We start from the raw sequence: 57,671 nt of genomic DNA, 5'->3' as shown, positions 1-57,671 counted from the left end.
CACTTGGCTGCCTGGAACTACTTCATGAGCGTCGATAACGATGACAACTACGACTTTATCGATGCCTGGATTGAGTACACCGGCGACGATATGGCCGTGACCAACGACCCAATGGAAGCGCATTACATCGGCTTCAATATGTGGGCCGAAGCGGTTCGCAAAGCGGGCACGACAGACGTCGATACGGTGAAAGACGCCATTATCGGTGTGACCGTACCTAACCTCTCCGGCGGTTATGCGGCGATGATGCCCAACCACCACATCACCAAGCCGGTGTTGATCGGTGAGATTCAGGACAACGGCCAGTTCGATATCGTTTGGCAGACACCGTCTACCGTGGCGGGCGACGCCTGGTCTGACTACCTGCCTGGCTCCCGTGACCTGATTGCCGATTGGCGCAAGCCGATGGAGTGCGGCAACTTCAACGTCGTGAACGGCTCGTGCGGTGGCAGCACCGCAGCAGAAGAAGCCGAAGCGGCGCTCGCTGAGTAAAAGCTCCTGTAGTGAGTAATACTGATCCCTCGTCCCTAGGCTGAAGCCCAAGTGGCGAGGGAGCACGCTAACTCCCCCTCTTTAGATAACCAAAGGAAGAACCCCATGAGGCGTTTCCTTTCCTTAGGGCTGCTGTGCCTACTGTTGTTAAGCATCACAGTGACCGCCCAAGCACAAACGAGCTCCACGAATACTGCCGACGATGACGCCGCGCTCGAGTTGTTAGAGGCGCTGGACGTTGAATCTTACGCTGACAAAGGCGACGCAATCACCGCCATTTTGCAAAGCGATGACGAACGCGCCCGAGACTGGCTGCAGGCCTTGCTGGATGGCCGCTTGCAGCGTACCGAAGATGGCCGCTTTGTGCTGGTGCTCGAGAACCGTGGCCGCGACTGGCCGGTGGCCGATGTACTGACCGGCGAAGCGCTGGGCGAGATGTCCCGCCGTGATCTGGAGCGTATCGGCATCAACAACAACCTACGTAATCAGCTGCGCAGCGCCATTGCGGTGGTTGACCTCTACTCGCCTAATGTGGAACGCCGCCGCACCTCGGCCGAGCGCCTGTTAGGTGAAGTAGATGGTGAGCTGGTGCCCACTCTCGACGACTTGATCGAACAGGAAGAGGACGAGCAGGTGCGTTACCGGCTGACCCAGGCCGTGGCGATCTACCGCGCCGAAGCGGGCGAAATGGCTGGGGTCGAAGCGCTGGACGGCAGCCTACACCCCCGTTCCCGCGTGGCATTGAGCCGGGCAGCCAATAGCGATGATCCCGTCGTCGCCAACGCCGCTGCCGCTTCCCTGGCGGGCATTGAGCAGCAGCTCAAAATCAATCGCGGTCTGGAAACGCTCTATTTCGGCTTGAGCCTCGGCTCAGTGCTGGTGCTAGCGGCCATTGGCCTGGCGATCACCTTCGGGGTCATGGGTGTGATCAACATGGCCCACGGCGAGCTGATGATGCTGGGCGCCTACACCACCTGGGCGATGCAGCAGTTGCTGCCCGGCCAGCCTGGGCTGGCGTTGATTCTATCGATTCCCGCGGGCTTTATGGTCGCCGCTTTGGCTGGTGTGGCGATCGAACGCGGTGTTATCCAGTTCCTCAAAGGCCGTCCGCTGGAGACGCTGCTAGCCACCTTCGGTATCAGCCTGATTCTGCAGCAGCTGGTGCGCACGGTGATTTCACCGCTTAACCGTACCGTCATCACTCCCGAGTGGATGAGCGGTTCGCTGGTGGTTAACGATGCGCTCTCATTAACCCTCAACCGCATGTACGTGCTCGGCTTTGCGCTGGTGGTGTTTGCCGGGCTGATGCTGATTATGCGTCGCACGCGGCTGGGGCTTGAGGTGCGCGCCGTGACCCAAAACCGCGCCATGGCACGCTCCATGGGCATTCGTGCTACTCGTGTGGATATCATGACTTTTGCGCTAGGTTCGGGTGTGGCCGGGCTTGCCGGGGTCGCGCTCTCCCAGCTCACCAACGTCGGCCCCAACCTGGGGCAGAACTACATCATCGACTCCTTCATGGTGGTGGTGTTCGGTGGCGTGGGTAACCTGTGGGGCACGCTGGTGGCCGGGCTATCGCTGGGGGTCATTAACCAGGTGCTGGAACCCTGGGCAGGCGCGGTGTTGGCCAAAATTATCGTGTTGGTCTTTATTATCCTATTCATTCAGAAACGCCCGCGTGGACTCTTCCCGCAGAAGGGCCGGGCTGCGGAGGGCTAAACGATGTCTTTAACGACCGAATCATCGACGAATTTTTGGCTAACACGCCCATTCAGCGAGCGCTCTACGCAGATTTTTCTCGGCGTGCTACTGGCCGCGCTGGCGCTGGTCACCATCCTGCACGTGGCAGTGCCGCCGGATAACCCACTGCATGTGGGTGCCTATACGGTCAACCTGTTCGGTAAGTACCTAAGCTACGCGTTGCTGGCCGTGGCGGTGGATCTGGTGTGGGGCTATCTGGGCATTTTGAGCCTCGGCCACGGCGCCTTTTTCGCCATTGGCGGTTACGCCATGGGCATGTACCTGATGCGCCAGATTGGCGATCGCGGTACCTACGGCCACCCGGTGCTGCCCGACTTTATGGTGTTCCTGAACTGGGACAGTCTGCCGTGGTTCTGGCACGGTTTCGATATGGCTTGGTTCGCCTTTGCCATGGTTCTGCTGGCGCCGGGGCTGCTGGCGTTAGTGTTCGGCTTCTTGGCGTTTCGCTCACGGGTCACCGGGGTATATCTGTCGATTATCACCCAGGCACTGACCTTTGCCTTGATGCTGGCTTTCTTCCGCAACGAGATGGGCTTCGGCGGTAATAACGGCCTGACTGACTTCCGCGAAATCGTCGGTTTTGACCTGCGCAGCGATGCCACGCGCCTAGGGTTGTTCCTGGTCACCGGCGTTGCGCTGGCGCTGGGGTATATCCTGTGCCGTGCGATTGTGACCAGCAAGCTGGGGCGGGTCAGCGTGGCCACTCGGGATGCCGAAGCGCGTACGCGCTTTCTCGGTTATCGGGTCGAGCGCTTTCAGCTGTTTGTGTTTGTGGTCTCGGCGATGCTCGCAGGCCTGGCGGGGGCGCTCTACGTGCCGCAAGTGGGGATTATCAACCCCAGCGAGTTCTCGCCGATTTTCTCCATCGAGATTGTGCTGTGGGTCGCACTGGGCGGTCGCGCCACACTCTATGGCGCAGTGATTGGTGCCATTTTGGTTAACTATGCCAAAACCATCTTTACCGGCGTCATGCCTGATGCCTGGCTGTTTGCATTAGGTGCGATGTTTGTACTGGTCACAGTGTTTCTGCCCAAGGGGGTAGCGGGGCTGTTTCGCTACCTCAAGCGTCGCAAGCGCGACGATTCGGCTAACCCTGATCATCAACAGACATCCAAGGAGGCCTCCGCATGAGTTTGCTGCAATCGCTGTCCCAGCGTGATCGGGTGTTCGATTTTATGGCGCCCCAAGCCTCGCCGGTGGACGTTCGCCACGGGCCGATCCTTTACATGGAAGATGTCACCGTGAGCTTCGATGGCTTTAAAGCCATCAATAACCTCAACCTAACCATCAACGACGGTGAGCTGCGCTGCATTATCGGCCCCAACGGGGCGGGTAAAACCACCATGATGGATATCATCACCGGCAAAACCCGCCCCACCAGCGGCAGCGTATGGTTTGGCAGCCGCCATAACCTGCTGCACATGAACGAGCCTGATATTGCCAGCCTGGGCATTGGCCGCAAGTTTCAAAAGCCCACGGTTTTCGAAGCGTTGTCGGTATTTGAAAACCTGGAGCTGGCCATGGCCGCCGACAAGCGGATTTTTCCTACCCTGACCGCCCGCATGACCGGCGAGATCAAAGACCGCATCGATGACGTACTGGAAACCATTGGCCTGACAGCACTGCGCCATCAACCTGCGGGCATTCTTTCCCACGGCCAGAAGCAGTGGCTGGAGATCGGCATGCTGCTGATGCAGCGCCCGCGTCTACTGCTGGTGGATGAACCGGTGGCGGGCATGACCGAGCAGGAGATGGAGCGCACTGCCGAGTTGCTCACCGGGCTGGCCGGTAAACAGTCCGTGGTGGTGGTGGAGCATGATATGGGCTTTGTGCGTTCGATTGCCCGCCAGGTGACGGTCTTGCATCAGGGCAGCGTGCTGGCGGAAGGCACCATGGATCAAGTCTCCAGCGACCCCAAAGTAATCGAGGTCTACCTGGGTGCCGATGACGAGGAGGCCGCCTGATGCTAGCGATCGAAAAGCTCAACCAGTTTTACGGCGAAAGCCACACCCTCTGGGATCTTGACCTTGAGGTGCCTGCTGGCCAGTGCACCTGCGTGATGGGACGCAATGGCGTGGGCAAAACCACGCTGCTAAAAGCCGTGATGGGCGAAGTGGCCATCAAAAGTGGCGAGCTGCGCTATACCGCCGAGGCAGGCGAGATCGAGCTGACTAAAAAAGCCGTTGAGGCGCGCTCGCGGTTGGGAATTGGCTACGTGCCTCAAGGGCGACAGATATTTCCGCTGCTGACCGTAGAGGAGAACCTGCGCACCGGCCTTGCCGCCCGCAGTGACGGGCTAAAAAAGATTCCCGAGCGGGTCTATGAGCTGTTCCCAGTGCTTAAAGAGATGAAACACCGCCGTGGCGGCGACCTTTCCGGTGGGCAACAGCAGCAGCTGGCGATTGGCCGCGCACTGGTCATCGAACCCAAACTGCTGATTTTGGACGAGCCAGGTGAGGGCATTCAGCCCAATATCGTCGCCCAAATTGGTCAGGTGATTCGTCAGTTGATCAACGAGGATGGCCTTACGGTACTACTGGTGGAGCAGAAGCTGCCCTTTGCCCGTAAATACGCCGACCGCTTTGTGATTATGGATCGCGGCCGACCGGTGGCCAAAGGGGAGATCAGCGAGCTCTCCAATGAGCTGATCAAGCAGCATCTGACGGTTTAAGTTATCCACACCCGGTTACCGCCTGCCCGGCCAAGCGGTTGTCGAAAGGCGGTCGCTTTTTTGCGCGCGGATGAGCGGTGTTTCCAAAAGCTGGGCTTCAAACGCTGGGCGGAGGCTCCACCGGCGCCTGGCGTGCCCGTTGGCGTTTGACCAGTTGGGTAATCACGCCGTAGCGTGGCCCTGCTAGAAAGGCGAGCATCAGGAATACGCCAGTCATGACGGCCATCATGCCGCCAATGGAGACGTTGAGATACACTGCGAGGTAGTAGCCAGAAATACTCGAGGCGATAGAAATTAGCGCACCGATGATAAACATCATCCACAGCCGGTCAGTCAGCAAATAGGCGGCGGAGGCGGGAACAATGGCAAAGGCGATAAACAACACCGCGCCTACCGCATCAAAGGCCGCCACAGCAGTGGAACTAGTTAGCATTAGCAGCACATAGAAAAGAATCGAGGGCATAAAGCCGAACGTTTTGGCCAGCGCCGGATCGAAGGTGGCCAGCTTCAGCTCCTTATAAAAGAGTCCGATAAACGCGTAGTTGAGCACCGTCATCACACTCATCGATACCAGCGCCTGAGGGATGGGCAGGCCGAAGATGTCGAGTGTATCCAGCCAGACAAAACCGATCTCCCCGAGCAGCACGGTATGCGTGTCGATATGCACATCATTGGCATAAATATTCAACAGCAGCACGCCGATAGAGAACAGAGCCGGGAAGACCAGGCCGATAGCGGTATCCTGCTTGACCCGTTTGGTGCTCGCTAAGGCTTCGGTGAGCAAGACGGTTAACAGCCCAGTGAGGGCGGCCCCGATCAGTTGTACCGGCCCGCTCTGTTGCTTGGTCAGCAGCCAGACGATGACGATGCCAAACACAATCGAATGGCTGATTGCGTCGGATAACATGCTGTTGCCGCGGAGCACTAAAAAGGTGCCCACCGCCGAGGAGGCGATGCCTACCATCGCGCCCACTAGCATAATGGGCAGGGCAGTTGTGGTCAGTAGCTCTGCCATCATGATGCTAATTCCTCAAAAGCCGCGATCACTCTTCTAGCCTCCGCCTGGCCCTGTGCCGTTAGCCCCCAGCCGCCGTCGCTTGGGGTGGCACCGCGTGGAGAGCGGGTTAGGTAGCCTTGCTGCTTAAGCTTGTTGAGCATCCTGCGTGAACCGAGTGTTGAGGGGGCGCATGAGGGATCGGCCGAGTGTTTATATAGCGCATAAAGTAGCTGCTGTTTCTGCAGCGCTGACTTCTGGCGATAGTGCTTTATCACACCCCACAGCAGGCCACGGCCGGGCGCCAATGCCAACGATATAAGCACGATGGCGGTTGCGGTAAGGACAATCAGCGGGCCGGTTGCCAGGCCACGCGATAGGGTGCTGATGGTTGCCCCTGAAACACCACTGACAATACCGACGCCTGCGGCGATGGTGAGCATGCCGCCTAGGTGGCGGCTCCACTGTCGGGCGGCGGCCGCGGGTGCCACGATCATGGCGGCCATCAAAATCACACCGACCATCTGCAGGCCGACGACGACTGCTAGCGCAACCATAGCGGTGAGCGATGCTTCAATCACGGTGATAGGCATGCCGAGCGTGCGGGCGTACTCCGCATCAAAGGTGACCAGCTTGGCCTGTTTCCAGAAGACGGCAAGCAGCAGCAGCGTAACCAGCGTAATGCTGCCCATCACCCATAAATCGGAGCGCAGCGTCGCGGCGGCCTGACCGAACAGAAAGGCCTCAAGACCGCCCTGGGAGGCGTTATTGGTACTCTGTATATAGGTGAGCAGAACGATACCCACGGCAAAAAAGATACTCAGGCAGGCGCCCAGGGCTGCGTCAGTTTTCAGGCGGCTTAAGCGCGTTAGCATCAGCATAATCAGCGCGGCGGCGGAGCCGGTGATCAGTGAACCAATAATAATCCCGCCAATATCCCGGCTGCCGGTGATGATAAAGCTTAAACAGATGCCGGGAAGGGCTGCGTGGGAAATTGCGTCTCCCAGCAGGCTTTGGCGACGCAGCACCGCAAAACAGCCCAGCGGGCCGCTGATCAGCCCCAGCAGCGAGGCGCCAATGACTACATTCTGAAAGGTGTAGTCAGATAAAAGCTCAAGCCACACCATGGGTTACTTCACCTTTGAGGCGGAAAACATTAACGATTCATTGTCGTTAAGTAGCGCGATTTGGCCGCCGTAAGCCTGGCGCAGGTGATCGATCTTGAACACCTCCTCGGCCTTGCCGCTGGCGATGACTCGCACGTTGAGTAGCAGTAGCCAGTCAAAGTAGGTGCGAACCGTTTGCAGATCGTGGTGTACCACAATTAGCGTTTTGCCCGCGTCGCGCAGGCGGCGCAGGATATCGATAATGGCCCGCTCGGTGGTGGCATCGACGCCCGCCATGGGTTCATCAAGAAAATACACATCGGCTTGCTGCACCAGCGCACGGGCCAAAAATACGCGCTGCTGCTGGCCACCTGAGAGCTGGCTAATCTGGCGCTCAGCCAAGGCACTCATACCGACCATCTCAAGTGCTTCCTGCGCCTCGTGGCGCTCTTTTCGCCCCGGTCTTTTGAGCCAACCTAAACGCCCGTAAAGCCCCATGGTGACCACATCCAGTGCAGTGGTGGGAAAATCCCAGTCAACGCTTGAGCGCTGGGGCACGTAGCCCACCCGTTTACGCTGCGTGGCGTAAGGCCGCCCATGCACCATCACCTCGCCTGACAGCGACGGCACCAGCCCCAGGAGGCTTTTGATCAACGTGCTCTTGCCCGCCCCGTTAGGGCCGACAATGCCCGCCATGACACCGGCGGGGATATCCAGATCGATATCCCATAGCACGGGCTGGTTATGGTAGCTCACCGTCAGGTTTTTAATGCTCAGTGCGGTGTCTGTAGGGTTGAATATCGCCATGGATGCACTGCCTTATCGAATGCTTATTGAGCGAGTTGCCACTCGCTGGCCCAGTCATCCAGTGCCTTTGGCAGCGGGGCCAGCGAACCGCCTAGCGCCTCGACAATGTGCTGGGTGTTACGGTAGATCATGCCCATATAGGTACCATCTACCGTGCCTTCATCGCCCATGGCGTCGGAATAAAGCTGGCCGCCGATGGTCACATCATGGCCTTGCTGCCTTGCGGCATCGATCACTGCCTGAATGGTGCGCGGGTTGATGGTGCTCTCGACAAATATGGCGGGCACGTTACGGGCAACAACGCTATCCGCCATGCTGCGAATATCGGCGATCCCAGTTTCGGTTTCGGTACTGATGCCCTGAATCCCTTCCACCTCAATGTCATAGGCACGACCAAAGTAGCTGAAAGCGTCGTGGGCGGTGACAAGAATACGCTGCTCTTCGGGGATGCTGGCAATGCTCTCTTTAACCCACTCATGCAAGGCTAGCAACTGAGCCTGATAACGCTCGGTATTGGTTTCAATCGTCGTGGCGCACTCAGGGCGTGCTTCGCTCAATGCATCGCTTAGGGTGGGCAGTGTTTGGGCCCATAAAGAGACATCCATCCACAGGTGAGGGTCGACTCCGTAGACATCCTGAGCGGTGATCAACGACGCCGGATCAATGGAAGCGGGCGCCACGGCAAGCGTGGGTGTTCGTGCCGAGAAATTCTCCAGCACACTCCCCAGCTGTCCTTCCAATGAGTAGCCTGAATAGAGAATGTGTTCGGCGCCCCGCAGCAAGGCCACGTCGCTAGCGCTTGCCTGATACAGGTGGGGGTCTACGCCGGGGCCCATCATGGCTTCCACATTAACGCATTCGCCGCCTACTTCCTGCGCTACATCTGCAATCATCCCAATCGTTGCCACCACGTTTAAGGGCGTTTCATCGGCAGTTGCCAACGCACTAAAAGGCAGCGTTCCCAATAGAATCACGGCATATTTTGTTGCCATTATTTAGCTCCAGACTCGTCATGAGGTAGATGGGCTGAAATTGCTTTGTGTAAACTGATTGTCCCGAGGAAAGAAGTATAGCCTTGGCTAAGTTTGTGGCGCTATTCATGAAATGTCAAGCGGATAAAAGGCGCTGAGGTGGGCTGAAAAGGGGAGCCTGAGTTATGGCGGGAGTAAGCGCAAGGTGTGCTACTCACGTACCTCTACGCCAGGTAAGGCATCAACAGGCCTTGGTTATGTTTTGGAGCGTCACTCGCTTACCGATTGGCCCTATAGTATGGCGAAGCACCGCTGCCGCGCCGCCATGCGAGCCGCTTGTGGGTTTATTCGCTAAAACCCTGCTCTGTGTTCGGTTGACGAAAATGCTTGGCGTGTAATATTGGCTGTTGATCAATAAGAAGCAGGTGGGGTATGCGCTATAAAGATAAACATCAGCTCGCCGCCGAGTGGCAAGCGCTTCTGGAGCGCACGCCCAAACCGTTGCGGCAAGCAGTCGAGACGTTGGTAGAGCACCACGGCCAAAACTTTGCTGACCACTTTTACCGGGTGATGCTGGAAGACCCGCATGCTTCGCTGTTTCTCTCCAACGCTCAAGTGGAGCAGCGTTTACACCCCTCAATGCAGCGCTGGCTGAAGGCCATGTTTGCCGTCGATCACGCCGATTTTGAGTCCCTGGTTGAGCAGCAGGAAAAAGTGGGGCAGGTGCATGCCCGCATCGATATTCCGGTCAACCTGGTGCTAAGCGGAGCGCGGCAGCTTAAGCAGGCGTTTTATGAGCAGATCAACGCCACGTTCAAAAGCCCGCTATCGCCGGGGGATGCCTCGGTGTACGTCTCCGACCATATTGATATGGCCATGGAAATCATGAGCCACGCCTACTCGGTGGCCAGTGACCGTAATGCGCGCACCGAAGAGGCGTACAAGCTGTTTTCACTCACCCAGAGCATTGGCGACGAGCGTGAACGCCAGCGTTCGGCGCTGTTGAATTGGGAGAATGCGCTGATGTTTGCCATCGCCGCCCAGCAGGATATAGCCACGCTGCCGCGGTTATCCAATTCCGATTTTGGTCTGTGGTACTTCCATAAAGCGTGCCATGCGTTCGAGGGCGTGCCGGAGATTGCCACTATTTCACGCCATATTCAGCAAGTGGATTGTGAGTGGCTGGAAGTGCTGCTACATGACGATGCTAGCCAGCGACTTAAGGCGCTGGGCGAGATTCGTGATGCCGCCCGTACGGTGTTGATGCTGCTCGACAATGTGTTAGAGCGCGCCTCCGGTTTGGATGCGGGGCGCGACAGCTTGACCCGGTTGCTCAACCGCAAGTTTTTGTCAGTGGTGCTTAGCCGTGAAATAGACATTGCCCGCCACTCGGAGCACTGCTTTGCGCTGTTAATGGTAGATATCGACCACTTCAAATCGATCAACGATACTCATGGGCACGACGCCGGCGACAACGTGCTGCAGCAGGTGGCGAGCATCCTTGATCGCTCCACCCGTGGGGGTGATTACGTGTTTCGCATGGGCGGCGAGGAGTTTTTGATTGTGCTGGTCAATACTGACCATGACGGCAGCCGGTTATTTGCTGAGCGTTTACGCCAATCGGTGGCTAAAGAGCTAATGCTCGCTGGCGCCGATACGCTGCTGAACGTGACGATTAGCGTGGGTGTAACGCTTCACGATGGCCACCCGGACTATCACCACTCCTTGCAGCGGGCTGATCAAGCCCTTTATGAAGCGAAGCGCGGCGGTCGTGACCGGGTCGTTGTGCAGTAATGGTGTGAAGAGTGAGTGCATTTATTTGGTGCATGTTGGGTCTGATATCGTTCTGTTTTGGTGCGCCTGGATGCGTAGCACTGCAAGCCACCGCCGTTCATCCCTACCATTGACCGCACAGCAGGGCTTTTCACCATTTTGGCGCATTAATTGCTTACCTATGTCAAAGGCTTAGTGAAAAGGAAGCGGTAGCAACCCATGATCCTGTGCGAACTCGCCAAACCACACATTGCCTCTGGCCACCGCTTCGATGCAGGCCGCCATTGGGCGGCTTCGTTAGCACTCACCTTCGCTCATCGGGGCAGTGCTACTCGCATGGTGCAGGCGCGTCATCAGGGACCACTGCGGGTGCAGCGCCCTTTCTATCCCGAAGGGCGTAGTGAGGCTTGTCATGTTTATGTGCTTCACCCGCCGGGCGGGTTAGTCAGCGGCGATGCGCTTACCATTAGTGCCCATGTAGAGAGCGGTGCCCATGCGCTGCTGACGACTCCGGCTGCCAATAAACTCTATAAAGCCGACAGCCAGGGCGTGGCATGGACGCAGCATACCCGGTTGAGCGTTGAAGATGGCGCGACTCTGGAGTGGCTGCCCCAGGAGACCATCGCCTTTGATGGTTCCAAGGGTGAACAGCGCACCCAAATTGACCTTCACGGCAGCGCCCGTTGCCTGGGCTGGGAAGTGATGGCACTGGGCCGCCCGGCCAGCGACTTACCCTATGTTTCCGGGCGTATTGAGCAGCACTTCCGCTTAACCCTGGATGGCAAACCGCTGTGGCTAGAGCGCCAACCGCTAGACCCACTACACCCACGCTTTGCCGGGCGCTGGGGGCAGGGCGGTGCCACGGTGCAGGCCACGCTCTGGGCAGTGGGGATTGCCGACGCGCCTGCTGCCATTGAAGCCTTGCGTGAAGCGCTGCCGGATAACCCGCGCTGGGCGGTCACCGTCCGCCACGGTGTTCTGCTGCTGCGCTATTTAGGCAACTCGCGTAACGAAGCCTGGGCGTTATGCGAACAGGCTTGGCAACTGCTTCGCCCCCGCTGGATCGAGCGTGAAGCACATACACCACGAATTTGGCTAACCTAATTAGCATCACTGCGATGCACTGCTGGAGACACATTCCATGGAATTAACCCCAAGAGACAAAGACAAGCTGCTGCTGTTCTCAGCCGCCCAATTGGCGGAGCGCCGCAAGGCGCGTGGTTTAAAACTCAATTACCCGGAAGCGGTGGCGCTGATCAGCTTCGAGATTATGGAAGGCGCCCGGGATGGCCGCAGCGTAGCGGACTTAATGAGCTATGGTCGCGAAATCCTTAGCCGTGAGGATGTGATGGACGGTGTCGCCGAGATGGTCGACGAGGTTCAGGTCGAAGCCACCTTCCCTGACGGTACCAAGCTGGTCACTGTCCATACGCCAATTGTGTGAGGGGTTAATTGTGAGGAGTGAGGGGTGGATTGTGAGGGGTGAGGAGTGAATAGTTAGGGGTGAGTAGTAGTGGGTTACGCACCCCTCATACCTCTCTCTTTACACCTCACACCTCTCGCCTAACACCTCACAAAAAAACAAAGGAGCAACCAAATGATTCCCGGTGAGTACAAGTTAAAAGAAGGTGATATCGAGCTGTGCGCGGGGCGTGAGCGGATTAGCGTCGAGGTGGCCAATACCGGCGACCGCCCGATCCAGATCGGCTCCCACTACCACTTTGCCGAAGCCAACCCGGCGCTGGTGTTTGATCGCGACAAAACCCGAGGCTTTCGCCTGGACGTGGCCGCAGGCACGGCGATTCGCTTTGAGCCTGGCCAGACCCGCGAAGTCACGTTGATTCCCTATGTCGGCAATCGGGAAATTTACGGTTTTCGCGGCGATGTCATGGGTACGCTCGACGGAGGTAAGCAATGAAACCGGTTAATAAGATCAGTCGGCAAGCCTACGCCGATATGTATGGCCCCACGGTGGGCGACCGCGTGCGTCTGGGCGATACCGAGCTTTGGATTGAAGTCGAACAGGACGCCACCCACTACGGTGACGAAGTGAAATTCGGTGGCGGCAAAGTCATCCGGGATGGCATGGGCCAAAGCCAGCGTGCTGACGACACGGTAATGGATACCGTGATTACCAACGCGCTGATTCTGGATTGGTGGGGTATCGTCAAAGCCGACGTGGGCATTCAAAATGGCCGCATCGCGGCGATTGGCAAGGCAGGCAATCCAGACGTACAGCCTGATGTTGAAATCGTCATTGGCCCCGGCACCGAAATCATCTCCGGCGAAGGCAAGATCCTGACCGCAGGCGGTATCGACTCTCATATCCACTTTATCTGCCCCCAGCAGGTCGAAGAAGCGCTGATGAGCGGTATCACCACCATGCTGGGCGGTGGCACCGGTCCGGCGACTGGTACCAACGCAACCACCTGTACCCCCGGCGCTTGGCACATCGGTAAGATGCTGCAAGCGGTGGACGATATGCCCATGAATATCGGCTTTCTGGGCAAAGGCAACGCCAGCCTGCCTGAGTCCCTAGAGCTCCAGCTCCAAGCAGGCGCCATGGGCCTCAAATTGCACGAAGATTGGGGCACCACGCCTGCCTCGATCAATAACTGCCTTAACGTCGCTGATGCCTATGATGTGCAGGTGGCGATCCACACCGACACCCTGAATGAGTCGGGCTTTGTGGAAGACACCCTGGCCGCGTTTAAAGAGCGCTGTATCCATACTTACCACACCGAAGGCGCTGGCGGCGGCCACGCCCCGGATATTCTCACTGCCTGCTCGAAAGCCTACGTGCTGCCCTCTTCTACCAACCCAACGCGGCCCTACACCGTCAACACCATCGACGAACATCTCGATATGCTGATGGTGTGCCACCACCTGGATCCCAATATCCCTGAGGACGTGGCCTTTGCCGACTCGCGCATTCGCCGGGAAACCATCGCCGCTGAGGATATCCTCCACGATTTGGGCGTGATCTCGATGATTGCCTCGGATTCCCAAGCCATGGGGCGGGTCGGTGAGGTGGTCTGCCGCACCTGGCAAACCGCCCATAAAATGAAGGTGCAGCGCGGCCTGTTGCCGGAAGACGAAGCCCTGGGTGCCGATAACCTACGCGCCAAGCGCTATATCGCCAAGTACACCATTAACCCGGCGATCACTCACGGCATCGCTCACGAAGTAGGTTCCATCGAAGTCGGTAAGCTGGCGGATCTGGTGCTTTGGAAACCGGCCTTCTTTGGCGTCAAGCCAGCGATGATGATCAAAGGCGGCATGATTGCGGCGGCGCCCATGGGTGATCCTAATGCCTCGATTCCCACCCCGCAGCCGGTGCATTACCGCTATATGTTCGGCGCTTTTGGCCGTGCGGCCAGCCAAACCCGGCTCAGCTTTGTCAGCCAGGTCGCGCTGGATGCGGGCATCAAAGAGACACTGGGGCTAAATAGCGAACTGGCGGCGTGCAAAAACGTGCGCCAAGTGCGCAAAAAGGATATGAAGCTAAACGATGCCTGCCCAGAACTAACCGTCGACCCGCAAACCTACGAAGTGCGCTGCGATGGCGAAATTTTAACCTGCGAGCCCGCCACCGAACTGCCGCTGGCTCAGCGTTATCATTTATTTTGAATAGCGCACTATGACCGCCAGCAAGTGCAGTGCCGGGGGTAGGTCTACGTGAGGGCGCTGTAAATACATCCCTGTACGCTACTTTTGCCATCCATGGCAAAAGACCCTCACTACGACCTACCCCCGGCTCGGCTACTGGGTGCTTAACTGCAGGTTCTGAACAGGATGATACCAATGCTTAAACTCATAGAACGCTTAGGGCCGATAGAGGAAAGCGCGGCGAGCGATACGCTCACGCTACCCTTTGAGCTACGTATTCGCGGGCGCTTAAAAGCCCAAAGCGATAGCGGCCGCGAACTGGGTCTGTTTCTGGATCGCGGCCCGGTGCTGCGCAGCGGCGAAGGTCTAAAAGCCGAAAGCGGCGAAGTGGTGCGTGTCTGCGCCACGGTAGAACCGGTGGTTACCGCGCGAGTGAGTACTGGCTTACCGCTGGCGCGGCTGGCCTACCACCTGGGCAATCGCCACGTGCAGCTGGCGCTGGGTGAAGATGAAAAGGGCGGCTGGGTGCGCTTCCCGCCGGATCATGTGTTGGAAGAGCTCGCCGAGCTGTTAGGTGCCGAACTAGAGCACCACAACGCAACGTTCGACCCGGAGCCGGGTGCTTATAACCAAGTAGGTGGCGGACATTCACATGGTCATTCGCACGGTCATTCACACGACCACGATCATGACCACTCGCATGAGCACCACCATGCCCACTGAACTCACTGCGCTAGAAAGCCAAAGTGATGAGCTAGCGCTGCTAGGGCTGATGCAGTTGGTGAGCCCAGCGTTGCCCATCGGCGCCTTTGTCTTTTCCCAAGGTCTGGAAAGCGCCTTTGAGCTGGACTGGGTGCGCGATGAAGCCAGCCTCGCCGAGTGGCTAAACGGTGTGCTGGAAGATGGCTTAACCCGCTGCGAACTGCCAGTGCTGGCGCGGTTGCATGATGCGTTTGGTCAGGCGTTTGGCCAGGCGGACATGGCAGAAGGTCGTAAATCAATTGCCGCGTGGGATGAGTGGCTGGCTGCTACCCGGGAAACCGCCGAGCTCGCCGCCGAAGATAGCAGGCTGGGCGCCTCGCTAAAACGCCTACTGGGCAGCTTGAACTTGTTGCCGAGAGAGCAGCAGTTGCAAAGTGAGGGATTACTCCCACCCTTGCTTCCGCCCCAAGCAGGTTATGTAACGCTGTTTGCCTACACGGCCCACGTCCGTGGCGTGTCTGTTCGCCAAACGCTGCTGGGGTTTGCCTGGGCGTGGATGGAGAACCAGCTAGCGGTGGCCTGTAAAGCCTTGCCGCTTGGCCACACCGCTGCCCAGCGAGTAATTGAACAACTGCGCCCCGCGCTAGTGAATGCCGTTAATCAGGCACTTACGCTGGATGATGAAGAGCTGGGCCCGGTGCTGCCCGGTCTGGCACTGGCTAGCGCCTTGCACGAAACCCAATATTCGCGCCTGTTTCGAAGTTAGATGGCCTAGAAGTTAACGAGGAGAGAACAATGACTCACTGTTTACGCGTTGGTGTGGGTGGCCCGGTTGGTTCCGGCAAAACTGCACTGCTCAAGCAACTCTGTTTAGCGCTGCGTGATTACTACGATATCGCCGTAGTCACTAACGATATCTACACCCGCGAAGACGCCGACTTCCTGCTCAAGCACGATGCCCTTCCAGCGGACCGTATTCTGGGCGTGGAAACCGGCGGCTGCCCGCACACTGCCATTCGTGAAGACGCCTCGATGAACTTGGCGGCCATTGATGAGCTCCAGGCGCGTCACCCGAAGCTGGAACTGGTCATGGTCGAGTCGGGCGGCGACAACCTCTCGGCGACCTTCAGCCCCGAGCTTTCCGACCTAACGCTCTACGTCATCGACGTCTCGGCAGGCGACAAAATCCCCCGCAAGGGTGGGCCGGGCATTACCAAATCGGATCTACTGATTATCAATAAAATCGATATCGCCGAGCAGGTGCACGCCTCACTAGAGGTAATGGAGCGCGACTCCAAGAAAATGCGCGGCGAGCGGCCCTTCGTGTTCACCAATCTTTATGACGGAGTAGGGCTTGAGGAGATTATCCGCTTTATTCTCGATAAAGGGATGCTTGATGAGCGGCGTCCGCAGGCCGAAGTGACCGCTAGCTAACGTCAATCGACCCGCGTAATTGGTTGGCGATTGGGGTCGACGTGCCATGGCAAGCCAAGGCGGGTATTGCGCTCTAATTCGGCAATCACCTGGGCGCCCAGCAGTAAAATGATGGCGCCCACTTCCAGGCTAATCAGTACGACCACCAGCGCTGCCAGCGAACCGTAGACGGCGTTAACGAACGAGAGATTGGCGAAATAGTAAACCAGCAACAGCCGAACCCCCTCCCACAGCAGTGCTGCCACAAAGCCCCCAACGATTGCCCGACGTAAGGCGATGCGCACCACCGGCAGCACTTTGTAGATAGCGCTGAACAGCAGGAACACCCCAGTGAAACTGGCCAGGTTAAGCACCGGCTCGGAAAATCCCGCCAGCGGCAGTTCCCGTTCAAATAGCAGCATCACCAGCGTATTAAGCGAACTGGCCAGGGTGACTACCAGCGTGAGAACCATAAGCGCCGCCCCCAGTACCACCATAAAGGCGTAGGGCAACATTACCGAAACCCAAATGCTGCGTTTGATATGCGGGCTATCCGGTGCATGGAAAATGATCGCCAGGGCGTCTTCCAGCATACGAAAGGCGAATGAGCTGAACAGGAGCAGAATGGGAAAGCTCAGAATGCCAATCACATCTCGCGATTCCAGCAGGCTGCGAACGGCCTCCAGCAACACTTCCGCGTGGGCAGGCGCCATATGGCGTGCCTGTACGGCCAGCACATTGAGTAAGTGCTGCTGATCGACGACTTGGGTTAACAGCACAACGAGCACGGCAAAAAGCGGCACGATAGAGAGCAGGATGTTGTAGCCCACTCCGCCGGCCAGCAGGACACCGTGATTTTTCAGGAAATTGCATAATACGCGCCAAGCAAAGTGAACCAACCTAGGGAGCAGGAGCAAGACAGCGCTAACAAATGGGTGGTTTCGAACCATGCTTGCTATTCTCCTTGGACATTAGGCCCTATCGCCATGATACGCTGATGGCAATGGCAAATAACAAGGGCAAATATCAAGGAAGTCCCGAATTGCCTGATCTGGCTTCAGGAGAGAGTAGTAAGAGGCAGAAGCTAACTTACCGCCCTACAAACAAAAAGGTCGCCCTGACCAGGCGGTAGGGAGGTCAGGGCAACCGAAGATTGTGGTTAAGCGACTTGCTTAAAACGGGCCATCCCTGGCCACCACATCCTCACAGTGAACCTTTACTTTATGAATAACCTTAACTTAGGTTATGAACCTAACTATTAGTTGCTAATTATTTGAATCTTAAGTAAAAAAAATAAAAAACTGGTAAAGTTCGTGCACTTTAGGTCGATAAGGCTCCTATAACTACTAAAAACTCTTCACTCAAGACTGACTCTGGAGCTTGCTCACATATGTCCACTCCTTCTGCTCCCAAACGAGCCCTTGGTTTACAAACCAAGGTGCTGATGCTTGTACTGCTCCCTCTTCTGTTAGTGACGGTTGTGCTGGTCGGGTTTAAAGCCTACAGCAGCGCCCAAGACACCCGCGATACGTTGGCAAACCAGCGTGAAATGCTGATTGAAGAGCGCCGCCATGCGGTGCGCGATATCGTCCAGATGGCGACTTCTGCCATCGAGCCCATTTACGAACAAGCCGGTGCCAACGATGAGGCAGCCAAGCAGCAGGTAGCCGAGCTGGTGCGTTCCATGCGCTTTGAAGATAACAACTACATTTTTATCTACGACTATGACGGTAACAATATCGTCACGGCGCCTGCACCGGAGCGTGAAGGTACCAACATGATCGACGCGCAAACCCCCGATGGCACTTATCTGATTCGCGAGATCATTCAGCTTGCTCAGAGTGGCGGGGGCTTCTACAGCTATATGTGGGATTACCCAGGTACCGACAGAATTGAACCCAAGCACTCCTTCGTTGACCGCCTTGAAAAATGGGACTGGCTCATTGGTGCAGGCGTTTATGTCACCGATGCTGACGATGCTATTGCCGAACTTGAAGCCGCGGCCGCCGCCGATTTGCGCCAGGGCATTATATTTGCCTCCTTGTTGGGTCTGGGTCTATTTATTGTGATTGCACTGATAGCGTATGGCTTGGTGCGTCGCACGCTGGGGCCGATCAAGCGCACTACTGCGGCTATGCACGATATTGCCCAGGGGCGCGGTGATTTAACCCGTCGCTTAGCAGTTGAAAGCGGTGACGAAATTGGCGAGCTTAGCGTTCAATTCAACGCCTTTGTAGCGCGGATGCAGAACACACTTCGTGATGTACGCAGCAGTACGCTCAGCGTGCACCAGGCCGCGGGGGAGATATCACAAAGCTCTGATGAGCTTGCCACCCGTACCGAGCAGGCGGCCGCGAACCTGCAACAAACCTCAGCTTCCATGGAAGAGATCACCTCGACCGTTAATCACAGCGCCGACAATGCCCAGCAGGCCAATACGCTGGTGCAGTCTACTGCTGATGTAGCCCGCGAAGGTGAGACCTCGATGGGGCAGGTGGAAAGCACCATGAGCGATATTAACGACTCCGCATCGCGCATCAGTGACATCATCAGCATGATCGATTCGATTGCCTTCCAAACCAATATTTTGGCGCTTAATGCCTCGGTGGAAGCCGCAAGGGCAGGTGAGCATGGCCGCGGCTTTGCCGTGGTGGCACAAGAAGTTAGGGTTCTGGCCAGTCGTTCCAGCGATGCTTCCAAAGAGATTCGTGCGCTTATTGATGCATCGGTTCAGCACACTAACTCCGGTGCGAAGCTGGTACGCAGCGCCGGTGATACCATGCGTGAGATTGTCTCCAGCGTGGCGAAAGTCACCGATGTAATCGGTGAGATCACCGCTGGCGCTAAAGAGCAGAGCAGCGGTATTGGCCAGATCAACACTGCCGTGGCTGAAATGGACACCATGACCCAGCAGAACGCCGCCATGGTGCAGGAGTCCACCACCGCTGCCGCCAATATGCGCCGCCATGCGGAGCACCTGAATCAGTTAATCAACTCCTTCGTACTTGGTGACGATGAGCCCACGCCGCGGCACGAAGCGCTAGCGTCTCCGACCCCTCAGCAACGTGGCAGTGATAGCGCCATGAAGCGCCCTGCGCTTTCATCGCACTCCTCATCACAGCCATCATCAAAGCCCTCACCGGCAAAGCATGCTGCAGATGAGTGGGAAGAGTTCTAACGTTCACTACCAGTGCTTGTGATATCAGCGCTTGGGAAAGATGGGTATAAAAACGGGGCTTGCCATTTGGCAAGCCCCGTTGCGTTAACGACGGTGATGCTTATCCGGCATGCCGCCTGGCCAGTCCTTCAGCCAGCAAGATGACGGCCCGCTTTGCCAGCGGTGAAAGCGGGGCATCCTCGCGCTCCAGTGTGGCGACCAGGCGATGCTTCATGGAGCGTGCCCAGAAGGTTTCCAGGTGGCGGCAGGTGGCCGCTGCCGCCGTTTCTTCATCGCGACCGCCGCCCAGGTTAGCGGCGATCTGGTTGGTCATGTGAATCAGCTGGTTATCGTGGTGCGACGACATGGTGTCTCTCCTAAGCCGTGGCCATTGCCGCCGTAGCGGGTCGATGGTAGATCAAATGGCGGCCGGGCCGTGCAAAGCCTGCCAACAGCAGCCCCGACGCCTGGGCTTGCTCCACAGCCAGGGCGGTGGCCGCCGAGACAGCCACCAGTGCGCCAATGCCGGCACTGGCGCACTTGTGAACCATCTCGTAGCTGGCGCGACTGGTGACGAGCGCGAACCCCTCACCTAGCGGGCTGGCCTCGTGGGCGAGCGCACCGATCAGTTTGTCCAGGGCGTTGTGCCGACCGACATCCTCGCGCAGTTGTCTAATGTTCCCCCAAACATCGCACCAGGCGGCACCGTGGCTGGCGCCAGTGGCCGCCTGCAGCGGTTGGTGGGCGGACAGCTCCCGCAGGGAACGCTGGATGGCGGCATCACTCAACGGCGGCGCCATGACATGGGGAATCGGCCGTATGGCCTGCTCCAGGGCTTCGGTGCCGCATAGCCCGCAGCCAGTGCGTCCTGTCAGGCTTCGCCGCCGCTGTTTGAGCTCGGCCATTCGCTGGCTGGCAATAGTGAGATGAATGGTGAGGCCTTGAGGCTGTTCGTGGATGTCTAGATCGTAGCACTCGTCAACGTTTGCCAGGATACCTTCGGAAAGGCTGAAGCCCAGGGCAAACTCCTCAAGATTCGTCGGGCTGGCCATCATCACTGCGTGGGAGATGCCGTTGTAGACCAGTGCCACTGGCCTTTCCAATGCCAGTAGATCCTCCTGGGCATCGGCGTACCAGCCGTTGGTACCCCGGTGCACTTCCACCCGCTGGCGCATCAGGGCTGCTTGCGGCGCTGGCGCCGTGCCGTTCATAGGTGAACTCATGGAACCTCCTGCTGGGCCTTGGCCAGGTAATCACGCTGGGCCAGGTCGAAGGCGCTAAAGCGTTGCTGCCAGGCCGAAGGTTGGCTGACCTTCTCCACCTGCACTGCCGTGACCTTGTACTCCGGGCAGTTGGTGGCCCAGTCCGAGTTGTCCGTGGTGATGACGTTGGCGCCACTGCCGGGGTGGTGGAAAGTGGTGTAAACCACGCCTGGCTGCATACGTTCGCTGAGCCGGGCACGCAGCACCGTCTGGCCGGCACGGCTGGTGATGCCCAGCCAGTCGCCGTCGCGGATGCCGCGTAGCTCGGCGTCAGAAGGGTGTAGCTCCAATACGTCCTCGTCGTGCCAGCGCTGGTTGTCGGTGCGCCGGGTCTGGGCTCCCACGTTGTACTGGCTAAGGATCCGGCCGGTGGTGAGCAGTAGCGGGAAGCGGCGGTTGGCCCGCTCCTCGGTGGCCACGTACTCGGTAATCGCAAAGCGGCCCAGCCCGATGGGGAACTCAACCTCGTGCATGGTCGGCATGCCCAGCGGGTACTCGGCGTTGCAGGGCCACTGCAGGCTGCCGTGTTCCTCCAGCTTGGCGTAGCTGACGCCCGCGAAGCTTGGCGTCAACTGAGCGATCTCGTCCATGATTTCGGAAGGGTGGGTATAGTGCATCGGGTAGCCCAGCGCATTGGCCAGATCCTGGGTGACTTGCCAGTCTTCCTTGCCTGCCAGCGCCGGCATCACCTTGCGCACCCGGTTGATGCGCCGCTCGGCGTTGGTGAAGGTGCCATTCTTCTCCAGAAAGCTTGAACCCGGCAGCAGTACGTGGGCGAACTTGGCCGTTTCATTGAGGAAGATATCCTGCACGATCAGGCAGTCCAGCGACGTGAGCGCCGCCTCGACGTGCTGAGTGTTGGGATCGGACTGGGCAATATCCTCGCCCTGAACATAAAGCGCCTTAAAGGTGCCTTCGATGGCAGCATCGAACATGTTGGGAATGCGCAGCCCCGGCTCGTCGTCCAGTTTCACGCCCCACACGGCCTCAAAGCGGCCGCGGGCGATAGGGTCGGCCACGTGCTGGTAGCCAGGCAGCTCATGGGGGAAGGAGCCCATGTCACACGAACCTTGGACGTTGTTCTGGCCACGCAGCGGGTTGACACCCACGCCTTCGCGACCAATGTTGCCGGTGGCCAAGGCCAGGTTGGCAATGCCCATCACCATGGTCGAACCCTGGCTGTGTTCGGTGACGCCCAGCCCGTAGTAGATGGCACCGTTGCCTGCCATGGCGTAGGTACGCGCGGCTTGGCGCACGGCCTCGGCGGGTACGCCGGTAATCGCTTCGGTGGCCTCCGGGGAGTGGCGCGGTTCAGCAATAAACTCACGCCAGCTGTTATAGGCATCGGTGTCGCAGCGCTTGGCCACGAACGCCTTGTCTTCCAGACCTTCCGTCACCACCACGTGACCCAGCGCGTTGACCAGCGCCACGTTGGTGCCCGGGCGCAGCGGCAGATGTTGGGCCTCGCTCATGTGCGGGGTCTTTAAAAGGTCGATACGGCGAGGGTCGGCGACGATCAGCTTCGCCCCCTGGCGCAGGCGTTTGCGCATCAGCGAGCCAAACACCGGGTGGGCATCGGTGGGGTTGGCGCCGATCACGATAATGGCGTCCGCCTTCATCACCGAATCAAAGGTCTGGGTACCAGCGGATTCGCCCAGCGTGGTCTTCAGGCCGTAGCCGGTGGGCGAGTGGCAGACCCGTGCGCAGGTGTCGGTATTGTTGTTGCCGAATGCAGCGCGAATCAGCTTCTGCACCAGATAGGTCTCTTCGTTGGTACAGCGCGACGAGGTGATGCCGCCGATGCTCTCGCGGCCGTGCTCGGCCTGAATCGCCTTGAGACGGGTTGCGGCAAAGCCGATCGCCTCTTCCCAGCTTACTTCGCGCCATGGCTGGTCGATGCTGTCGCGGATCATCGGTGTGGTCAGGCGATCCGGGTGGGTGGCGTAGCCAAAGGCGAAGCGCCCCTTCACGCAGGAGTGGCCGTGGTTGGCGTCGCCGCCCTTGTAGGGCACCATGCGAACCAACTGATCGCCCTTCATCTGGGCTTCGAACGAGCAGCCCACCCCGCAGTAGGCGCAGGTGGTCACCACGCTTCTATCCGGCACGCCGTGATCGATCACGCTTTTTTCCATCAGCGTGGCCGTGGGGCAGGCCTGCACGCAAGCCCCGCAGGAGACGCAGTCCGAGTCCATGAAGGCGTCGTTCTGGCCCGCCGACACCTTGGAGTCGAACCCGCGGCTATCGATGGTTAGCGCGAAAGTACCCTGGACTTCGTCGCAGGCGCGCACGCAGCGCGAACAGAGGATGCACTTGCTGGGATCGAAGGTGAAGTAGGGGTTGGATTCGTCCTTGACGACGTCCAGATGGCTCTCGCCCGTAAAGCCGTAGCGCACCTCACGAAGCCCCACGCTGCCCGCCATGTCTTGCAACTCACAGTCGCCATTGGCGGGGCAGGTCAGGCAGTCCAGCGGGTGGTCGGAGATGTACAGTTCCATCACGTTGCGACGCAGCTTGGCCAGCCGTTCGTTCTGGGTGGTCACCTTCATACCCTGCACCACCGGCGTGGTGCAGGAGGCGGGAAAGCCCCGACGCCCCTCTATCTGCACGGCGCACAGTCGACAGGAACCAAAGGCTTCCAGGCTATCGGTGGCGCAGAGTTTGGGAATGTTGATATCCGCCAGCGCCGCAGCGCGCAGCACCGAAGTGCCTTCCGGCACGCTGATCGTCACGCCGTCGATATCAAGGCTCACCGAGGCAGTGCCGACGGCCTGAGCAGGGAAGGGCGTGCCTAGGTCTTTTCTGTGCCCGGCGTTGCTGGCATGCTGGCTGGGGTCGAAGTGCTGAATCATGATCTGTCTCCGTTTGCCGTCCGCTGGAAATCCTCAGAAAAGTGTTTCAGGGCGCTCTGCACCGGGAAGGGGGTCATGCCGCCCATGGCGCAGAGCGAGCCGTCTACCATCGTTTCGCAAAGATCACTCAGCAGGGCGAGGTTGGCCTCGCGATTGTCGTTGGCGCGAATGCGATCGATTACCTCCACGCCACGGGTCGAGCCGATACGACAGGGCGTACACTTGCCGCAGGACTCCACCTTGCAGAACTCCATGGAGAAACGCGCCTGCTCGGCCATATCGACGCTGTCATCGAACATCACCACACCGCCGTGACCGACGCCTGCACCGACTTCGGCGAAGGTTTCGTAATCCAGCGGCATATCCCACTGGCTTTCGGGCAGGTAGGCACACAGCGGGCCGCCGACCTGCACGGCGCGCAGCGTTCGGCCGCTTGCCGTGCCGCCGCCGAACGCTTCCATCAGGGTGCGCAGGGTGGTACCGAACGCCAGCTCCACCAAGCCGCCGCGCCGAACGTTGCCCGCCAGTTGCAGTGCCAGGGTGCCCCGGGAGCGGCCCATTCCATGGGATGCGTAGGCCTCGGCACCTTCGGCGAGGATAAACGGCACTGCAGCTAAAGAGAGCACGTTGTTGACCACGGTAGGGCGGCCGAACAGGCCCTCGATGGCGGGCAGCGGTGGCTTGAAGCGCACCAGCCCGCGCTTGCCCTCCAGGCTTTCCAGAAGCGATGTCTCTTCGCCGCAAATGTATGCCCCGGCGCCCAGACGTACTTCCAGATGGAAGGCGCGGCCGCTGTCGCGGAGGTCGTCGCCGAGATACCCGGCCTGTTCGGCGCGGCGAATGGCCTCGTCGAGGATCTCTTTCGCCAGCGGATACTCCGAGCGCAGGTAGATATAGCCTTGGGTGGCGCCCACCGCGAGGCCGGCAATCGCCATGCCCTCGATCAGCATGTAGGGGTCGCACTCCATCACCAGACGGTCGGCGAAGGTGCCGGAGTCGCCTTCATCGGCATTGCAGACGATGTACTTCTGATCGGCTGGCGTATCGAGCACCGTCTGCCACTTGATGCCGGTGGGGAATGCCGCCCCGCCGCGTCCGCGAAGCCCCGAGGCTTTGACTTCCTCGACGATATCCTGGGGCTCGCGTTGCAGCGCAGCCTCCAGGCCGCAAAAACCGTTATGGGCGCGATAATCCTCAATCGATAACGGGTCAGTAATACCGATACGCGCGAAGGTCAGCCGCTGCTGGCGGGCGAGGTAGTCGATTTCTTCCGTGGGGCCCTGCGCCAGTGGGTGGCTGACGCTGCCTTCCAGCAGGCCGCTATCGAGCAGCGCGGTGACATCGCCGGGGGCTACCGGGCCGTAGGCGAACCGGCCGATGGGGGTGTCGACTTCCACCAGTGGCTCAAGCCAGCTCAGCCCGCGGGAGCCATTGCGCACCAGCGTGATGGGTTGGCCGCGTGCGGTTGCCTCCCTCTCCAGTCGGCTGGCGATCGTATCGGCGCCCAGCGAAAGCGCGGTGGTATCGCGGGGTACATAAACGCGGACGCTCATCCCATCACCTCCAGCGGCCGGGTTTGTAGCTCATCTATCAATTCATCGAAGGCTTCCGGCGTGACGCGGCCGCGTACGCTGTCGTCCACGCGGATCGACGGGCCGCAGGCGCAGTTGCCCAGGCAGTACACGGCCTCGAGAGTAATTTCGCGATCCGCCGTGGTCTGGTGGTAATCGACCCCCAATCGCGCTTTGGCGTGGGCCTCGAGCTGGCGCGCCCCTACCGATTGACAGGCCTCAGCGCGGCAGATCTGCACTACGTGGCGCCCCGGCGGCGTGGTGCGAAAGTGGTGGTAGAAGCTGATGACGCCGTGCACTTCGGCACGTGTCTGGTGCAGGGCATCGGCGATGATCGGCACCGCTGCCTCAGGAATAAAGCCGATGCGATCCTGAAGGGCGTGGAGGATCGGCAGTAGGGCGCCGGGCTTGTGCTTCAGGGCGTCGACCTCGGCCTGAATAGCCTGCGGCGCCCACTCCTGGGAATGGTTCATGGTGCCTTCCTCACTACTGTTTATTATGTTTTAAATATGCACTGTTTTTCATATTTAAAAAGGCGTGCATCACGGTTGATCTAACGCTAGCATCAAGTTAATGACTGCAAAATATGAAATTGTTTGCCTATGAAACGGATCAAGGTAACGCCCACCTGGTGCTTTAGCGATGAAGATGGGCACCGTCTCGATACCAACCTTCTGCGCCTGCTGGGGGCGGTGCATCGTCATGGCAAGTTGACCCATGCTGCCGAAGAGGCGGGTATTTCCTACCGCCATGCGTGGAATTTACTGCGCCAGGGCGGAGAGTTTTTTGGTGTCACCTTGGTAGAAATGGCGCGTGGGCGAGGGGCGCGGTTATCGCCGCTGGGTGAAAAGCTGCTATGGGCCGAACAACGCGCCACCGCTCGGTTAAGCCCGCAGCTTGATAGCCTGAGCTCAGAGCTTAACCTTGCCATCCAGCAGCACCAGGAAGGTGTGCACCCCGTACTGCGTCTCCACGCCAGCCACGGTTTTGCGATAGAGCTGCTGCCGCAGCATTTGGGGGATCTGCAGCTTGACCTGCAGTACTGCAGCCCTCTGGAAGCGTTGGCGGCGCTTAACCGCAATAGCTGCGATCTGGCGGGTTGCCATCTTCCCAGAGGCGCGGTGGGCGAGAGCATGCGGCGCAAATACCGCCGACTGCTCAAGCCTCGCTATCATCGGCTGGTAGGTTTTATCGCCCGCCAACAGGGGCTAATGGTGGCGCCGGGTAACCCGTTGGGGATTGATGGCGTTGCAGCGCTGGCCGACAGGTCGGCCACGTTTATAAACCGGCAGGCGTCGTCGGGAACCCGGGAGCTTTTGGATGGCCTGCTGGCCGAGGCGGGTATTGCTGCAGCCAAAGTGAACGGTTATGAGATTGAGGAGTACACCCACTCGGCGGTGGCGGCCTATGTAGCGGCGGGAATGGCGGATGCAGGCTTTGGTGTCGAGGCCGCCGCGCAGCGGTTTGGACTTGATTTTGTGCCGCTGGCCACCGAAGACTACTTGCTGGCCTGCCACAATCGCTCCCTGAAAGAGCCTAAATTTGACGATTTTTTGCAAGCGTTGCGCAGCGCTTCCTTCCAGGAGGCGGTGCAGCGCCTGCCAGGTTATAGCCCGAGCCAGTGTGGCTGCGTGATCGAGCTTGCCAGCTTTTTATAAGGTCGCTCTGGTTGGAAGAGTGTCAGAGGTAGCTACGTTGGTGTAAGTATCATGAGTATCGCATTTAAACTATAGGCTCTCTCTTTAGCTAGAGAGGGCCTATAGTTCAGCAATATCATTTAGTGGATTGCGGTTATTCTAAAAGGTAGTGACCCACAAAATGATGTTAGGAAATAGTGTAAATACGCCTATAGCGCCAAGTAAAATAAGCCAGTAAGGCAAGGAGGCCTTTGCAGCAGATGTTAAATTAACTTCATTTTTAGAAATGGATGATAGGACAAAGAGATTGAGTCCTACGGGCGGCGTTATCATACCGATCTCTATAAGTAGCGTGACAATAATACCGAACCAGATGGGGTCGAACCCTAAGCTTGTGATCATCGGGAAGGTGATGGGGAGAGTCATGAGAAGCAGTGATATGCCATCAAAGAAACAACCTAGCACGATATAGACGATGACGATCATCAGAAGTATGCCATATGGGCCTAGCCCAAAGTTGCCAATCGTTTCGACTGCAGTACGAGGAATGCCTAGTAGGCTGACAGCTTGAGAAAGGATCACTGTACCAATCAAAATCATACCGATAGCGGTAAACATGATCGAGGCGTGCTTAAACGCCTGCCATAGTCTTTTGAAGGTTAAATCACCCCATGTTAAACCTAAAACGATACTGGCCACTACGCCCAAAGCCGCCGACTCCGTAGGCGTCGCGATCCCCAGGTAAATAGTTCCCAGCACGAAGAAAATAAGTACGGGAAGAGGCCATATCTCCTTGAGTCCAGTTATTACGTGCTTGAAGGTCACTTTCTCTTTAAACGTAGGGGTTACTGGCTCGCCAATTTTAGAGCGGATCATGATCCATGTGGAAAAGGCGGCAGCAATGAGCAAGCCTGGCAGCATACCAGCGATAAAGAGCTGGCCGATAGAGACGTTTTGAGTTGCTCCGTAGATGATCAATGCCAAGCTGGGGGGAATGAGAAGCCCAAGGGTGCCCCCTGCAGCTAACGTGCCCACCACTACACTTGGTTTATACCCACGTTTTGTCAGTTCAGGATAGCCAACTGCGCCTATGGCGGCTGCGGTAGAGGTGCTTGACCCGCTAACCGCACCAAACAGCGTGCAGACGGCAATGTTGGTATGGAGTAATTGCCCTGGAACACGCGCGAACAGAGGGGTTAGGCCGTTATAGACGCGTTTTGACACGCCGCTTGCGAGAAGTATTTCACCTAAAAATATGAATAGAGGAACTGCGCTTAGCGTAAAATCCGTTAGCATGTTCCAAGTTGCGTTAATCGCCAAGGGGGTGGCGCCGTTAGCTTGAAAGTGAAGCAGGAGTAGACCCGTAAGCCCCAGCGCCGCCCCTAGGATTGCGCCACTGGTTAAAAATAGAACTAGCGCCCCGCTCAAGAGTAACCAGCTCATATCGCATCCTCCGCTGAGGCAGTGTCTGTCGTGGGCTGTTTAAAACCATGGCTGAGCTGAATCAAGATGCACAGCATCATGGAAAAAGGCATGATTGCCATCCACGGCCATAAGAGAATGCTACTGATATCCGTACGCGAATTGAGCGAGAACGAGAAGTTCATGAAATTCCAGGACTCAAAGGCGAAGATGGCGCAGAACGTGAGTAATACGACGACGCCAATAAAGTCCATTATCCTCGCGATCCCTGCTGGCATCAGGTTGACGAGTATCTCTATGCGTATGTGGCGGCCCTTATTGAGCACATAAGGTAGACAAAGGAAGGTCAATGTTAAGAACAGCAGCCCCGCCAGCTCATCGGAAAAACGCAAAGGATGACCACCCAGATAGCGCATCAAGGTGCTGACGAATATCAGTGCCGTCATTGCGATACCGCTCATAACGCCCAATAGAAAGAAGGCATAGGCGGTATGGTTCAGTACAGTGTTGATTTTTCTCATCATCACGACTAGCTCCAAAAAGAAAGAGCCAATAGGTATTGGCTCTCGATTGGTTTATGTACCCATTACTCTTCGGAGATCGCTTGAGTGACTGTCTCGTAGTAGCGTGTGCCGTCCTCGCCTGCGTTTTCCGCCATGGCTTGCCACGCCTGCCAAGCGGCGTCTACAAAGGTTTCAACGTCATCATCTGAGAAGTCGGGAAGCATGGTGATTCCCAATTCTTTACGCTCTTGACGCGCCTGCGCTTCGCGCTCTGGATCAACAGCAGTGGCGCGGGTCTCGTTCCAAATCTCTTCACCGGCTTCTTCCAGAGCCTTACGTTGGTTGTCGTTGAGGCGGGATAGCGCTTGTTTACTGATACCAAAGAGCCATGGGGAGGCTGCCCAAGGGTGTAAGTAAGACTCGTACTCGGTGACTTCTTGAAGCGAAACGGTGGGGGCCACGGTAGATAAGTAATAGGCACAATCTACAACGCCTGTTTGAAGTGCCATATACATATCGTTTTGCGGAATGACTTGAGCTGAAATGCCCAATAATTCAAAAGTATCCACAAGGTGTCTGGACCAGACGCGGACTTTTTTATCCTCTAGGTCTGCCAAGGAGTGTACCGGCTCTTTGCAGTGCAAACCTACATCGAAAATAGGAGCAACGACGCCACCAACGATTTGAATATCCCAATCTGAGAAGCCGTCTTCATAGAGTTCCCTGATTACATCAAGAATTTCGTCATGTTGGGAAGATTCCGTAATGGCGCCCTGAGCATATACAGATGCCAAGGCAGGCGCATCACGTGTGTAATATTCACCATACAGTAGTGCCATATCGACCATGCCCTGCTGCAATACTCTCAGCATGTCGGCTTCTTTAAGACCTAAGGCGCCTGCATGGTAGACTTCGATGTCAAGCTCGCCATCTGACTTTTCACTCACTAAGCTAGCGAATCTGTTGATCTGCTCTGCTTCAGGGCGAGATTGTGAAAGCCCGCTATGGAATTTCAACGAGATGTTCTCTGCCTGGACACTCCCGATGGTTGTTAAGGACAAAAGAGTTGCAGCGCCCAGAGTAACTTTTTTGCTTTTAGGATTATTCATAAGTTTATTTCTCAGAGGACAGGGGGATGGATTTTCATCTTGAATCAGTTACGACTTTCGAAAAGGTATTTTTTGCGACACTAAGGGCCTAAATAGCGACATTTGATGAACTTTTAAAAAGTACGTGGCGATGGGTATGTTTTTGTTATCTGACGAAGTAAGGCGAGAGGAAGATTCGCGCCGCGGGACGCTAGAGGCTAAGGTTGTATTAGTAGTAGGCTCATGAGTGAAAATGACAAAGCCATCTCTACCCAGTGCGATATCGAAAAGTTCAGTGAAAGCCGACTGATGTAATACTCGATTGGCTAATACGGCTGAAATTCGTACTTTTACTATAAGGTTTTTAAATAATATAACTATTTTTTAATTTTTAACCAGTCACGTAGGGTTCGTGTAAATTGGTCAATTTGATACAAGATTGGGCAGGTTTTACATGGTTGGGTTTGAGATCTTGTGGTGTTGGTGAATTCTAATTATCCTGATTTTATTGGTTTATTTTTCCATGGCGTGATTTTTGCTTAACAATAACTATGACTTAAAAAATTGAGGTTCATCATGAAGGATAAATTCTCAAGCATATTGAAAAATAAAAACATGGCTTACATTTCTTCGACTGACTCTTTAGGGAAGCCTAAGATAACAAAAAAAGTAGCTTTTATACTGCTAGAGAATTTTTCAATGATGGCTTTCACTGGCGCTGTGGATGCACTCGTTACAACGAATTTAATGCAATCTACTACGATGTATGAGGTCTTGGTGGTGGGTAGCGAGGCGCCTGCAACGGTTTCTGACTTAGGTATTGAGGTGGCCGCGGATTATTCGTTAGACCAGTTCGATGCTACAAGCCTCAATATTGATGTGCTGATTGTATGCGGTGGCCTGCGTGTACTTCCTAAAACAACCCTCCTACTGCGCAGCAAACTGAGGCATGCCGACAGCAAAGACATGATGTTAGGAGGGTTATGGAACGGCGCCTACTTCCTTGCAGAGGCAGGATTATTGAACGGCTACCAGTGTGCTTATCATCCTGATGGCCGCGCGATGATGGCAGAGCAGTTCTGGGATGTATCGGTATCTAGCCGTAGCTTTATTGTGGATCGTAATCGTATCAGCTGTGCCGGGGCGAGTAGCTCATTGAGCATGATGCTTGAAGTAGTCAGAACTGATTGTGGCAATGAGGTGGTCAGTGCAGTTGAAGAAATGCTTAGCTGTGATAAGGGCTTAGACTCCCCAGATATTTCAACGATAGGTGTCGATCAAAACCTCACTCTGCCAGAAAAATTGAAAATATCGCTGCAATTGATGAAAAATAATATTGAAGAGCCTTTATCCATATCCGAAATAGCTAATTGGGTTAATATTTCGAGACGCCAGTTAGAACGTATGTTTGGTAATTACGTTAATGCTAGCCCTTCTCGATACTATATGGAACTTCGTCTAACGCGTGCGCGCCAGCTCCTTCAGCAAACTAACAAGCCCGTTGCCGAAGTGGCAGTTGCCACCGGTTTTGTGAGTATCTCTCATTTTCGCAGCTGTTTTTTCCAGCTCTTTGAAGTAACACCGGGACAGTTTCGAAAGTCGTGCCAAGCTGGCGAACATTCAATGTGAACTTCTTATTTGAATTCACGATGAATGCACTGAGGCTAGATAAGCGTCACCTTAAAAAGAGAGCCAATAAGGCTCTCTTTAAAAAGTGCAAACGCTGACTTAACCACCCGACCAACCCAACATAATCGGCACGTAAACCACTAACAGCAGCACCCCGATCAGCCCCAGCAGGTAAGGGATGATCGCGCGGGTAATGCGCTCCAGCGGTAGCTGGGTGATCGAGGATGCCACGTAGAGGTTGATCGCCACCGGTGGGGTAATCATGCCGATCGAGAGCCCCACCACGATAATCAAACCAAAGTGGATCGGATCAATCCCCAACTGCAGCACCAGCGGTAGCAGCACCGGTGTGAGGATAATCAGCGCACTGGCGGTTTCGATAAACACCCCAGTGAGCAGAATGATCCCCACGATCAGCAGCATAATCACATAAGGGTTGGTAGACAGCGACAGCACGGCCTGGGCAATCGCCCCCGGCACTTGCCAGCTAGACAGCGTCCAGCTCAGCACCGCCGACATGGCAATCACCAGCATAATCACCGCGGTGGTCATCGCTGAACGGATCAGCAGCTTATAAATCTGGGGCAGGTTAAGGTCACGATACACAAACAGCGACACCAGCATGGCGTAGTTCACCGCCACTACCGCCGCCTCTGAAGGGGTGAAGATCCCCGAGAAGATACCACCCAGGATAATCACCGGCGTCATCAAGCCCCAGCTGGCGTCTTTAAAGGTCGTCCAGATGGTTGCCAGCGAGAGTGGCGTGCCCTTGGGGTACTGGCGCTTATACGCCTGAGCAATGGCAATGGCCATTAATCCTAGCCCCATTGCCAAACCCGGCAAAAAACCGTTTAAAAACAGCTTGGAAACGGACTGCTGGGCAATCACCGCGTAGATGATCATCGGCACCGAGGGCGGTATCACCACCCCGATGGTGCCGCTGGCGGCGATCAAGCTGGCTGCTGAGGCCGGGTCATAGCCTTTGCGTTTTAGCTCAGGCACCAGACTGGAACCCACCGCTGCAGTGGTCGCGGCGCCAGAACCGGAGATTGCCGCAAAGAACATGCCCGCCATCACCGAGACCACCGACAGCCCGCCGCGCATAAAACCGACCAGCGAATCGGCAAAGCTGACCAGTTTTTCGCTCACCTTACCCTGGGCCATTAAATCCCCAGCGAGGATAAACATCGGGATAGCCACCAGGGCAAAGGAGTTAATGCCCTGGAACATCTGCTGGGTGACCACCATCAGCGGCACGCCGGATTGATAGAGCGCATAGAGCGTGCTGGCGCCAATCGCAAAGGCAATCGGCACGCCCAGCAGCATAAACAGGAAGAACAGCCCAAACAGCAGCAGCGTCATAGCGACTCCTCCTGGGGTTGGGAGGTTTCACCGTTAATCAGCAGCTCGATGATATCGACCAGCGCATACCACGCCATAATCGCTGCGCAGATTGGCATCACCGCGTAGACGTAGGTCATCGACAGCCGCAGCGAGGCGGATTTCTGAAAGCTCTGCACCTGCATATAGCGGTAGCCGATAACGATCAGCGTGATCATAAACGCCAAAACAATCAGCAGGGCGGCAAGCCGGGCGATTTGGCGCAGGCGGCCGGGCAGGGCATCCACCACAAAGGTCACGGCAATGTGTCGCCCGCGCTGAAACGCCAAGGTGCCAGCTAAGAAGGTGATCCACACCAGCAGAAAGCGGGCGACCTCTTCAGTCCAGCCGACGGCGGTGAATAGCACACGAGAGACGATCTGCAGGGTAATCACCCCAATCAGCGCCGCCATGCCCGCAAAGACCACGGGCTGTAGAATGGCGTCCAGAAAGCGTTCAGTACGCTGTAGCAACATTACCAATGGATGCGTGTGAGTGGGCACTTACTTCACTTCCTCCTGGATGCGTTGCAGATAGTCACCAAACTGATCACCGTACTTCTCATACACCGGGGCAACGGCTTCCTGGAAGGCGGCGATTTCGGGCGACTCATTAATTTCCATGCCTGCCTCAGCCAGTTCGGCTAACTGCTCGGCTTCCATGATGGCATTTTGTTCTCGGGCATAGCTAGAAGCTTCGCTGGCGGCATCGAGTACGATCTTCTGAACCTCCTCTTGAAGGCCGTTCCAGGCGGGTAAGCTCATAATGAAGATCGCTGGCGCATAGATATGCCGCGTCATGGTGAGGTAGTCCTGGGTTTCCGCCAAGTTAAAGGCATGGATGGCGTTAACCGGGTTTTCCTGACCATCAATCGTGCCTTGTTGCAGGGCGGTCAGCGCTTCTGTCCACGCCATGGGCACGGCATTGGCGCCGAGTTCCCGGAACGTATCCACATAAACCTCGTTCTCGATGACGCGCAGTGTCAGGCCTTCGAGATCCTGAGGCGCATTAATCGCGTGCTGGCTATTGGTGATATTGCGAAAACCGCGCTCAGCAAACGCCAGCCCTTTAAGGTTCACATTCTCTAATTTACCCAGTATCTCCTGGCCGATCTCACCATCCAGCACCGAGTAGGCAGATTCGGCGGAAGGGAAGAGGAAAGGCAGCTCAAAAACCGAGAACTCATCAACGAAGTTGGCCACGGGCCCGTTGGTGATCACGCCCATATCGACAGTGCCGATCTGCATACCTTCCAGAATGGTGCGCTCGTCTCCCAGAGAGGCGTTGGGGAAGATCTCGACAGAGACCGCGCCGTCGGTCTGTTCTCTGACTAACTGCTGAAACCGCTCGGCGGCGATATGGTAAGTATCTTCTGTATTTACCACGGTCGCTAAGCGCAGATTGGTAGGCGTTATTTCCTCGGCGTGGGCCATTAGCGGTAAACCAAGCAGGCCAGCGCATAGCAATGTCAAGTTTAACTGTTTGAATTTACTTGTATAACAGGATGCGGCGTGAGCGGTGAAGCGGGCGTTGTGATTCACATTATCTCCTAGTGGTGGCTGTTCTTATTGTCTTATTGGGCTTCATCTATATCACATCGAACTAACAGGGCAAATTACTTATTTTCATTCCACTATTCGCGATAATAATCCAAAAAATCTTTATAGATCTAGGGCTTGAGAGTGGTGATGGTTAGCGCTAGCCTGCAAACATTACGATTGATTAAATGCCTTGGAAGGTAATTGTAAGGCTTAGGTGATGGCTAAGTCTTGCTGCCCTTGCTCTTTATAACCACGCTCTTGCTAACCATGTTCTTACTAATCATGGCAACGCCAGCTAAAACAGGAATAACCAATGGATAAGTTGCTTAACGACCTAGTAGCGGTAGTCGGCCCAGAAGGCGTGCTGCTCGGTGAAGATGTCTCCCAGCGTAGCGTCGACTGGTTTACCGGGGCGCCCTGTCGTGCCAAGGCCATTGTAAGGCCCCGCAACACCGAACAGCTTAGCAAAGTCATGGCCTTATGCTACCAGGCCGACCAACTGGTGGTGACCCATGGCGGCATGACCGGCATTGTGCACGGTGGGGAAGCCAGCCCCGAGGAACTGGTGGTTTCCCTGGAACTGATGAACCAGATCGAAGAGGTCGACCTGGTAGGCTCTACGATTCAGGTTCAGGCTGGGGTGACGCTCCAGCGTGTGCAGGAAGCCGCGGCGGAGATCGATATGCAGTTTCCGCTCGACCTTGGCGCCCGGGGCTCGTGCACTATTGGCGGCAATATCGCCACCAATGCGGGCGGCATACGGGTCATTCGCTATGGCATGATGCGCCAGCAAGTGCTGGGGCTGGAAGCCGTACTCAGCGACGGCACCGTGGTCAGCTCGCTGAACAAAATGCTCAAGAATAACGCTGGCTACGACCTCAAACAGCTATTTATCGGTAGCGAAGGCACGTTGGGTATCGTCACCCGTGCAGTACTCCGGCTGCAGCCACATATGCCCAGCGAACAAACCGCACTGGTCGCGGTGCCCTCCTTCGATGCCTTGACCCAGCTGTTACGCAGGGTCTCCCAAGAGCTCGCCAATAGTCTTAGCGCCTTCGAGGCGTTGTGGAATAGTCACTACAAGCTGGTGACCACCGAAAGCGGCAAGCACGCGCCCCCGTTGGCCGACGACTCGCCTTTCTACGCGATCATCGAAACCCTGGGGCTAGATGACACCCAAGATGCGGAGCATTTCTCCGAGATTCTGCAAAAGGCGATGGAAGACGGCTTGATTACTGATGCTGTGCTGGCCAGTTCCGGTGCCCAGCGCCAGGGCATCTGGGCTATCCGAGAGGATATCGAAGTGCTGGTGCACCAGCTGAAGCCGATGTTCTCCTATGATATCAGCCTGCCGATTCCGCATATGGACGCGTACGTCGATACCCTGGAGAAAAACCTCAAGGAGCAGTGGCCCCAAACAGGTAAAATGATAGTGTTTGGCCATCTTGGCGATGGCAACCTGCACATCATGATCACGGTGCGCGACGACAGCTCGCAAAGCCGCCGCCAAGTTGAGCAGTTGGTTTACTCCCCCCTGAAAGAGTACGGCGGCTCGATCTCTGCCGAGCACGGCATTGGCCTCGAAAAACGCGATTACCTAAGTATTTCCCGCTCCAGAGAGGAGATAGCTTTAATGAAGCGCATGAAAGTCGCTCTGGACCCCAAGCTGTTGTTGAATCGAGGCAAAGTCGTGGCGGTGGAGTGAGCTTGGCGGTTTGATTAAGGGTCGCCCAGGGCAGTGGGGGCTGGTGTCATCAGCTCCCGGGTTAATTGCCGCAACCAGTGTATGCCAGGATCGTGATCCTTCCTTTCATCCCAGCACAGGCAGACTTTGAACGCCGGTACGTCCAGGGGCAGAGCGTAGAACTTCAAGCTATTGTTGCGGCAAATGACCCTGGCCGCGCTCTCTGTCACCACACAAAGCAGTGCTGTGGACGCCAATATTTCCTGCAGCGGATTGATGTAGGGCGTCTTGGCGACGATTTTGCGCTCTAACCCCAGCTCCCTCAGTTTTTCATTAATCAACAGCGGGCTGTCCTCACGATGCGACAAAGCGACCTGGGGGGAGTTTAAAAACGCCTCAAGGGTAATGGCGCTACTCTCGCCATGAAATGTCGCATCACCCACACAGCCAATCACATCGTCAAACAGGTACTCATGATGAGAGGTGAGCGGCAAGGTTTCGAACTGCACCACCGCCAGGTCAATATCGTGCTCTTGAAGAACTTGCTGGGCGCCCTCTGCGCTCGCGATGCGCGTGGAGAGCATGTTGAAACACAAATCTGGCGCGTGTTCCAAACAGTGCTGGATAAGCTTGGGTTGTAGCTGTTGGCTGACATAGTCCACCAAACTGACCCGAAACTCCCGCTTTGATGTGGCGGGCGAAAACTCGTTATTGCTGTGGACTGCCTGATCGAGATAGAACAGCCCTTTGGCTACGGCGGCATCCATCTGTCGGGCAAGCGGGGTCGGTTGCATGCCGTCCAACGTCTTGATGAAAAGCGGGTCGTCCATTAACAGGCGGAGCTTTTTCAGCGAGTGGCTAACGGCAGGTTGCGTCAGGCAGAGCGCTTGTGCGGTGAGCGTCAAACTCCTTTTCCAATACAGCGTGTGAAAAACCAATAGTAAATTGAGATTGATCTTATTGAGCCTGTTTGCCAGCTTCGTATGGGTGGTGTCAGCCATCAGGCGTGTCTCTTGGTTGGAAGGGCCGTCCCGGCGTGGGAACAGCCCTCAGCCACTGCTGTAAAAGCACTGTATCTAATGTCGGACTGCCTCGATGGGAAGCGAATTACTTGAGCGCTTCCTGGATGCGCGGCAGGTAATCCCCGAACTGTTCGCCGTACTTCTCATATACCGGCGCGACGGCGGCTTGGAAGGCCTCCATATCTGGATCGTCGTTGATCTCCATGCCTGCATCACGCAGCGCCTGCAGCTGTTCGCTCTCCATCTCAGCGTTCACCTGGCGCTCATGCTCCGCTGCTTCCTGGGCCGCCGCTAGCAGTACCTCTTGGGCATTTTCAGGCAGTTGGTTCCAGGCGGGCATACCCATCACAAAAATCGCCGGGGCGTAGGTATGGCGGGAGAGGGTCATGTAGTTCTGGGTTTCATCCAGGTTGAACGAGTGAATCACGTTCACCGGGTTCTCCTGGCCGTCGATGGTGCCTTGCTGCATGGCGGTGAGCGCTTCAGTCCACGCCATGGGAATCGCGTTGGCGCCCAGCTCGCGGAAGGTGTCGGTGTAGACCGGGTTTTCCATCACGCGGATGCGCAGGCCGTCCAGATCTTCCGGCGAGTTTACGGCACGCTCGCTGTTGGTCAGGTTGCGGAAGCCGCGTTCGGCGTAGGCCATGCCTTTCAGGTTCACCTCAGAAAGCTTATCGAGCAGTTCCTGGCCAATCGGGCCATCGAGCACTGCGTAAGCGGCTTCCGGGGAGGGGAACAGGAAAGGCAGTTCGAATACCGCCATCTCTTCGACAAAGTTGGCTACCGGCCCGTTGGTGATCACGCCCATATCCACGGTGCCGATCTGCATGCCTTCCAGCAGCGTGCGTTCATCACCCAAGGTGGCGTTGGGGTAAATCTCGATATCTACCTTGCCGTCGGTGCGCTCTTCTACCAGCTCTTCAAATTTGGTGGCGGCGATATGGAAACCATCCTGCTCATTGACCACGTGGGCCAGGCGCAGAGTGACGGGATCCATATCAGCAAAATCAGCGGCGTTCGCGGCGCTTACCAGCGCCAGTGAGATACCCAGTGCCAGCGTGCTACGTGCAAATGTTTTCATATTATTGTGTTCCCAATGGACTAAGGTGCAGAAGTGCTCCCAAAGCATGCACCACACCAGGGAAAACGGTCAATTGACTAAAGGTACTCAAGCGCCATACGGCTGGACACAGCGCCCCTGCACAGTTACGATACGCACCCACAAGCGCCCGTAGCTCAGTTGGATAGAGTATCGGCCTCCGAAGCCGAGGGTCGCAGGTTCAAATCCTGCCGGGCGCGCCATAATTTCAAGGGCTTACGTTAATGCGTAGGCCCTTATTTTTTGTCTGTGACCACCCTGTGACCAAATCGTGGCCACAATCTCTTAATTACCTTATTAATACACTTATTCAGTTATGACCTTTGGCTTTTACTTGTCACAAGAGTGGTCACACGCTTTATTGGCGCATCCCAACCCATTTCGCTAATGTTGATTGGCCTTTATTCGTTGGACTTGCAATAAGGCGCTATCAAATAGCATATCCACGGAGGCTGAAGAGGTGGCTAGTGAAATCGCGACGGCAGCTTCGTCACGAAACTGATGACAGACCGAGCTATTGTCATCGAGATATTGCCACCAGTGCAAAATGTCATGTTTAGCCTTTTGCATTACCTGAGCGGCAGGCGGTCGATCCGATTTGGATTGATTGGCTTTTTCAATGGCAGGTATGTCTGGCGCTGACTCACCAGTTGGCGAACCTGCTGTTTATCACTATGACTTTCCTGTCACTGCTAGGCAAGATGCAATGTACAGGTATCGTAGGAGTACGCCGTCGCAGTTGGAAATTGAGCAGCCGTTATGCCAAAGCTTTGGTAAGCAATAATCAGCCAATATTTTTACCATACCAGTTTCCTGCACGTTTGGTGTTGGGTGGAACTGAAAACTTCATCTATCGGCCAATAGCGGAAATTTAGTAAGTTTTGATATAATGGGTAGTTTGAGCGGTTTGGCTACTCCGCGCCTTCTGTAATATTTAGTTAGGCAAATATCAAATAAGCCAAGAAAAAACTCGTTACCTTTCTCTGTTCACCCTTCGCAAGTCGTCAATACCTACAGATAGCTGTAATCACAGCGTTGGATCCTAGATCAGAACGATAACCAGCTAGTGATTCTATCCGGAGGGTGGCCGTCCAGAGCTTGAAAAGACGCTCAGCGCGGTCACTGTGACTAATATCAGTCCCATACCCAGAATTTGCGGCCCTACCAGGGTTTCGCTTAACACCACGACGCCGAACAGCGTCGCGGTGACCGGTTCGACCATTGCGACAACGGAGGCCACGGCCGGGGCAGTATGTTTCAAACCAATGATATAAAGAACAAAAGACAAACCTGCGCCGAGTACACCGAGTACTGCGAATAGCGGCCAATCCGGCGTGCTCAGGACAGCAACCGTCTGGCCAACATCACTCGGCCAGATAAGAATACTGGCAAGTACCATAAGCGCGATAGAGAGAATAGCCTGCGGGCTACCGTGTGGCGCCGCATACTTGAAGCCGAAAATGAATATTGCGTAGGACAGTCCGGCAAGCAGACCAGCACCTACACCCATCGCCGTAACGCCACTCGCACCGACGTCATAAATCAGTGTAAGCAATACGACACCAAGAATCACTACTGCGATCGCGGCCCACTTCAGCGGCGTGGGACTTTCGAGCCTTAGAGCGAAGGATACGAGATATACGAAGACTGGGGCGCTGTACATCAATGTAGCCGCAACAGCAACGCTACCGTGCGCAATGCTTAAGAAATAGAACGAGAAGTTACCCCCTACGCCGACACCGGCGATGACTGACCAGAACCATAACCGGCGTTTTGTCAGGCCACTACTGTGTGGACGCAGTATTAGCCAGATGAGGACGCACAGTAGTCCGATCGCACCCGGTAGAAGGAAACCACGAACGCGTCCCAACCGTCGGCTATAAGGATTCCGCCGATCCCGCCAGATAACCCCCAGAAAAGCGCCGCCAGCACCACAAAAATTGTACTCGCACCCATCCTGTAACCTCGCTTCTCGTGTTGAACTAACATCGTTGACGGCGGGGAAGGGCGTCATGGGACCCTGCTCCGGGCCGCTGAAAGCAGTGCGTCGGTCACTGCCCGAGTATCAGGTAGGGCCGTCTGTACGCCAGCCAAGCCACTAGGCAGGAAAACCTTCATTTTCAGTTAATCCCCATAAGCCATCCTATCCAGCATCGAATCAGGAGTGCTGGAAATGCGAGCTATGAACAGGCCGATACAAGAGGCCATGTGCTTTAGGCTGGTGCAGTGGGTACTATTACTGGGGTTGCTAAGCGTTACCACAGTAGCCACTGCACAATCTTTTTTTGGCCAGCAGGAGAGCGTTCTTCCTCCAGAGCAAGTCTTCAAGCCAACACTTAGCCATGATGGCGAATCTCTGGAGATTGATTGGCAAATCGAGCCCGACTACTACCTTTACCGCCACCGTTTTTCTGCCGAAGCCGAAGGGCGTGAGCTATCGCTGAATATCCCTGACGGGGAAACTATTGAGGACGAGTATTTTGGTCGCTCTGAGGTCTATCGTCATTCGTTGAGTATGACTACTCAGCCTGGCAACGTTGAGACGATCACTCTTCGCTGGCAGGGCTGCGCCGATGCGGGCCTTTGCTATCCACCTCAGGAACAGACCTTTGACTTAGCGTCTGCTGGCCAGGACATATCCAAAACCGACGAACCATCGGATGCCACGAACGAATCCTCATTTGAAGAAAACCCTACTTCTGACCCAGAAATTACGATGGCAGAAGACCAGCAACTGGCGGCGCAACTGGCCGGAGGTAATTGGTTCTGGACGCTGGCGGCATTCTTCGGCATGGGGCTGTTACTGACGTTCACGCCTTGTGTGTTGCCGATGATACCGATCCTTTCGAGCTTGATCGCGGGGCGACGAGAGGTGGGCGAGAGCCACCGAGCGGCAGGCTTCGTGATGTCTACTGCCTTCGTCCTGCCCATGGCGGCCACCTATGCGTTACTCGGCGTGGCCGCTGCCATGGCAGGCGCCAATCTACAGATGCTGTTTCAGAACGTCTGGTTTATCGGCCTGTTCTCGCTACTGTTTATCGTTCTCGCCTTGGCCATGTTCGGCTTATTCGAATTAGAGCTGCCGAGAGCGCTTCGCCAGCGGCTTGATTCAGGCATGTCGCGTCAACGTGGTGGTCGCTTGAAAGGGGTTGCCATCATGGGCGTGCTCTCTGCACTGCTGGTGGGTCCCTGCATGACCGCGCCGTTAGCGGGAGCGCTACTGTTCATCGCTGATAGTGGCAACCCCTGGTTGGGCGGCGCAGCCCTGTTATCGCTTGGACTCGGAATGGGCCTACCACTAATCCTGATCGGCACCGTGGGTAGCCAGCTTCTACCTAAGCCGGGTGCCTGGATGATTCGCATCAGAGCGCTTTTCGGCTTTGTATTACTGGGGATGGCGATTTGGTTTGTGGCTCGCGTAATACCTGATGCCATCGTTCTCGGCCTTTGGGGCGCCCTAGCACTTAGCTTTGCGATATCCCTCATGACGCTTGCTCGTAACAACGGCCATAGTAGCATCACGCCTCAAATCTTGACCGCCAGTGCAGCGAGCATAGCCATATGGAGCGCGCTAATGTTAATCGGTGCTGCCGGCGGTGCCTCTGATCCCTGGCGTCCGCTAGCGATTTTTACATCCACTAATGGAGGTTCAAACACAGCAGATTCGGTGTTAAACGATGAACAACCGCTTACCTTTGATGAGGTTGAAGATCTAGCCACGCTAGACGCCCGTATTGCCCAGACCGGGGTTAGCGGCCAGATGACGCTCGTCGAATTTACGGCCGACTGGTGCATCTCTTGTAAGGTGATCGAACAGGAAGTTTTCGCTGACCCCACTGTTCAAGCCGAACTGGAGAATGTGCAACGATTGAGCATCGACGTAACTAACTACGACGCATCTGACAAGGAGATCATGGAGCACTTTGGCATCGTTGGGCCGCCAACGCTAATGTGGTTCGGCTCTGACGGCCACGAGCGGCGCAGTGCGCGCATTATCGGCGAGCTAGACGCTGACACATTTCTGGAGCGCTTCGATCAAGCCAAACAAACCGGCAGTAGTACCACTGGAGGTGGTTCATGAGTCCCCTGGATCGCAGCCTCGCCATCGGCCCGTTAGGCCTAAGCGTGGGGCAACTTTTGCTATTGCTTTCGATAGTTGTCGCACTGATCGTCGGAGGTTTGATAGGCCGCCGTCGAAATGTCAGCGTGGGCGATGGCATCTTCAATGCCGTGTTCTTCGGTGTAATCGGGGCGCGACTCATTTTTATCGTCCAATATGGTGAAAGCTACGACACGTTCTGGTCGTGGCTCGACATACGCGATCGCGGTTTCGAGCCGCTAGCGGGCCTTGTCGTCGCCTTGGTTTATCTTGTCTGGCGGCTATGGCGCCAACCTCGTGAGCGTAGACCGCTCGGGATAGCCGTAATATCAGGGGCGCTGACCTGGTCGCTGACGGCGGGGGCACTGGCACTCATGGTATCTCAAGGTGCTAGCATTCCTCCGACGCCGTTAACCACGCTTGAGAATGACGAAGTGACACTTCCCACTATGCTAAGCGAAGCTGATCGCCCCATGGTGGTCAATCTTTGGGCCAGCTGGTGCCCGCCGTGTCGTCGCGAAATGCCTGTATTTGAGCAGGCTCAACAAGAGCGAGACGACGTGACGTTCGTGTTCGTCAATCAGGGCGAGAACCTCAGCACCGTTAACGCCTTTTTACAGCAAGAGTCACTCGCGCTCGATAATGTCTACCTTGATCGGAACAATGCGCTCGGCCACGAAGTGGGCGCTATGGCCATGCCCACAACGCTTTATTACAACGCCGATGGCACGCTTATAGATACTCACTTTGGTGAGCTCTCTCGCGCCACCCTCAACCGCAGCCTTGAGCGTTTCAGCCCCTAACTGACTCACTACGGAGATGACACACATGTTCGCTTTCTACCCCTGTATGACAACGCTACGCCTTACACTAACTCTTGGGGCTAGCGTCGCTCTGGCAACAAGCCTGCATGCGACTGCGGATGAGTGGCCTGCCCCTATTCAAGAGCTCGAACAGCAAGGCCTTACGATTCATGGTGAATTCGATGCACCTGACGGACTTACTGGGTATGCCGGTAGTGCTCGTGGTCAGACTGTCGCAGCATACCTCACCTCAGGAGGCGAGCATGCTGTAATAGGTACGCTGATTAATGCCGAGGGTCAGGACGTATCAGCTGAGCGGCTAGAGCAGCTCGTCAACGGCCCAAGAAACGCCGAGCTATGGCAAGAAATGGCTGATCAACACTGGGTGCGCGATGGCGATAAAGAGGCACCCCGCATCGTATATACATTTAGTGACCCCAACTGTCCTTACTGCCGACAACTGTGGGAAGACGCCCAACCCTGGGTAGAAAGTGGCGAAGTTCAGATTCGTCATTTGATGGTAGGTATTCTCAAAGCAGACAGCCCTGAAAAGGCAGCCGCGATACTCAATGCGGATAATCCTGGCGAAGCGCTGGCTGAGCATTACCGCAACGGTGCCATGCCCGAAAATCAAGGTGATGACCAAAGCGAGCAGTGGGTTAGTGAAAACACCCAGCTAATGCGCGATGGCCAACTCTTCGCAACGCCAGCGACCTTTTATCAGGATGATAACGGTGACGTGCACAGTGTGATGGGTGCTCCCTCGCCAGAAAAGCTTCGAGCCATTATGGGGAGTGACACACCTTGACCTAAACGGTTCAACCCGAAGGCAATTGAAGCGTCACCTTTAGCCCAACACCATTGCCAGACGCGAACGTCACCCGGCCTCCTGCCCGGGTGACAATCGCCTCGACGATCGAAAGACCCAAACCACTGCCTTTAGGATGATCTCCCCGGTGAAAGCGCTCCGTCAGTCGAGAGAGGTGTTCGGAAGCAATGGTTTCACCTTGACTAGTAATATCGATGACTGCCATTCCCTCTGATTCCTGTACGGAAATCTCTATCGGCGCACCGAGTGCGCCGTGACGCATCGCATTTTCGAGCAGGTTGCGTAGAACCGTCACTAGAAGCGACTCAGTTAGGGCGACATGTACTTGGTTAACGCCTTGGGGATAATGACAATGATCGCGGCTACCGGTTTCAGTCATCGCAGTCACCAGTGCCCCCCCAAGAGGAGTAGGGTCAGGACGACGGGCAAGTGTGATGTCCTCACTTTCCATTCTCGCCAATAGCAAAAGCTGACCAAGCGTTTTCGTTAGTCGATCTACCCCAGCTTCAGCTTGCTGCATCGCTTCGTACTGCTGGTGACCGTCAACACGCCTCGCGATTTGCAGATGTGTGCGAATGGCAGTTAACGGTGTTCGAAGTTCGTGGGCGGCATCGTCGGTAAAGCGCTGCTCCAATTCGAGCATACGACGCGTTCGTGCCAGTAGCGTATTGAAACTATCGATCAGCGGGCGGATTTCACCAGGCAACCCATGAAGAGGTAGTGTCGAAAGGTCATTGTGTTCGCGCAGGATAAGTCGTTGTTGTAACTTGGCAAGCGGCGAAAGTCCTCGTGTTACCCCCCACCATAGCGCAACAAGACTGCCCACCAGCGCCAGTAGAAATGGGTAAAGCGCGGCCCGGCGAACCTGCTGCAGCAGTGCTTCTCTCTCTTTCAGACGATCTGCCACCGTAATACGCTTGTCGTTATCAACTAACGTGTAAACTCGCCAGCGCTGCCCGTTGTGCTCGCGATAACGATACCCCTCAGCCTCGACAGCAAGTACATCGTTCATCTCAGGGTGCGTACCCGCCACCACTTGGCCACGAAGTGACGATACCCGACAAGCAAGACCATCGAGTGAGGGAATAGCTGACGTTCCATCTTCTTCACTGTTCCAAGACGTTGTAGGCACGCGATCCAACAAACCAGCCACCATTCGCGCCGATTGCGCCAGACGCTGGTCAAGTGAATGCTCAAGCTGGGTCGACAGGTCGCGCATTGACCATGCTGCCGTAATACCCCACAGCAGCGTTAACGTAATTCCAAGTGTAGCAACCAGACGTAAGCGCAGATTCATGAGGTCGCATCACTGTTGTATTTGCCAAGTCGATAACCCACACCTCGCACGGTTTCGATCACGTTGCGCCCCAGCTTGCGACGCAGTTGGTAGATGTGCACATTAAGCGCATTGCTTTCGATCTCATCATCAATACCGTAAAGGCAGTCCTTCAATTGATCGGCGCTCAGAATTCGCCCGCGAGCTCGAATCAGTGCTTCCAGCAGCATTAACTCGCGTCGTAATAGGACGACGGGTTCTCCATCAAGCGTGACGCTACGTGTAACGGGGTCTAATGCCAGGCTACCGTGACGAATGGCGTGATCCACTTGCCCTGCCGAACGGCGTAAAAGCGATTGGAGCCGGGCCGTTAACTCGTCAAGATCAAACGGCTTGATCAAATAGTCGTCTGCGCCTCCCTGAAGGCCCTCGACGCGGTTCGCTACCGCATCTCGAGCCGTTAGCATCAGCACTGGCGTCGCCACGCTCGCATGACGCCAATGCTTCAATAACGTCAAGCCATCTCCATCGGGCAACCGACGGTCGAGAATAACAGCATCGTAGTTAATTGTGGCTAGCGCACCTTTCGCAGCATCCAGGGTGGTGACGGTATCAACCACAAAGCCGCTCAGCGCCAATCCTGCTTCGACGCCAGCCGCTACCGGGGCATCATCTTCGACCAGTAATACCCGCATACTTACTCCGCAAAGGCATAGAAAGTGTTTTCTATCAGCAGTATGCCATTCGGGGATGAAGTTAATATGAGGCAGCCTCCATTTTACAGCCGACAGATCGAAACTGTTCAAACCATCAACTAGACGGCATCACTCAACGCGAACAGCCGCCATTATCAGCGCTTCATTTACAGTTAATGTTCATCATGCCTAATGAGTTTTTAGTCGTATAGTGAGTAACGTTTCTTATGAGCTCTTGCTTTGTAAAAACTACATGCGGTGGTCGTCTGCTTCGCTGCGCATTCATGATGGCATTGTGGCTTATTTCATTATCGGCTGTAGCCGAGACATCACGACCACTAGGGCATTACCCTTTGCCTGAAGCCGGTAACATCGTGGGTGAGACCTACACTGTCAGTGTAGAGGACGAGGCGGATATCCTGCTCGATATTGCTCACACACACGGTGTCGGCTACGAAGAAATTCGAAGGGCCAATCCTGACATCAGTCTTTGGGTTCCTGGGAAAGGAACGCAGGTTCAGATTCCGGCGCAGCACATACTGCCAGATGTGGAGCGTAAGGGAGTGGTTATCAATATCGCGGAGCTGCGGCTTTACTACTATCCCGAGGTGCAAGATGGAGAAACACCTCGCGTCGAGACCTACCCCATTGGCATTGGCCGCGATGGATTCGATACACCATTGGGGATTACTAAAACCACTATGCGCCTTGAGGATCCCGCTTGGTATCCACCCGAATCCGTTCGTCAGGAAGCGGCTGAACGCGGCGACCCACCGCCTGACGTTGTTCCGCCAGGGCCCGACAATCCCCTCGGTCAGCACGCCATCTTATTGGATATTCCTGGTTATTTAATTCATGGCACGAACCAACCAGATGGCATTGGCATGCGCGCCAGTCGAGGTTGTATCCGTATGCACCCCGACGATATTAAAGCCGTATTTGAGCAAATACCCAACGGTACCCAGGTCAATATTATCGATGAGCCGATCAAGCTTGGCTGGGACGCCGACCACTTGCCGTACTTGCAGGCATTTACTTCGCGTAATGAACAAGAAACGAGCATAAGCGACTTGCTGAATATCGTTAACAAAGCTGACGAACTGCCGGAACAAAAGCGCTCAAACATTGATTATGAAGTGATGCAGAAAGCGCTTAAAAGAGGTAGTGGACGTATAGAGCCGCTAATTTAACCCACTTTTTAGTAAATTTTAGCGGTTGTTATGGGTTCAATGTGGCCAAGGGCTTTCATAAGTGATGCCGTCACGTCCGTCGCAGGGTTTACTGTATCCTGGGATTCCCCTGCCATCCATACAAGGCATCATTTACAGCGTTCTTCAGGAATAAATGGGGCATTCAAAGGGAATAAAGTATGGTGGTAAGCAGCGAGAAACTCTTTGCAGAGTGTTAGTTAAAATTAGGCTTTAAGACAGATCATCGCGTGTAATTTCAACTTTGCTAAATGCATTAAGCACGGAGGCCTCACAAGGTACACTCTCATTGTTTGATTTAGGATGTTTGAAAGGATCGGCAAGCTCTAGGCTATGGCTAGTCAATTTTTGAACGACACCTTGGACGAGCCGAACGCTCCAAAGCCCTAGAGAAGTCACAGTAGCCAGCCCAGCACTGTAACCAGCTCGCTGACTATTCGTGCTGGCTGCTTATGGGAGTCTGGGCTGGATGAGCCGTGTACTTAAAGATGGTTCCCTATCTAGGGCATTTAGGCTCCACCACTTTTGGACCTTTGAACCTCGTCATCTGATGACACAAGATCATGCCTGTGGCTACGGCCTAATAGGCCAACAATTCCTCCGAGCACCCACTCATGAATGAATATAACGACCATATCGCCAGCAATTAGCAGATAAGTGACAGTTAAAATGTTGCGTTTCTAGTCAAGTTGATAAGTGTCCGAACCAGGCAGAGAAAAAATACTGAGTTAACTATAAACCGTTGGCCAGTTTTAATTGACCACTACAGCCTTAGCGGACACCCTTAGAAGCTCATGAGGGCGTCCTTGTTTTTTTCATTCCAAATTTGTAAAGCTAGCTGTATATATTCTATTGCTCTGCATTGGTTAGACTCGTCTAACTTTTACTGGTAAGCCTTGGCGCACGCTGGCCCCACTGATTGGCTCTAGCCAAGTGCCATCTACTTTCCGTGTGGGGTCTTGAAAGCCTAGGTCATTAATATTGATACCTGCACGCATCCAGGGCATATCCGGCTGGGATACCCCGTCGATGACATGTGGCGTGGCACCTAAATCCTTGTGGCCATAGCCGTGCTCAATGCCCAGGGCGCCAGGTATTACGCTTTCACTGACTAGTGCCAATCCCACAACGCTTCCGCCAGGGCTTTCTATGCGAATGGTATCACCGTGCTGGATACCAAAGCGCTCGGCGTCTTGGCGGTGCATTTGTATCGGGTTATAAGGCTTGATCATACGTAGCCGCTCACTCCCAATGGCGTAAGAGTTCATCAGATTGGATTTGAACGAGAAGGCTAGCAGCGGCCACTCCTGCTCAGAAAATATCTCGCGCATAGGTTGCTTGTTCGCCATCTGAGGCAGCTTATGGCAGGGGACGCCGCTATTGGGCAGGCCATTAGTGGTATCAATACTGGTGCCTACCGATTCGTTGTAAACACACAGCGTTTGCTTCCACTGGTATTTCAATTTTTCACCGATGAAGTGCTCGCTGGCATCTTCAAAGCGTCCACCCCGGGCATAGAGATAGGCAACTCTAGCGCGTTCATCAGATTTTAGCGTTCTTGCGATTTTAGGCAGCAGTGGGGCAATGCCTCCATGAGCAATATCAGCGTCATCTGCTTCTGGCAGTGGCTCTTCTTGAAAAGCGATATTGGCCGCGGCTCGCAGGTAGTAATCCTCAGCGCGATTGAGCGGGTGCAGATTTCCTTGGGCATCGGGAATTGCGTTGTCGCCAAAGCCGGGCAGACCCAGGCGCTTGGCCACGGCAATAAAGAAGCTGTCCATTGACACCGGTTCTCCCTCGGCGGTTTTTTGCTGGCGTGGCTCAACTACGGGCCAGCAGGCGGTGGTTAGTTTGCCGAGGGTGCCTTTCCACGCGCCAGTAAACCCCCACACCTCGTACATCACGGAATCAGGCACGATGTAGTCGGCGTAGCGGTTGGTTTCATTGATAAAGCCATCCACGGCGACAAAGAGCCCTAGACGCTTAGGGTCCTTCAGCTTGTCGACAATGACGCTTTTCAGACCGGCCTGACCATAAATCGGGTTGGCCATACAGCCAATCACCGCTTTGATGGGGTAAGGATAGCTATCTAGTGCAGAGGGTAGGTGCTCTGTGAGTGTCGGCGGTGCCAACGAGCGCCACGGCGCTCTAGCCGGGTAAGGATTTTCGCCTGCGGCGACTTTGCGCTGATACTCGGAAGACTTTTCGTAGGGGAAGCGCGAGCGGGATAGAAATACCCCCTGAGGTGCGCGCTTACCAGGAAAGTTGGCTAAGTCGTAGCGTGGGCCCTCGCCGGTACCGCTGTAAGTGCCGCCGCCCACGGCGCTGCCACCCTTCATGTTGTAGTTGCCCGCCAGTAAGTTCAGCATTTGCACGCTGAACGCGGCGTAGAAACCGTTACCCGACATCATGCCGCCGTGACAGTTAACAGCGGCTTTTCTGCCATGGCTGGCATAGCGGCTGGCCAATTCAATAATCGTCGCCTTGGGAATGCCACAATGCTCGGCATAGGTGTCTAGGTCGTACTCGTGGGCAGATTCGCTTAGCAACGTCAGGCTGCTTTTGACGGTCACGGTGGTGCCATCGGCAAGCTCAACCGGACGTTCGGCAAAGAGCTCGGCGGTCATCACCTCTTCGCTTAGCGCGAGTTCGCCATTGGCGACTACCATCGGCGAGTCAGCATCGTTATCCGCTTCCGCTAGGCCCAGGTCGCTGGCGCGAAGAAAATAACCTCTGCGGGGGTGTTCATAGGTGTCAATCACCAAATGAGTGGCGTTGGAGTGGGTGGTTTCGCCCGCTGCATTGGCGGCGGCTTGGCCGGGCAGAGCTAGGAAGTCACTAGCATAGCCTTGGTTGTCGAGTAGCCACTGGATGATTGCCATGGCAAAAGCGCTGTCTGTCCCAGGACGAATAGGCACCCAGCGGTTGTTGTCGGCTGCGTGGGAGGTGGCGGCATTGAGCGCTGGGTCGACCACCACGTACTCCAACGTACCGGCTGCACGGGCTTGGGCAATCAAGCGGCCTTGGCGTTTAAACGGGTTGCCCGCTTGGCTGGGCGCACAGCCGATATACATGATGAAGCGTGCGTTTTGGATATCTGGCTTAACGTGGGCGTTGGTGACAATATTGTTCATCACCGCGCCAGATCCCATGCGGAAAGCCAAACCACAGTAAGCGCCATGGTGACCATAATTGCGGGTAGCAAAGGCATTGAGGGTAAAGCGCTTGAGTAGGTCTGAACGCCCGTAGTCAGTGGCTTCCATCACCATTAATTGGTTGGCCTTGGGGCCATATTCAGGGTTGTCAGGGTCAATCAGGGTGTCGTGATCGCGAATATCGCGCAGTCCATCAACGTGGCCTTCGTTAAACAGGTCGCCGCCTTCGCAGATTTCTTCAATTAGCTGCTCAAAGGAGATTTTCTGCCATTGACGGCTACCACGTTCACCTACTCGTTTCAGGCAGTTGTCGACTCGGAAAGGGTTGGTAATTTGGCTCATCATGGCGTTGCCACGGGCGCAGGCGGTGGAGCGGTTTATCTGACCCTGTTCACCATAGGCGCTAACACTACGCAGTGCATCCGCCACCGGTGTACGCATAGGTAAATGGTCGTCGGCGGACAGCGGGTGGTAGGGATTGCCTGATACCCGCAGTACTTCGCCAAGGGTGTCATCGACCCTCACTCTCACGCCGCATCGAGTAGTACAGCCGTAACAAATAGTGAAGGCGACTCGCTGGCCGGGGGTTAAGGTGAGTTCGCCAGTGTCTAAATCGACGCGGTATTCTGGGGTCAGCGAGTTGCCATGAATATTGTGCCTGGGTTTTTCACCCGCGCTACCGGTAATGCCCTTGGCCATTTTTGCCAGTGGGTCGGCATAGCCCACGGCAAAGGTGGCTGCACCACCAGCGGCGGCAGCGCCTTTTAGAAAACGGCGGCGTGACGGGTCTTGAGCAGACTTAGACATGACTAGACGCTCCTTTTTTAGCGGTGAGAGGATGAGTAGAAGCATCTTGGGCAGCGTGGGTTGGCATTGCTATAAGGCCGCCTTGTTGGGCCTGTCGCCAGGGAATAAACAGTTCAATCAGGAGAATAACGGCGAGCCAGAGACCGAAGGTGCCAACAATGCCTAAAATGCCGGAAGAGCCGGCGGGAATACCATAGTGGTGAAATCCGGCACTATTGCGCGCCACATGCTGAACATCCATCAGTACCACCCAGCGAAACATCCAGCCCATGTGTATGGCGACGAGGCCTAGCAACCATGCCCAGGCAAACAGTGCTGGCTGGCTAGAGGTTGGAGCGCCGCTCGGCCCGGGCTGGCGCAGGGTAGGGCGAGTCAATAAATACAACACGGCGGCAAACAGCGCGATGCCGGTAATGCCTCCCCAGAGGGCAGTGTTGCGCCACGAGGCGCTATGGCGCACGGATTCCAGCGCGGTGGCGACTGAGCCTACGTGGGCATTTACGCCATCTAAAAACCAGCTAAGCGCGATCAATCCTGCTAGCGCACAGGCCACTAGCAGCACATACAGCATCTGTCGTATAGCGGTTTGCGAACAAAGCCCACTAACCCTGTTCAGCACTAACACCAGACCGGAGGCGGCGATAAATCCGGTGGTCGCCAGCATGGGCGGTAGCCACACGGTGTTCCAAAGCGGACGGGCCTTTACGATTGCTAGTTCCGCACCGGTGTAAAGCATAATGCCGCTGGAAAGCCCCAGCGCAGCCAGACCTACCACCGCGACTATTGCTCGTGGCGTTGTGCCACTGCCCAGTGAAAGCCAGGTGGCTAGCATGCCACCGAGTCCTGGAGTGCCGCACTGTGCCTGCAGCGCGGGCCGCCATGCCAACCAAGCAAGGCCAAGCACGCTAACCAAATAAAGCGGCAGAACAACGCTGCCAATCGACATCCACGAGTGGCTATTGGCGTAAGCGTAGAAGTGCCAGAACCGCAGTGGCTGGTGCAAATCCGCGAGTAACGCAACGGGCGCCACTAGCGTAGTGCTAACGCAAGCGATTAGCGCCAGACGTGCGGTAGGCAGCCAGGTTTTTTTACCGAATACCAGTGCTGGGGCGGCTAGCCATAGGCTGGCGTAGGAAACCGCAATCATAAAAAAGTACTGAACCGCCCACGGGTACCAGGCGATGTCATAGCGCGGTGCCAGTAGCTCAATGGTGGAATTCATAGCCCATCTCCTGACCGTGGGGGTCGAGTACTTCGAGCGCAACGGGCTCGGCCTTAGGACGCGTGGTGAAGCGCTCATCCATGCCTAGGTAGAACACCTGAGGAAGGGTGTTTTTTTCTGGTTGTAGCACCATCAATGCATCGCGATGTTCATGAATCATGCGGCTGATTTGGCTTTGAGGATCGCGCATATCTCCAATCACGCGGGCACCGCCTACGCAGCTCTCAACGCAAGCGGGCAATAGTCCGGCTTCTAGACGATGGGCACAGAAGGTGCACTTGTCGGCGGTTTGAGTGCGTTGGTTAATAAAGCGAGCATCGTAGGGGCAAGCATTGACGCAATAGGCACACCCTACGCAGCGGTCGCTATCGACCACCACAATGCCATCCTGCTGCTGGTAAGTGGCTTCTACAGGGCAGACCGGGACGCAGGGTGGGTTTTCACAGTGGTTACACAGCCGGGGCAGCATAAAGGTGGCTAATTCGCCGCTTTCCTGATGCTGTACTTCATACTGGGAGACCGTGGTGCGAAACTGTCCCAGCGGTGCAGCGTTTTCGATATGACACGACACCGTACAGGCTTGGCAGCCGATGCACTGGCGTAAGTCGATAAGCATACCGTAGCGTTTAGTTGGGTCGCCTTCGCGGCGGGCAGGTTGCTGATTAATGCCAGCTTGGGCAAGGCTTGAAAACGGCATCAGCGCAGCGCCTGCACTTAAGCGTGCCATTTGACCCAAGAGCGAGCGACGTATTGCGTCCATAGCGCCTCCTTGGCGAATTAAACGGCATTCGCAGGGCGAATGTCGGAATACCCTTAGATTACGCCTTTGCTCAAGGTAGAAAGTTGATACGTGTCAATGTGTTATGATATATCGCTTAATGCTCTCTTAATGTTAAATGACTAAGTAGCTGTTCTGTATATGGAATTTTATCTAGCATTAAGTAATTAGCTTGTTACATGGGAATTTTTTAGCGCGCATATGTAAAAAAGCGCTTGCCCCAATAAACATGGCAAGCGCTTTTTCTATGGTTTTGTTTGCTTAATAGGCACTATTAAATTTTACATGTATTAATGCCTATTAATTTATAAGCTGGGCAGAAGTTAAATAGCCCGGTGGCTAGCGGCAATCATCTCCAGTAGCGACTCAGTGAAAAGCTTCTTTAATCTTGTCTTCGCGACTTCGAGTTCGTTGAGTCGCTTGGAATCTGGCTAGCTCATTCCACCCAATTCGCTGCACCATAAGTAATAACTTGCTTCCGAGAAACCATGCCGACGGTATGGCTCATTAATAGGCAGCCCCGCATCTGCTTCACCCAAGAGACCTATGAACTGTTGTGTGCTAACGCTCATGCATGTCCGTGCTCCTTGCTAGTAGGATCGAAATCTAAAGTGTAGCGCAACCCAATCAGAGGGGGAGATGTCACTTTTACTTGATGTTTGTATAAACATGTTTCATTGTTTTCTTGTTATTCCAATATGGTCTAGGCTTGTAACTAAAATGGAGAATGAGGAAGAATATGCGTAATTTCCGACACTCACCAGGCAGGCCGGACGTGGCCGGCTTTTACGATCAAAGAACCTCAAGCGTTCAATATATTATCAGTGACCCTGCGACACGGCGCTGTGCCATCCTTGACCCTGTCCTGGACTTTGATGAGAAGTCAGGGACCACTGCAACCCACCATGCTGATGAGTTACTAGATTACGTCGCACGGGAGGGGCTCATCGTTGACTGGATACTCGATACGCATCCACACGCCGACCATTTTTCGGCAGCACAGTATCTTAAGGAAAAGACAGGGGCACCAACGGCTATAGGAGCTTACGTTACGCAAGTGCAAGCGCTATGGAAGGATATATACAACTGGCCCGACTTTCCGGATGACGGCCGACAGTGGGACCACCTTTTTGTAGAGGGCGATACTTTCCACGTGGGCGAGATAGAAGGCCGGATTATGTTCTCGCCCGGCCATACCAAGGCGTCGATCACCTACGTCATCGGCGATGCGGCGTTCGTGCACGACACGCTGTTTCAGCCGGATGGTGGTACGGCCCGTGCCGATTTCCCTGGGGGCAATGCTCACAAACTGTGGGATTCCATTCAGGCCATCCTGGCACTGCCGGACGACACTCGGCTCTTTACCGGTCACGACTACATGCCCGGCGATCGCGAGCCAGAGTGGGAAAGCACGGTGAGTGTCCAGCGCGAAACCAATATTCATCTCCAAGACAGCCCGACAGCGGAAAGCTTCATCGCTTTGCGTAACGAACGTGACGCCAAGCTGCCCATGCCGAAACTGATCCTGCACGCTTTGCAAGTCAATATCCGGGGCGGCGACCTGCCAGAGCCAGAGGATAATGGTCGTCGTTACCTGAAGATTCCCCTCGATGCTCTACCGGGGGCCGCCTGGGATGATGAGGCGCGTTCCTAAAGCGACCAAGGAGGTAACCTATGGATATCAAACCACTCGATGATCGCCTTTACGTGGCAGCACAACCTCGCCTCGACGAACTTGAACAGCTTGCCGAACAAGGGTTCCGCACCATTATCTCCAATCGCCCGCGCGGGGAAAGTGATGACCAGCCGGATCCCGATGCCCTCAAGGCTAAGGCCAAATCACTGGGCATGGCCTGGCATGAAGTTCCCGTAAAGCCTGGGGAATACGCAAAGGCGGACATCGACGCCTATTCAGATGTGCTGCATTCTGCAAAGGCCCCCGTGCTCGGCTTCTGCCGAACGGGAAAACGCGTGGCCCATTTGTGGGCATTATCACTCGCCCCGCAGCGTCCGGTATCCGAGCTGATCGGATCAGCCAATGCGGCTGGCTATGACTTGGAGCCCTTGCGCGACAGGCTTGAACAACAAGCCCATCAGGCAAAGGGTGATTCTGGGTCGTGAGCGTGCTATGGCCAACCTGAAGCATTATCTGCCCATCCTCCAGTGGCTACCCGGCTATAGACGCGATACGTTGGCCAGTGACCTGTTGGCAGCGGTAATCGTGACCGTCATGCTGATCCCGCAGTCGCTAGCATACGCCATGCTGGCGGGCCTTCCCCCCGAGGTGGGGCTTTATGCAAGCATCGCTCCGCTGTTCGTTTATGCTATTTTCGGGACCAGCCGCACCCTTGCCGTAGGGCCAGTGGCAGTAGTCTCACTGATGACAGCGGTGGCCATCGGTCGCGTCGCCCCGCAAGGGTCGCCGGAATACTTGGGTGCTGCACTGGTACTGGCACTGATGTCTGGTTTGCTTCTCATCCTCATGGGGGTGGCGCGACTGGGCTTCTTGGCCAATTTTCTCAGTCATCCCGTGATATCCGGATTCATCACCGCCTCGGGGCTGCTCATCGCGATCGGTCAGGCCCGACACTTACTGGGGGTGGAAGCCTCGGGTCACAACATGATCGAATTGCTGGGCGATCTGTGGGGAAACGTAGGAAGCCTCCATGGCATTACTCTTGCCATCGGTTTAGGTGTGCTGGCCTTTCTTTATGCTGCCCGGCGTTGGTTAAAGCTAGGGCTCCTGTCGCTAGGCCTGCCGTCACGCTCAGCGGATATGCTGTCCAAGGCAACACCGATTCTTGCCGTGGCGCTGACCACCCTAGCGAGTTGGGCCTGGCAGCTCGACCAGCACGGCGTAGCCGTCGTGGGCGAAGTACCGGCCGGTCTACCTCCGCTTACCTTACCAGGTATGGACCTTGGGCTATGGCGTGAACTGTTAGTAGCTGCCTTGCTGATAAGCGTGGTCGGTTTCGTAGAGTCAGTATCGGTAGGTCAGACCTTGGCCGCCAAGCGTCGGCAACGCATCGAGCCAAACCAGGAACTGATCGGTCTTGGCACTTCGAATATTGCGTCTTCCTTCTCTGGCGGCATGCCGGTGACGGGTGGCTTTGCCCGTTCGGTGGTCAATTTCGATGCCGGCGCTCAGACTCCGGCGGCAGGTGCGTTCACGGCCATAGGCATCACACTGGCCGCGTTGCTGCTGACACCGTTGATCGCCTATCTCCCCATCGCCACGCTCGCCGCAACCATTATCGTCGCCGTCCTATCATTGGTGGATTTGGGCGCGGTGCAAAAAAACTGGACCTATTCCCGCAGTGATGGCGTAGCCATGTTGGCAACCATCATCGCCACCCTGGGCCATGGAGTGGAAAGCGGTATCCTGGCCGGCGTAGGGCTGTCGCTCGCCTTGCATCTCTACCGTACCAGCCGCCCCCATAGCGCCGTGATCGGCCGAGTCCCGGGCAGCGAGCATTTCCGAAATGTCCTGCGCCACGACGTTGAGACCGATAAGCGTCTGGTCATACTCCGCATCGACGAAAGCCTTTATTTCGCCAACGCCCGTTACCTTGAGGATACCGTGATGGCCTTGATTTCCCGGGACTTCGAATTGCAGCATATCGTGCTGGCGTGTCAGGCAGTTAATACCATCGACGCCTCGGCCTTGGAAAGCCTAGAGGAGATCAACGCTCGGTTGAAGGATGCCGACGTGGCGCTGCATCTGGCCGAGGTCAAGGGGCCGGTTATGGACAAGCTTCGTGGCTCCGATTTCATGAAAGCGCTCGGCGGCGAGGTCTTCCTCAGTACCTACGATGCTTGGCGCAGCCTGCATCAAGAGAAAACGTCGTTGGCTCAGGCAACCAACACCCAACGGGTTCAGCAAACTAAGGAGTAAACGAAGTGGATTGGACTTCAAATCTGCAAGGACTGGCCGGCGGTATACTCATCGGCATTTCCGCTACCTGGTTGATGGCCACGCTAGGACGTATCACCGGTATCAGCGGCATCGCCGGCACGCTGGTGACGACGCGTCCAAAGGGCGACAGTGCTTGGCGGGCCGCGTTCTTGGTTGGCCTGGTCACCGGGCCTGTTGTGCTCGTTCTGGTGGGAGGCGGTCTGGGAAACGTGGTGGGACAGCCCAATGAGGTTATTGGTGATCCCGCCGGTGGCGTGATGCTGATGTTGATTGCGGGGCTGTTGGTGGGTGTCGGGACAGGGCTCGGCAGCGGCTGTACCAGTGGTCATGGGGTATGTGGCCTGTCACGTCTATCGCCGCGTTCGATGGCGGCTACCGTCACGTTTTTGCTGAGTGCCATGGCAACCGTCTATATCACCCGACATGTGATAGGAGGTGGGGCATGAGAACCTTAATGGCTTACGCCGCAGGGCTCTTGTTCGGACTCGGCCTCGCCATTTCAGGCATGACCGATCCGGCGCGTGTTCTCGGCTTTCTGGATATCGCCGGCGAATGGGACCCTACCTTGGCCTTCGTACTGGGCGGGGCCGTCATCACTACCTTCATCGGCTACCGGTTGGTATTGCGTCGGAGCAGCCCTTTTTTTGGTGATAAATTCCACCTACCAACCAAGCGTGAACTCGATAGCCGCTTGCTCGGTGGGGCGGCGCTCTTTGGCATTGGCTGGGGGCTTTCGGGCT

50 protein-coding genes, 1 tRNA gene and 2 pseudogenes (2 of these 53 only partly in view) are annotated in these 57,671 nt (G+C 55.9%); 27 read left to right on the top strand and 26 right to left on the bottom strand.

The window, feature by feature from the left end; genetic code table 11:
• The 5 genes from urtA to urtE all read left to right on the top strand — a co-directional run.
• Positions 1-492, top strand: partial view of an urea ABC transporter substrate-binding protein gene (gene urtA / locus HALTITAN_RS02670; protein WP_009286163.1) — the end only. It extends 870 nt beyond the left edge of the window; the window shows 492 of its 1,362 coding nt (coding positions 871-1,362); its start codon lies off the left edge, out of view; its stop codon occupies positions 490-492.
• 105 nt (positions 493-597) lie between these two features.
• The gene (urtB, locus tag HALTITAN_RS02665; protein ID WP_039857605.1) at positions 598-2,211 is read left to right on the top strand and encodes an urea ABC transporter permease subunit UrtB; all 1,614 of its coding nucleotides are present in this window, start codon (positions 598-600) and stop codon (positions 2,209-2,211) included.
• Positions 2,212-2,214: 3 nt separating this feature from the next.
• Complete coding sequence (gene urtC / locus HALTITAN_RS02660; protein ID WP_009286161.1) at positions 2,215-3,384, top strand: urea ABC transporter permease subunit UrtC; 1,170 nt, start codon at positions 2,215-2,217, stop codon at positions 3,382-3,384.
• A complete protein-coding gene (gene urtD / locus HALTITAN_RS02655; RefSeq protein WP_009286160.1) occupies positions 3,381-4,217 on the top strand; it encodes an urea ABC transporter ATP-binding protein UrtD in 837 nt (278 codons plus the stop codon). The genes urtC and urtD overlap by 4 nt, the downstream gene beginning before the upstream one ends.
• Positions 4,217-4,924, top strand: a complete 708-nt coding sequence (gene urtE, locus HALTITAN_RS02650; RefSeq protein ID WP_009286159.1) for an urea ABC transporter ATP-binding subunit UrtE — start codon at positions 4,217-4,219, stop codon at positions 4,922-4,924. Before urtD ends, urtE begins: the two co-directional genes overlap by 1 nt.
• A gap of 97 nt (positions 4,925-5,021) precedes the next feature.
• On the opposite strand, the gene HALTITAN_RS02645 is transcribed toward urtE, so the two are convergent.
• The 4 genes from HALTITAN_RS02645 to HALTITAN_RS02630 are packed head-to-tail and all read right to left on the bottom strand — an operon-like array spanning position 5,022 to position 8,823.
• Positions 5,022-5,942 (bottom strand): metal ABC transporter permease, encoded by a 921-nt coding sequence (locus tag HALTITAN_RS02645; protein ID WP_009286158.1) that lies wholly within the window; start codon positions 5,940-5,942, stop codon positions 5,022-5,024.
• A complete protein-coding gene (locus HALTITAN_RS02640; RefSeq protein WP_009286157.1) occupies positions 5,939-7,045 on the bottom strand; it encodes a metal ABC transporter permease in 1,107 nt (368 codons plus the stop codon). The genes HALTITAN_RS02645 and HALTITAN_RS02640 overlap by 4 nt, the downstream gene beginning before the upstream one ends.
• Before the next feature lie 3 nt (positions 7,046-7,048).
• Positions 7,049-7,831, bottom strand: a complete 783-nt coding sequence (locus tag HALTITAN_RS02635; RefSeq protein ID WP_039857604.1) for a metal ABC transporter ATP-binding protein — start codon at positions 7,829-7,831, stop codon at positions 7,049-7,051.
• A 23-nt stretch (positions 7,832-7,854) separates the two neighbouring features.
• Positions 7,855-8,823, bottom strand: coding sequence for a metal ABC transporter solute-binding protein, Zn/Mn family (locus tag HALTITAN_RS02630; RefSeq protein ID WP_009286156.1), 969 nt, complete (start codon positions 8,821-8,823; stop codon positions 7,855-7,857).
• Between the two features lie 411 nt (positions 8,824-9,234).
• Between HALTITAN_RS02630 and HALTITAN_RS02625 the strand changes: the two genes are divergently transcribed.
• The 8 genes from HALTITAN_RS02625 (at position 9,235) to ureG (ending at position 16,320) form a co-directional block, all read left to right on the top strand.
• On the top strand, positions 9,235-10,596 hold the full coding sequence (locus HALTITAN_RS02625) for a diguanylate cyclase (RefSeq protein WP_009286155.1): 1,362 nt from the start codon (positions 9,235-9,237) through the stop codon (positions 10,594-10,596).
• Positions 10,597-10,794: 198 nt separating this feature from the next.
• A complete protein-coding gene (locus HALTITAN_RS02620) occupies positions 10,795-11,679 on the top strand; it encodes an urease accessory protein UreD (protein ID WP_009286154.1) in 885 nt (294 codons plus the stop codon).
• A 37-nt stretch (positions 11,680-11,716) separates the two neighbouring features.
• Positions 11,717-12,019 carry an urease subunit gamma gene (locus HALTITAN_RS02615; protein ID WP_022521353.1) on the top strand — a complete coding sequence of 101 codons (303 nt, stop codon included), beginning with the start codon at positions 11,717-11,719 and terminating at the stop codon, positions 12,017-12,019.
• 153 nt (positions 12,020-12,172) lie between these two features.
• Complete coding sequence (locus HALTITAN_RS02610; protein ID WP_039857602.1) at positions 12,173-12,493, top strand: urease subunit beta; 321 nt, start codon at positions 12,173-12,175, stop codon at positions 12,491-12,493.
• Entirely contained in the window at positions 12,490-14,205 is a 1,716-nt protein-coding gene (ureC, locus tag HALTITAN_RS02605) for an urease subunit alpha (RefSeq protein WP_009286153.1), read from the top strand. The genes HALTITAN_RS02610 and ureC overlap by 4 nt, the downstream gene beginning before the upstream one ends.
• Positions 14,206-14,379: 174 nt before the next feature.
• Positions 14,380-14,907 carry an urease accessory protein UreE gene (gene ureE / locus HALTITAN_RS02600; RefSeq protein ID WP_039857599.1) on the top strand — a complete coding sequence of 176 codons (528 nt, stop codon included), beginning with the start codon at positions 14,380-14,382 and terminating at the stop codon, positions 14,905-14,907.
• Positions 14,897-15,652 (top strand): urease accessory protein UreF, encoded by a 756-nt coding sequence (locus HALTITAN_RS02595; protein WP_201764675.1) that lies wholly within the window; start codon positions 14,897-14,899, stop codon positions 15,650-15,652. The genes ureE and HALTITAN_RS02595 overlap by 11 nt, the downstream gene beginning before the upstream one ends.
• Positions 15,653-15,681: 29 nt before the next feature.
• Positions 15,682-16,320 carry an urease accessory protein UreG gene (gene ureG, locus HALTITAN_RS02590; RefSeq protein ID WP_009286151.1) on the top strand — a complete coding sequence of 213 codons (639 nt, stop codon included), beginning with the start codon at positions 15,682-15,684 and terminating at the stop codon, positions 16,318-16,320.
• Positions 16,321-16,322: 2 nt separating this feature from the next.
• Here ureG and HALTITAN_RS02585 read toward each other — a convergent pair whose 3' ends face one another.
• Positions 16,323-17,249: a YihY/virulence factor BrkB family protein gene (locus tag HALTITAN_RS02585; protein WP_009286150.1), complete on the bottom strand. Its 927-nt coding sequence runs from the start codon at positions 17,247-17,249 to the stop codon at positions 16,323-16,325.
• Between the two features lie 440 nt (positions 17,250-17,689).
• On the opposite strand from HALTITAN_RS02585, the gene HALTITAN_RS02580 reads away from it, so the two are divergent.
• Positions 17,690-19,477 carry a methyl-accepting chemotaxis protein gene (locus HALTITAN_RS02580; RefSeq protein WP_009286149.1) on the top strand — a complete coding sequence of 596 codons (1,788 nt, stop codon included), beginning with the start codon at positions 17,690-17,692 and terminating at the stop codon, positions 19,475-19,477.
• A gap of 100 nt (positions 19,478-19,577) precedes the next feature.
• On the opposite strand, the gene HALTITAN_RS02575 is transcribed toward HALTITAN_RS02580, so the two are convergent.
• The 5 genes from HALTITAN_RS02575 to HALTITAN_RS02555 are packed head-to-tail and all read right to left on the bottom strand — an operon-like array spanning position 19,578 to position 25,611.
• Positions 19,578-19,823, bottom strand: coding sequence for a formate dehydrogenase subunit delta (locus tag HALTITAN_RS02575; RefSeq protein WP_027957890.1), 246 nt, complete (start codon positions 19,821-19,823; stop codon positions 19,578-19,580).
• 10 nt (positions 19,824-19,833) lie between these two features.
• The gene (gene fdhD, locus HALTITAN_RS02570) at positions 19,834-20,679 is read right to left on the bottom strand and encodes a formate dehydrogenase accessory sulfurtransferase FdhD (protein WP_027957889.1); all 846 of its coding nucleotides are present in this window, start codon (positions 20,677-20,679) and stop codon (positions 19,834-19,836) included.
• Positions 20,676-23,567: a formate dehydrogenase subunit alpha gene (gene fdhF, locus HALTITAN_RS02565; protein WP_039857595.1), complete on the bottom strand. Its 2,892-nt coding sequence runs from the start codon at positions 23,565-23,567 to the stop codon at positions 20,676-20,678. The genes fdhD and fdhF overlap by 4 nt, the downstream gene beginning before the upstream one ends.
• Entirely contained in the window at positions 23,564-25,120 is a 1,557-nt protein-coding gene (locus tag HALTITAN_RS02560) for a formate dehydrogenase beta subunit (protein ID WP_039857592.1), read from the bottom strand. The genes fdhF and HALTITAN_RS02560 overlap by 4 nt, the downstream gene beginning before the upstream one ends.
• Positions 25,117-25,611 carry a formate dehydrogenase subunit gamma gene (locus tag HALTITAN_RS02555; protein WP_039857589.1) on the bottom strand — a complete coding sequence of 165 codons (495 nt, stop codon included), beginning with the start codon at positions 25,609-25,611 and terminating at the stop codon, positions 25,117-25,119. Before HALTITAN_RS02555 ends, HALTITAN_RS02560 begins: the two co-directional genes overlap by 4 nt.
• Positions 25,612-25,740: 129 nt before the next feature.
• Here HALTITAN_RS02555 and HALTITAN_RS02550 point away from each other — a divergent pair, with 129 nt between their 5' ends.
• On the top strand, positions 25,741-26,796 hold the full coding sequence (locus HALTITAN_RS02550; protein ID WP_039857588.1) for a substrate-binding domain-containing protein: 1,056 nt from the start codon (positions 25,741-25,743) through the stop codon (positions 26,794-26,796).
• A 138-nt stretch (positions 26,797-26,934) separates the two neighbouring features.
• Here HALTITAN_RS02550 and HALTITAN_RS02545 read toward each other — a convergent pair whose 3' ends face one another.
• The 3 genes from HALTITAN_RS02545 to dctP form a co-directional block, all read right to left on the bottom strand.
• The gene (locus HALTITAN_RS02545) at positions 26,935-28,218 is read right to left on the bottom strand and encodes a TRAP transporter large permease (RefSeq protein ID WP_009286147.1); all 1,284 of its coding nucleotides are present in this window, start codon (positions 28,216-28,218) and stop codon (positions 26,935-26,937) included.
• Positions 28,215-28,721, bottom strand: coding sequence for a TRAP transporter small permease (locus HALTITAN_RS02540; RefSeq protein ID WP_027957883.1), 507 nt, complete (start codon positions 28,719-28,721; stop codon positions 28,215-28,217). Before HALTITAN_RS02540 ends, HALTITAN_RS02545 begins: the two co-directional genes overlap by 4 nt.
• Before the next feature lie 62 nt (positions 28,722-28,783).
• Entirely contained in the window at positions 28,784-29,809 is a 1,026-nt protein-coding gene (gene dctP / locus HALTITAN_RS02535) for a TRAP transporter substrate-binding protein DctP (protein ID WP_009286146.1), read from the bottom strand.
• Between the two features lie 555 nt (positions 29,810-30,364).
• Here dctP and HALTITAN_RS02530 point away from each other — a divergent pair.
• Positions 30,365-31,417 carry a GlxA family transcriptional regulator gene (locus tag HALTITAN_RS02530; protein WP_039857585.1) on the top strand — a complete coding sequence of 351 codons (1,053 nt, stop codon included), beginning with the start codon at positions 30,365-30,367 and terminating at the stop codon, positions 31,415-31,417.
• 99 nt (positions 31,418-31,516) lie between these two features.
• Here the strand turns inward: HALTITAN_RS02530 and HALTITAN_RS02525 are convergent, their stop codons facing one another.
• From HALTITAN_RS02525 to HALTITAN_RS02515, 3 genes are read right to left on the bottom strand one after another with little or no spacing between them, the layout of a single operon-like run.
• Positions 31,517-32,779, bottom strand: a complete 1,263-nt coding sequence (locus HALTITAN_RS02525) for a TRAP transporter large permease (protein WP_009286144.1) — start codon at positions 32,777-32,779, stop codon at positions 31,517-31,519.
• The gene (locus HALTITAN_RS02520; RefSeq protein WP_039858023.1) at positions 32,776-33,273 is read right to left on the bottom strand and encodes a TRAP transporter small permease; all 498 of its coding nucleotides are present in this window, start codon (positions 33,271-33,273) and stop codon (positions 32,776-32,778) included. Before HALTITAN_RS02520 ends, HALTITAN_RS02525 begins: the two co-directional genes overlap by 4 nt.
• A 27-nt stretch (positions 33,274-33,300) precedes the next feature.
• Positions 33,301-34,338: a TRAP transporter substrate-binding protein gene (locus tag HALTITAN_RS02515; protein ID WP_009286143.1), complete on the bottom strand. Its 1,038-nt coding sequence runs from the start codon at positions 34,336-34,338 to the stop codon at positions 33,301-33,303.
• A 313-nt stretch (positions 34,339-34,651) separates the two neighbouring features.
• On the opposite strand from HALTITAN_RS02515, the gene HALTITAN_RS02510 reads away from it, so the two are divergent.
• Positions 34,652-36,043: an FAD-binding oxidoreductase gene (locus HALTITAN_RS02510; RefSeq protein WP_009286142.1), complete on the top strand. Its 1,392-nt coding sequence runs from the start codon at positions 34,652-34,654 to the stop codon at positions 36,041-36,043.
• Positions 36,044-36,057: 14 nt separating this feature from the next.
• Here the strand turns inward: HALTITAN_RS02510 and HALTITAN_RS02505 are convergent, their stop codons facing one another.
• Both HALTITAN_RS02505 and HALTITAN_RS02500 read right to left on the bottom strand, forming a co-directional pair.
• Entirely contained in the window at positions 36,058-37,023 is a 966-nt protein-coding gene (locus tag HALTITAN_RS02505; protein WP_009286141.1) for a LysR family transcriptional regulator, read from the bottom strand.
• Positions 37,024-37,129: 106 nt separating this feature from the next.
• Positions 37,130-38,125: a TRAP transporter substrate-binding protein gene (locus HALTITAN_RS02500; protein ID WP_039857582.1), complete on the bottom strand. Its 996-nt coding sequence runs from the start codon at positions 38,123-38,125 to the stop codon at positions 37,130-37,132.
• 144 nt (positions 38,126-38,269) lie between these two features.
• On the opposite strand from HALTITAN_RS02500, the gene HALTITAN_RS02495 reads away from it, so the two are divergent.
• A tRNA-Arg gene (locus HALTITAN_RS02495) sits at positions 38,270-38,346 on the top strand.
• Positions 38,347-39,215: 869 nt separating this feature from the next.
• Here HALTITAN_RS02495 and HALTITAN_RS02490 read toward each other — a convergent pair.
• Positions 39,216-40,099, bottom strand: a pseudogene (locus tag HALTITAN_RS02490) (DMT family transporter).
• A 217-nt stretch (positions 40,100-40,316) separates the two neighbouring features.
• Between HALTITAN_RS02490 and dsbD the strand changes: the two are divergent.
• From dsbD to dsbG, 3 genes are read left to right on the top strand one after another with little or no spacing between them, the layout of a single operon-like run.
• Positions 40,317-42,224, top strand: coding sequence for a protein-disulfide reductase DsbD (dsbD, locus tag HALTITAN_RS02485; RefSeq protein ID WP_233975283.1), 1,908 nt, complete (start codon positions 40,317-40,319; stop codon positions 42,222-42,224).
• Positions 42,221-43,045: a TlpA disulfide reductase family protein gene (locus HALTITAN_RS02480; protein ID WP_009286138.1), complete on the top strand. Its 825-nt coding sequence runs from the start codon at positions 42,221-42,223 to the stop codon at positions 43,043-43,045. Before dsbD ends, HALTITAN_RS02480 begins: the two co-directional genes overlap by 4 nt.
• 25 nt (positions 43,046-43,070) lie before the next feature.
• A complete protein-coding gene (gene dsbG / locus HALTITAN_RS02475; RefSeq protein ID WP_231125669.1) occupies positions 43,071-43,853 on the top strand; it encodes a thiol:disulfide interchange protein DsbG in 783 nt (260 codons plus the stop codon).
• Positions 43,854-43,863: 10 nt separating this feature from the next.
• Here dsbG and HALTITAN_RS02470 read toward each other — a convergent pair whose 3' ends face one another.
• Both HALTITAN_RS02470 and HALTITAN_RS02465 read right to left on the bottom strand, forming a co-directional pair.
• Positions 43,864-45,171, bottom strand: a complete 1,308-nt coding sequence (locus tag HALTITAN_RS02470; protein WP_009286137.1) for an ATP-binding protein — start codon at positions 45,169-45,171, stop codon at positions 43,864-43,866.
• Complete coding sequence (locus HALTITAN_RS02465) at positions 45,168-45,845, bottom strand: response regulator (RefSeq protein WP_039857579.1); 678 nt, start codon at positions 45,843-45,845, stop codon at positions 45,168-45,170. The genes HALTITAN_RS02470 and HALTITAN_RS02465 overlap by 4 nt, the downstream gene beginning before the upstream one ends.
• Positions 45,846-46,198: 353 nt before the next feature.
• Between HALTITAN_RS02465 and HALTITAN_RS02460 the strand changes: the two genes are divergently transcribed.
• Complete coding sequence (locus HALTITAN_RS02460; RefSeq protein ID WP_338074264.1) at positions 46,199-47,035, top strand: L,D-transpeptidase family protein; 837 nt, start codon at positions 46,199-46,201, stop codon at positions 47,033-47,035.
• 884 nt (positions 47,036-47,919) lie between these two features.
• Here the strand turns inward: HALTITAN_RS02460 and HALTITAN_RS02455 are convergent.
• The 5 genes and pseudogenes from HALTITAN_RS02455 to HALTITAN_RS26290 all read right to left on the bottom strand — a co-directional run.
• Positions 47,920-51,015 (bottom strand): molybdopterin dinucleotide binding domain-containing protein, encoded by a 3,096-nt coding sequence (locus tag HALTITAN_RS02455; protein ID WP_039857575.1) that lies wholly within the window; start codon positions 51,013-51,015, stop codon positions 47,920-47,922.
• Complete coding sequence (gene nrfD / locus HALTITAN_RS02450; RefSeq protein ID WP_039857574.1) at positions 51,008-52,237, bottom strand: NrfD/PsrC family molybdoenzyme membrane anchor subunit; 1,230 nt, start codon at positions 52,235-52,237, stop codon at positions 51,008-51,010. Before nrfD ends, HALTITAN_RS02455 begins: the two co-directional genes overlap by 8 nt.
• Positions 52,221-52,997 carry a sulfate reduction electron transfer complex DsrMKJOP subunit DsrO gene (dsrO, locus tag HALTITAN_RS02445; RefSeq protein ID WP_039857572.1) on the bottom strand — a complete coding sequence of 259 codons (777 nt, stop codon included), beginning with the start codon at positions 52,995-52,997 and terminating at the stop codon, positions 52,221-52,223. The genes nrfD and dsrO overlap by 17 nt, the downstream gene beginning before the upstream one ends.
• A gap of 292 nt (positions 52,998-53,289) precedes the next feature.
• The gene (locus tag HALTITAN_RS24660; RefSeq protein ID WP_083868688.1) at positions 53,290-53,364 is read right to left on the bottom strand and encodes a YgaP family membrane protein; all 75 of its coding nucleotides are present in this window, start codon (positions 53,362-53,364) and stop codon (positions 53,290-53,292) included.
• Positions 53,365-53,368: 4 nt separating this feature from the next.
• Positions 53,369-53,587: pseudogene (locus tag HALTITAN_RS26290) on the bottom strand (transposase); the annotation flags it as partial.
• 167 nt (positions 53,588-53,754) lie between these two features.
• Here HALTITAN_RS26290 and HALTITAN_RS02440 point away from each other — a divergent pair.
• The 5 genes in view from HALTITAN_RS02440 to HALTITAN_RS02420 are tightly spaced (at most 20 nt apart) and all read left to right on the top strand, a layout consistent with a single transcriptional unit that may run on beyond the window.
• Positions 53,755-54,669, top strand: a complete 915-nt coding sequence (locus HALTITAN_RS02440; protein WP_039857571.1) for an MBL fold metallo-hydrolase — start codon at positions 53,755-53,757, stop codon at positions 54,667-54,669.
• A 20-nt stretch (positions 54,670-54,689) separates the two neighbouring features.
• Positions 54,690-55,136 carry a protein tyrosine phosphatase family protein gene (locus HALTITAN_RS02435; protein WP_039857569.1) on the top strand — a complete coding sequence of 149 codons (447 nt, stop codon included), beginning with the start codon at positions 54,690-54,692 and terminating at the stop codon, positions 55,134-55,136.
• Between the two features lie 7 nt (positions 55,137-55,143).
• The gene (locus tag HALTITAN_RS02430; RefSeq protein WP_039857567.1) at positions 55,144-56,910 is read left to right on the top strand and encodes a SulP family inorganic anion transporter; all 1,767 of its coding nucleotides are present in this window, start codon (positions 55,144-55,146) and stop codon (positions 56,908-56,910) included.
• A 5-nt stretch (positions 56,911-56,915) separates the two neighbouring features.
• Positions 56,916-57,377, top strand: coding sequence for a YeeE/YedE family protein (locus HALTITAN_RS02425; RefSeq protein WP_039857566.1), 462 nt, complete (start codon positions 56,916-56,918; stop codon positions 57,375-57,377).
• Positions 57,374-57,671, top strand: the 5' portion of a protein-coding gene (locus HALTITAN_RS02420) for a DUF6691 family protein (protein ID WP_039857564.1). The gene runs 116 nt beyond the window's last position; 298 of the gene's 414 nt are visible here — the first part of the coding sequence; it begins with the start codon at positions 57,374-57,376; the stop codon falls past the right edge of the window. The genes HALTITAN_RS02425 and HALTITAN_RS02420 overlap by 4 nt, the downstream gene beginning before the upstream one ends.

The sequence above is a fragment of the Vreelandella titanicae BH1 genome (assembly GCF_000336575.1).
Taxonomy (GTDB): domain Bacteria; phylum Pseudomonadota; class Gammaproteobacteria; order Pseudomonadales; family Halomonadaceae; genus Vreelandella; species Vreelandella titanicae.
Note: the sequence above shows the minus strand (reverse complement) of the source record. Positions and strands in the feature narration are given on the sequence as shown.

Coding starts and splice junctions, on each gene's coding strand:
- HALTITAN_RS02465 (WP_039857579.1), bottom strand. CDS start 45,845: ATGCGGGTATTACTGGTCGAAGATGATGCCCCGGTAGCGGCTGGCGTC.
- HALTITAN_RS02635 (WP_039857604.1), bottom strand. CDS start 7,831: ATGGCGATATTCAACCCTACAGACACCGCACTGAGCATTAAAAACCTG.
- HALTITAN_RS02550 (WP_039857588.1), top strand. CDS start 25,741: ATGAAACGGATCAAGGTAACGCCCACCTGGTGCTTTAGCGATGAAGAT.
- fdhF (WP_039857595.1), bottom strand. CDS start 23,567: ATGATTCAGCACTTCGACCCCAGCCAGCATGCCAGCAACGCCGGGCAC.
- HALTITAN_RS02630 (WP_009286156.1), bottom strand. CDS start 8,823: ATGGCAACAAAATATGCCGTGATTCTATTGGGAACGCTGCCTTTTAGT.
- HALTITAN_RS02645 (WP_009286158.1), bottom strand. CDS start 5,942: ATGATGGCAGAGCTACTGACCACAACTGCCCTGCCCATTATGCTAGTG.
- HALTITAN_RS02470 (WP_009286137.1), bottom strand. CDS start 45,171: ATGAATCTGCGCTTACGTCTGGTTGCTACACTTGGAATTACGTTAACG.
- dsrO (WP_039857572.1), bottom strand. CDS start 52,997: ATGGACGCAATACGTCGCTCGCTCTTGGGTCAAATGGCACGCTTAAGT.
- nrfD (WP_039857574.1), bottom strand. CDS start 52,237: ATGAATTCCACCATTGAGCTACTGGCACCGCGCTATGACATCGCCTGG.
- HALTITAN_RS02540 (WP_027957883.1), bottom strand. CDS start 28,721: ATGATGAGAAAAATCAACACTGTACTGAACCATACCGCCTATGCCTTC.
- HALTITAN_RS02545 (WP_009286147.1), bottom strand. CDS start 28,218: ATGAGCTGGTTACTCTTGAGCGGGGCGCTAGTTCTATTTTTAACCAGT.
- HALTITAN_RS02430 (WP_039857567.1), top strand. CDS start 55,144: ATGGCCAACCTGAAGCATTATCTGCCCATCCTCCAGTGGCTACCCGGC.
- dsbG (WP_231125669.1), top strand. CDS start 43,071: ATGTTCGCTTTCTACCCCTGTATGACAACGCTACGCCTTACACTAACT.
- HALTITAN_RS02620 (WP_009286154.1), top strand. CDS start 10,795: ATGATCCTGTGCGAACTCGCCAAACCACACATTGCCTCTGGCCACCGC.
- urtD (WP_009286160.1), top strand. CDS start 3,381: ATGAGTTTGCTGCAATCGCTGTCCCAGCGTGATCGGGTGTTCGATTTT.
- HALTITAN_RS02615 (WP_022521353.1), top strand. CDS start 11,717: ATGGAATTAACCCCAAGAGACAAAGACAAGCTGCTGCTGTTCTCAGCC.
- urtE (WP_009286159.1), top strand. CDS start 4,217: ATGCTAGCGATCGAAAAGCTCAACCAGTTTTACGGCGAAAGCCACACC.
- HALTITAN_RS02555 (WP_039857589.1), bottom strand. CDS start 25,611: ATGAACCATTCCCAGGAGTGGGCGCCGCAGGCTATTCAGGCCGAGGTC.
- fdhD (WP_027957889.1), bottom strand. CDS start 20,679: ATGAGTTCACCTATGAACGGCACGGCGCCAGCGCCGCAAGCAGCCCTG.
- HALTITAN_RS02455 (WP_039857575.1), bottom strand. CDS start 51,015: ATGTCTAAGTCTGCTCAAGACCCGTCACGCCGCCGTTTTCTAAAAGGC.
- dctP (WP_009286146.1), bottom strand. CDS start 29,809: ATGAATAATCCTAAAAGCAAAAAAGTTACTCTGGGCGCTGCAACTCTT.
- HALTITAN_RS02625 (WP_009286155.1), top strand. CDS start 9,235: ATGCGCTATAAAGATAAACATCAGCTCGCCGCCGAGTGGCAAGCGCTT.
- HALTITAN_RS02580 (WP_009286149.1), top strand. CDS start 17,690: ATGTCCACTCCTTCTGCTCCCAAACGAGCCCTTGGTTTACAAACCAAG.
- HALTITAN_RS02560 (WP_039857592.1), bottom strand. CDS start 25,120: ATGAGCGTCCGCGTTTATGTACCCCGCGATACCACCGCGCTTTCGCTG.
- ureG (WP_009286151.1), top strand. CDS start 15,682: ATGACTCACTGTTTACGCGTTGGTGTGGGTGGCCCGGTTGGTTCCGGC.
- HALTITAN_RS02480 (WP_009286138.1), top strand. CDS start 42,221: ATGAGTCCCCTGGATCGCAGCCTCGCCATCGGCCCGTTAGGCCTAAGC.
- urtC (WP_009286161.1), top strand. CDS start 2,215: ATGTCTTTAACGACCGAATCATCGACGAATTTTTGGCTAACACGCCCA.
- urtB (WP_039857605.1), top strand. CDS start 598: ATGAGGCGTTTCCTTTCCTTAGGGCTGCTGTGCCTACTGTTGTTAAGC.
- HALTITAN_RS02610 (WP_039857602.1), top strand. CDS start 12,173: ATGATTCCCGGTGAGTACAAGTTAAAAGAAGGTGATATCGAGCTGTGC.
- HALTITAN_RS02435 (WP_039857569.1), top strand. CDS start 54,690: ATGGATATCAAACCACTCGATGATCGCCTTTACGTGGCAGCACAACCT.
- HALTITAN_RS02640 (WP_009286157.1), bottom strand. CDS start 7,045: ATGGTGTGGCTTGAGCTTTTATCTGACTACACCTTTCAGAATGTAGTC.
- HALTITAN_RS02510 (WP_009286142.1), top strand. CDS start 34,652: ATGGATAAGTTGCTTAACGACCTAGTAGCGGTAGTCGGCCCAGAAGGC.
- HALTITAN_RS02575 (WP_027957890.1), bottom strand. CDS start 19,823: ATGTCGTCGCACCACGATAACCAGCTGATTCACATGACCAACCAGATC.
- HALTITAN_RS02500 (WP_039857582.1), bottom strand. CDS start 38,125: ATGAAAACATTTGCACGTAGCACGCTGGCACTGGGTATCTCACTGGCG.
- HALTITAN_RS02595 (WP_201764675.1), top strand. CDS start 14,897: ATGCCCACTGAACTCACTGCGCTAGAAAGCCAAAGTGATGAGCTAGCG.
- HALTITAN_RS02505 (WP_009286141.1), bottom strand. CDS start 37,023: ATGGCTGACACCACCCATACGAAGCTGGCAAACAGGCTCAATAAGATC.
- HALTITAN_RS02440 (WP_039857571.1), top strand. CDS start 53,755: ATGCGTAATTTCCGACACTCACCAGGCAGGCCGGACGTGGCCGGCTTT.
- ureE (WP_039857599.1), top strand. CDS start 14,380: ATGCTTAAACTCATAGAACGCTTAGGGCCGATAGAGGAAAGCGCGGCG.
- HALTITAN_RS02520 (WP_039858023.1), bottom strand. CDS start 33,273: ATGTTGCTACAGCGTACTGAACGCTTTCTGGACGCCATTCTACAGCCC.
- HALTITAN_RS02585 (WP_009286150.1), bottom strand. CDS start 17,249: ATGGTTCGAAACCACCCATTTGTTAGCGCTGTCTTGCTCCTGCTCCCT.
- HALTITAN_RS02530 (WP_039857585.1), top strand. CDS start 30,365: ATGAAGGATAAATTCTCAAGCATATTGAAAAATAAAAACATGGCTTAC.
- HALTITAN_RS02525 (WP_009286144.1), bottom strand. CDS start 32,779: ATGACGCTGCTGCTGTTTGGGCTGTTCTTCCTGTTTATGCTGCTGGGC.
- dsbD (WP_233975283.1), top strand. CDS start 40,317: ATGCGAGCTATGAACAGGCCGATACAAGAGGCCATGTGCTTTAGGCTG.
- ureC (WP_009286153.1), top strand. CDS start 12,490: ATGAAACCGGTTAATAAGATCAGTCGGCAAGCCTACGCCGATATGTAT.